Annotated in this window: 47 protein-coding genes and 7 tRNA genes (1 of these 54 running past the window's edge); 34 read left to right on the top strand and 20 right to left on the bottom strand. The window is 42.4% G+C overall.

Features of this window, described 5'->3' with window-relative positions:
• Together uvrB and N477_RS01590 are read left to right on the top strand one after the other, a co-directional pair.
• Window positions 1-479: the end of an excinuclease ABC subunit UvrB gene (gene uvrB / locus N477_RS01595; RefSeq protein WP_063362254.1), read on the top strand. 1,537 nt of this gene lie to the left of the window's left edge; the window shows 479 of its 2,016 coding nt (coding positions 1,538-2,016); its start codon lies off the left edge, out of view; the stop codon is at window positions 477-479.
• A 282-nt stretch (window positions 480-761) separates the two neighbouring features.
• Window positions 762-2,873, top strand: a complete 2,112-nt coding sequence (locus tag N477_RS01590) for a tetratricopeptide repeat protein (protein WP_155731764.1) — start codon at window positions 762-764, stop codon at window positions 2,871-2,873.
• Here the strand turns inward: N477_RS01590 and N477_RS01585 are convergent.
• Both N477_RS01585 and N477_RS01580 read right to left on the bottom strand, forming a co-directional pair.
• Complete coding sequence (locus N477_RS01585; protein ID WP_063362256.1) at window positions 2,870-3,466, bottom strand: porin family protein; 597 nt, start codon at window positions 3,464-3,466, stop codon at window positions 2,870-2,872. The two genes, N477_RS01590 and N477_RS01585, sit on opposite strands and share 4 nt — an antisense overlap.
• Before the next feature lie 115 nt (window positions 3,467-3,581).
• Complete coding sequence (locus tag N477_RS01580; RefSeq protein ID WP_063362257.1) at window positions 3,582-4,430, bottom strand: LysR family transcriptional regulator; 849 nt, start codon at window positions 4,428-4,430, stop codon at window positions 3,582-3,584.
• Between the two features lie 108 nt (window positions 4,431-4,538).
• Here N477_RS01580 and N477_RS01575 point away from each other — a divergent pair, with 108 nt between their 5' ends.
• Entirely contained in the window at window positions 4,539-5,192 is a 654-nt protein-coding gene (locus N477_RS01575) for a glutathione S-transferase family protein (RefSeq protein WP_063362258.1), read from the top strand.
• A gap of 75 nt (window positions 5,193-5,267) precedes the next feature.
• Window positions 5,268-5,732: a GNAT family N-acetyltransferase gene (locus tag N477_RS01570; RefSeq protein ID WP_063362259.1), complete on the top strand. Its 465-nt coding sequence runs from the start codon at window positions 5,268-5,270 to the stop codon at window positions 5,730-5,732.
• 70 nt (window positions 5,733-5,802) lie between these two features.
• On the opposite strand, the gene N477_RS01565 is transcribed toward N477_RS01570, so the two are convergent.
• The 4 genes from N477_RS01565 to N477_RS01550 all read right to left on the bottom strand — a co-directional run bounded on the left by N477_RS01565 (window position 5,803) and on the right by N477_RS01550 (window position 11,054).
• Window positions 5,803-6,171, bottom strand: coding sequence for a hypothetical protein (locus tag N477_RS01565; RefSeq protein WP_063362260.1), 369 nt, complete (start codon window positions 6,169-6,171; stop codon window positions 5,803-5,805).
• A gap of 161 nt (window positions 6,172-6,332) precedes the next feature.
• A complete protein-coding gene (locus N477_RS01560) occupies window positions 6,333-7,097 on the bottom strand; it encodes a YdcF family protein (protein WP_063362261.1) in 765 nt (254 codons plus the stop codon).
• Between the two features lie 48 nt (window positions 7,098-7,145).
• Window positions 7,146-8,033 (bottom strand): LysR substrate-binding domain-containing protein, encoded by an 888-nt coding sequence (locus N477_RS01555; protein ID WP_063362276.1) that lies wholly within the window; start codon window positions 8,031-8,033, stop codon window positions 7,146-7,148.
• Window positions 8,034-8,693: 660 nt separating this feature from the next.
• The gene (locus N477_RS01550) at window positions 8,694-11,054 is read right to left on the bottom strand and encodes an EAL domain-containing protein (RefSeq protein ID WP_063362262.1); all 2,361 of its coding nucleotides are present in this window, start codon (window positions 11,052-11,054) and stop codon (window positions 8,694-8,696) included.
• A gap of 303 nt (window positions 11,055-11,357) precedes the next feature.
• On the opposite strand from N477_RS01550, the gene pyrC reads away from it, so the two are divergent.
• The 3 genes from pyrC (at window position 11,358) to N477_RS01535 (ending at window position 15,484) form a co-directional block, all read left to right on the top strand.
• Window positions 11,358-12,398: a dihydroorotase gene (pyrC, locus tag N477_RS01545; protein WP_063362277.1), complete on the top strand. Its 1,041-nt coding sequence runs from the start codon at window positions 11,358-11,360 to the stop codon at window positions 12,396-12,398.
• Window positions 12,399-13,085: 687 nt separating this feature from the next.
• Window positions 13,086-13,391 carry an H-NS histone family protein gene (locus N477_RS01540; protein ID WP_063362263.1) on the top strand — a complete coding sequence of 102 codons (306 nt, stop codon included), beginning with the start codon at window positions 13,086-13,088 and terminating at the stop codon, window positions 13,389-13,391.
• A 353-nt stretch (window positions 13,392-13,744) separates the two neighbouring features.
• Complete coding sequence (locus N477_RS01535) at window positions 13,745-15,484, top strand: DEAD/DEAH box helicase (protein WP_063362264.1); 1,740 nt, start codon at window positions 13,745-13,747, stop codon at window positions 15,482-15,484.
• A 50-nt stretch (window positions 15,485-15,534) separates the two neighbouring features.
• Here the strand turns inward: N477_RS01535 and N477_RS01530 are convergent, their stop codons facing one another.
• The gene (locus N477_RS01530; RefSeq protein ID WP_063362265.1) at window positions 15,535-15,867 is read right to left on the bottom strand and encodes a ribonuclease E inhibitor RraB; all 333 of its coding nucleotides are present in this window, start codon (window positions 15,865-15,867) and stop codon (window positions 15,535-15,537) included.
• Window positions 15,868-16,037: 170 nt separating this feature from the next.
• On the opposite strand from N477_RS01530, the gene N477_RS01525 reads away from it, so the two are divergent.
• Genes N477_RS01525 through N477_RS01510 form a run of 4 tightly spaced genes read left to right on the top strand, consistent with a single transcriptional unit; the run spans window position 16,038 to window position 23,182 of the window.
• Window positions 16,038-17,759, top strand: a complete 1,722-nt coding sequence (locus N477_RS01525) for an autotransporter assembly complex protein TamA (protein ID WP_063362266.1) — start codon at window positions 16,038-16,040, stop codon at window positions 17,757-17,759.
• Window positions 17,759-21,484, top strand: coding sequence for a translocation/assembly module TamB domain-containing protein (locus N477_RS01520; protein WP_063362267.1), 3,726 nt, complete (start codon window positions 17,759-17,761; stop codon window positions 21,482-21,484). Before N477_RS01525 ends, N477_RS01520 begins: the two co-directional genes overlap by 1 nt.
• Window positions 21,484-22,302, top strand: a complete 819-nt coding sequence (locus tag N477_RS01515) for a transporter substrate-binding domain-containing protein (RefSeq protein WP_063362268.1) — start codon at window positions 21,484-21,486, stop codon at window positions 22,300-22,302. Before N477_RS01520 ends, N477_RS01515 begins: the two co-directional genes overlap by 1 nt.
• A gap of 4 nt (window positions 22,303-22,306) precedes the next feature.
• A complete protein-coding gene (locus tag N477_RS01510; protein ID WP_419555225.1) occupies window positions 22,307-23,182 on the top strand; it encodes a peptidylprolyl isomerase in 876 nt (291 codons plus the stop codon).
• A 33-nt stretch (window positions 23,183-23,215) separates the two neighbouring features.
• On the opposite strand, the gene queF is transcribed toward N477_RS01510, so the two are convergent.
• Complete coding sequence (queF, locus tag N477_RS01505) at window positions 23,216-24,061, bottom strand: NADPH-dependent 7-cyano-7-deazaguanine reductase QueF (protein WP_063362270.1); 846 nt, start codon at window positions 24,059-24,061, stop codon at window positions 23,216-23,218.
• Between the two features lie 60 nt (window positions 24,062-24,121).
• On the opposite strand from queF, the gene syd reads away from it, so the two are divergent.
• Window positions 24,122-24,670 (top strand): SecY-interacting protein, encoded by a 549-nt coding sequence (syd, locus tag N477_RS01500; protein WP_063362271.1) that lies wholly within the window; start codon window positions 24,122-24,124, stop codon window positions 24,668-24,670.
• Here syd and N477_RS01495 read toward each other — a convergent pair.
• From N477_RS01495 to N477_RS01485, 3 genes are all read right to left on the bottom strand, one after another.
• Window positions 24,664-25,437, bottom strand: coding sequence for a Zn-ribbon-containing protein (locus N477_RS01495; RefSeq protein WP_063362272.1), 774 nt, complete (start codon window positions 25,435-25,437; stop codon window positions 24,664-24,666). The two genes, syd and N477_RS01495, sit on opposite strands and share 7 nt — an antisense overlap.
• Window position 25,438: 1 nt before the next feature.
• A complete protein-coding gene (locus tag N477_RS01490; RefSeq protein ID WP_063362273.1) occupies window positions 25,439-25,702 on the bottom strand; it encodes a hypothetical protein in 264 nt (87 codons plus the stop codon).
• A 66-nt stretch (window positions 25,703-25,768) separates the two neighbouring features.
• Complete coding sequence (locus tag N477_RS01485) at window positions 25,769-25,996, bottom strand: DUF2789 domain-containing protein (protein ID WP_063362274.1); 228 nt, start codon at window positions 25,994-25,996, stop codon at window positions 25,769-25,771.
• Window positions 25,997-26,128: 132 nt separating this feature from the next.
• On the opposite strand from N477_RS01485, the gene N477_RS01480 reads away from it, so the two are divergent.
• Window positions 26,129-26,794, top strand: coding sequence for a GNAT family N-acetyltransferase (locus N477_RS01480; RefSeq protein WP_063362275.1), 666 nt, complete (start codon window positions 26,129-26,131; stop codon window positions 26,792-26,794).
• A 1,150-nt stretch (window positions 26,795-27,944) separates the two neighbouring features.
• Here the strand turns inward: N477_RS01480 and N477_RS01475 are convergent.
• Together N477_RS01475 and N477_RS01470 are read right to left on the bottom strand one after the other, a co-directional pair.
• Window positions 27,945-28,253, bottom strand: a complete 309-nt coding sequence (locus N477_RS01475; RefSeq protein WP_063363535.1) for a DUF3301 domain-containing protein — start codon at window positions 28,251-28,253, stop codon at window positions 27,945-27,947.
• Entirely contained in the window at window positions 28,254-29,279 is a 1,026-nt protein-coding gene (locus tag N477_RS01470; protein ID WP_063363555.1) for a DUF3549 family protein, read from the bottom strand. It abuts the gene before it with no gap.
• A 160-nt stretch (window positions 29,280-29,439) separates the two neighbouring features.
• Between N477_RS01470 and N477_RS01465 the strand changes: the two genes are divergently transcribed.
• From N477_RS01465 to N477_RS01455, 3 genes are read left to right on the top strand one after another with little or no spacing between them, the layout of a single operon-like run.
• Window positions 29,440-29,760 carry a YqcC family protein gene (locus N477_RS01465; protein ID WP_063363536.1) on the top strand — a complete coding sequence of 107 codons (321 nt, stop codon included), beginning with the start codon at window positions 29,440-29,442 and terminating at the stop codon, window positions 29,758-29,760.
• Between the two features lie 3 nt (window positions 29,761-29,763).
• On the top strand, window positions 29,764-30,498 hold the full coding sequence (truC, locus tag N477_RS01460) for a tRNA pseudouridine(65) synthase TruC (RefSeq protein WP_063363537.1): 735 nt from the start codon (window positions 29,764-29,766) through the stop codon (window positions 30,496-30,498).
• Window positions 30,498-30,941: a flavodoxin gene (locus N477_RS01455; protein WP_063363538.1), complete on the top strand. Its 444-nt coding sequence runs from the start codon at window positions 30,498-30,500 to the stop codon at window positions 30,939-30,941. The genes truC and N477_RS01455 overlap by 1 nt, the downstream gene beginning before the upstream one ends.
• A gap of 36 nt (window positions 30,942-30,977) precedes the next feature.
• Here N477_RS01455 and N477_RS01450 read toward each other — a convergent pair whose 3' ends face one another.
• Together N477_RS01450 and gloB are read right to left on the bottom strand one after the other, a co-directional pair.
• Entirely contained in the window at window positions 30,978-32,546 is a 1,569-nt protein-coding gene (locus N477_RS01450; RefSeq protein WP_063363539.1) for a lytic transglycosylase, read from the bottom strand.
• A gap of 195 nt (window positions 32,547-32,741) precedes the next feature.
• Entirely contained in the window at window positions 32,742-33,509 is a 768-nt protein-coding gene (gene gloB, locus N477_RS01445) for a hydroxyacylglutathione hydrolase (RefSeq protein ID WP_063363540.1), read from the bottom strand.
• 52 nt (window positions 33,510-33,561) lie between these two features.
• Here gloB and N477_RS01440 point away from each other — a divergent pair, with 52 nt between their 5' ends.
• On the top strand, window positions 33,562-34,326 hold the full coding sequence (locus N477_RS01440; protein WP_063363541.1) for a class I SAM-dependent methyltransferase: 765 nt from the start codon (window positions 33,562-33,564) through the stop codon (window positions 34,324-34,326).
• Here N477_RS01440 and rnhA read toward each other — a convergent pair.
• Complete coding sequence (rnhA, locus tag N477_RS01435) at window positions 34,323-34,787, bottom strand: ribonuclease HI (RefSeq protein WP_063363542.1); 465 nt, start codon at window positions 34,785-34,787, stop codon at window positions 34,323-34,325. The genes N477_RS01440 and rnhA overlap by 4 nt on opposite strands.
• Window positions 34,788-34,855: 68 nt before the next feature.
• Between rnhA and dnaQ the strand changes: the two genes are divergently transcribed.
• From dnaQ to N477_RS01390, 9 genes are all read left to right on the top strand, one after another.
• Entirely contained in the window at window positions 34,856-35,566 is a 711-nt protein-coding gene (dnaQ, locus tag N477_RS01430) for a DNA polymerase III subunit epsilon (RefSeq protein WP_063363543.1), read from the top strand.
• Between the two features lie 14 nt (window positions 35,567-35,580).
• A complete protein-coding gene (locus N477_RS01425; RefSeq protein ID WP_063363544.1) occupies window positions 35,581-36,951 on the top strand; it encodes a TIGR03503 family protein in 1,371 nt (456 codons plus the stop codon).
• 224 nt (window positions 36,952-37,175) lie between these two features.
• Window positions 37,176-37,252, top strand: a tRNA-Asp gene (locus tag N477_RS01420).
• Window positions 37,253-37,278: 26 nt separating this feature from the next.
• Window positions 37,279-37,355, top strand: a tRNA-Asp gene (locus N477_RS01415).
• A gap of 28 nt (window positions 37,356-37,383) precedes the next feature.
• Window positions 37,384-37,460, top strand: a tRNA-Asp gene (locus N477_RS01410).
• Between the two features lie 29 nt (window positions 37,461-37,489).
• A tRNA-Asp gene (locus N477_RS01405) sits at window positions 37,490-37,566 on the top strand.
• 49 nt (window positions 37,567-37,615) lie between these two features.
• Window positions 37,616-37,692, top strand: a tRNA-Asp gene (locus N477_RS01400).
• Between the two features lie 24 nt (window positions 37,693-37,716).
• Window positions 37,717-37,793: transfer RNA gene (locus tag N477_RS01395), tRNA-Asp, on the top strand.
• A 34-nt stretch (window positions 37,794-37,827) separates the two neighbouring features.
• Window positions 37,828-37,904: transfer RNA gene (locus N477_RS01390), tRNA-Asp, on the top strand.
• Window positions 37,905-38,118: 214 nt separating this feature from the next.
• On the opposite strand, the gene N477_RS01385 is transcribed toward N477_RS01390, so the two are convergent.
• The 3 genes from N477_RS01385 to N477_RS01375 all read right to left on the bottom strand — a co-directional run bounded on the left by N477_RS01385 (window position 38,119) and on the right by N477_RS01375 (window position 44,036).
• Window positions 38,119-39,849 (bottom strand): HEAT repeat domain-containing protein, encoded by a 1,731-nt coding sequence (locus N477_RS01385; protein WP_063363545.1) that lies wholly within the window; start codon window positions 39,847-39,849, stop codon window positions 38,119-38,121.
• Window positions 39,850-39,860: 11 nt separating this feature from the next.
• Window positions 39,861-41,786 (bottom strand): hypothetical protein, encoded by a 1,926-nt coding sequence (locus N477_RS01380; protein ID WP_063363546.1) that lies wholly within the window; start codon window positions 41,784-41,786, stop codon window positions 39,861-39,863.
• Window positions 41,787-41,942: 156 nt separating this feature from the next.
• Window positions 41,943-44,036 (bottom strand): winged helix-turn-helix domain-containing protein, encoded by a 2,094-nt coding sequence (locus N477_RS01375; protein ID WP_081216581.1) that lies wholly within the window; start codon window positions 44,034-44,036, stop codon window positions 41,943-41,945.
• 163 nt (window positions 44,037-44,199) lie between these two features.
• Between N477_RS01375 and N477_RS01370 the strand changes: the two genes are divergently transcribed.
• The 4 genes from N477_RS01370 (at window position 44,200) to N477_RS01355 (ending at window position 49,185) form a co-directional block, all read left to right on the top strand.
• Window positions 44,200-46,449 carry a DUF5916 domain-containing protein gene (locus N477_RS01370; RefSeq protein WP_063363547.1) on the top strand — a complete coding sequence of 750 codons (2,250 nt, stop codon included), beginning with the start codon at window positions 44,200-44,202 and terminating at the stop codon, window positions 46,447-46,449.
• A 77-nt stretch (window positions 46,450-46,526) separates the two neighbouring features.
• The gene (locus tag N477_RS01365; protein WP_063363548.1) at window positions 46,527-47,423 is read left to right on the top strand and encodes an SMP-30/gluconolactonase/LRE family protein; all 897 of its coding nucleotides are present in this window, start codon (window positions 46,527-46,529) and stop codon (window positions 47,421-47,423) included.
• A gap of 92 nt (window positions 47,424-47,515) precedes the next feature.
• Window positions 47,516-48,100, top strand: a complete 585-nt coding sequence (locus N477_RS01360) for an ATP-binding cassette domain-containing protein (RefSeq protein WP_063363549.1) — start codon at window positions 47,516-47,518, stop codon at window positions 48,098-48,100.
• A gap of 8 nt (window positions 48,101-48,108) precedes the next feature.
• A complete protein-coding gene (locus tag N477_RS01355) occupies window positions 48,109-49,185 on the top strand; it encodes a DUF6136 family protein (RefSeq protein WP_155731763.1) in 1,077 nt (358 codons plus the stop codon).
• Between the two features lie 50 nt (window positions 49,186-49,235).
• On the opposite strand, the gene fadE is transcribed toward N477_RS01355, so the two are convergent.
• A complete protein-coding gene (fadE, locus tag N477_RS01350) occupies window positions 49,236-51,686 on the bottom strand; it encodes an acyl-CoA dehydrogenase FadE (RefSeq protein ID WP_063363551.1) in 2,451 nt (816 codons plus the stop codon).
• A 202-nt stretch (window positions 51,687-51,888) separates the two neighbouring features.
• On the opposite strand from fadE, the gene N477_RS01345 reads away from it, so the two are divergent.
• From N477_RS01345 to N477_RS01330, 4 genes are all read left to right on the top strand, one after another.
• Window positions 51,889-52,179, top strand: coding sequence for a DUF6419 family natural product biosynthesis protein (locus N477_RS01345; protein ID WP_063363552.1), 291 nt, complete (start codon window positions 51,889-51,891; stop codon window positions 52,177-52,179).
• Window positions 52,180-52,238: 59 nt separating this feature from the next.
• Complete coding sequence (locus tag N477_RS01340; RefSeq protein WP_063363553.1) at window positions 52,239-53,369, top strand: 4-phosphoerythronate dehydrogenase; 1,131 nt, start codon at window positions 52,239-52,241, stop codon at window positions 53,367-53,369.
• Window positions 53,370-53,371: 2 nt separating this feature from the next.
• Window positions 53,372-54,388 (top strand): aspartate-semialdehyde dehydrogenase, encoded by a 1,017-nt coding sequence (locus N477_RS01335; RefSeq protein ID WP_063363554.1) that lies wholly within the window; start codon window positions 53,372-53,374, stop codon window positions 54,386-54,388.
• Window positions 54,389-54,656: 268 nt separating this feature from the next.
• Window positions 54,657-57,671, top strand: a 3,015-nt coding sequence (locus tag N477_RS01330) for a FimV/HubP family polar landmark protein (RefSeq protein WP_331245831.1), incomplete at its 3' end; no start/stop codon positions are given.

Raw genomic sequence — 57,671 nt, 5'->3', positions numbered from 1 at the left:
CGGAGGTTTCACTGGTAGCGATATTAGATGCGGATAAAGAAGGCTTTCTGCGTTCGACGCGTTCATTGATCCAGACTATTGGCCGTGCGGCACGTCACTTAAATGGTAAAGCCATATTGTATGGGGATAAAGTGACGCGTTCGATGCGCGCTGCCATTGATGAAACAGAGCGCCGACGTGAAAAGCAGCAAGCTTATAATGAGAAGCATGGTATTACCCCGCAAGCGCTAAACAAAAAAATCACCGATGTCATGGATTTAGGTGAAGAAGTTGCAGGCTCAGATGCTACAACGGATACAAGCCAAGCTAGCAAAGTTGCAACTGTCTCTGTTGCTGGCAAGTCAACGGCGCAATTGACTGAGCAAATTTCCCAGCTTGAGAATCAGATGATGACACATGCTCGTGAACTAGAGTTTGAGAAGGCGGCAAAGGTGCGAGATCAAATTCAATTGTTACAGCAGCAATTATTAAATACTTAGCCGCTTTAGGGCAGTTTATAAAGCAGCGTGAGGTTATCTTGTTGCTTTTTCCCCTTTTACTAATAAACATTAGATGCTAAGTTGGCGAAAAACAGTTAAATTATCTAGTGTAAAAGATGAGCTAAGCACAGTATCAATCATGTATCGATGAGTGTTTAGCGATTTTATTCTTTGAAATGTCATTTGAGAGAGTCGCTCTGTACCGTGTTGTTTGCTCGCAAAGTTAATTTACTGCTGATTATTTTATTGTGGATACCGCTTTGTCATGCGAATGAAAAGCTGGTGCAAACATCCTTATCACAACTTTCTTTATCTCTAGGACAAAACCCAAAGCAGACCTTAGTAAAAGTTGAAGAGCTAAATCAGTTATTTTTGCACCCACAGCCCAGCTCTCGATTTTGGTTTGAACTTAAGGTGATAGAGGCAAAAGCGAAAACAAGACTCGGTCAGTTTGATCAAGCCAAGCAGCATTTATATCAATTAGAGTCGTATTTGCCTGTAATGGGGGTATTTCAGGATGCACCAGCGCAAATAAAGTTATTACAAGCGCAGTTAGCTTTAAAGCAAAATGACATTGGTGTGGGTTTACTGCTATTGGAGCAAGCTCGTGATCTGGTGCCAAAAGAGCATGTAGCACTGCGCAGTGATATTTTACATTCCTTAGCTTGGGCCTTGCGTTATCAAGCTAAATACAGTGAAGCTGAGCAAGTGATTAAAGATGCCATTTCTTTAGTCGCGCCAATAGAAGATAAAGCGCGTTTAGCAACATATTATAACCAGCTCGGTGTGATTTATGATTATATGGGAAGCTTACAGTTGGCGCTGCGCTTTCATGAAAGATCTCTCAATATTCAAAGGCAGTTACAAAATCAACAAGGGATTTCTAATTCGCTTTATAACATAGGTGAAATCTATCGAGATTTAGAAAAGTACCCGCAGGCTTTACAGCACTTCAAGCAAGCGTTAGAAGTCGATAAGGCGCTCGGTGATCCAATCCATATTGCCAATAGCCATGGAAAAATGAGTCAAGTACATTTGCAGTTAGGAGAAATCCCAGAAGCATTGTCACATAGCCAAGAAGGCATTGAGCTTGCGCGCGCAAGCTGGGCGAACAGTGATCTGGCATGGCAGTTGAGTATATTGGCTAATATTTATGTTGCTCAAGAGGCATTAACGCAAGCTTTGGTCACAGCCAAAGAAGCATTAACCTTGGCGATAGAAGCAAAGGCAAAGCGCACAGAGCATACTGTTAGAATCGTGATGATTGAGATTTGGTTGGCACAATCTCAATATGAATCGGCTTTGTCAGAGATTGAGTGGGTACTAGACTTACCTGATATTGGAACATCTTATCGCGCAACTTTATATCGCTATCAGGCGCAAGCTTTACAAGCTTTGGGTCAGTATAAATATGCGGTGCAAAGCCTTGAATCTTTTATTGAATCTCGAACCCAGTTGTATCATGACTTGGATAAACAACAGGCATTAACCATGCAGCAAAATGTGGAGTTTATTCGTCAAGAGCAAGCGCTTAAACTTATTCAGAATGAGCAAGCACTTGCACAAGCTACGCTGGAGAATTTAAAACTGCAACGTGGGATGGGGGCTTCTTTATTATTGTGTTTTATGGCGATAGGCATTTATATCTACAAGCGACAAAAGCAGAAGCAGCAGTTTGTTGAACTAGAAGCAGATATGATGGCGCAATCTTTGACCCAGAAGAATCGCTTATTAGCAGATGTATCTCATGAATTGCGTACGCCTTTAGCGGCACTTAAGCTGACAGTAGAGGCGATGCAGCATAATATTGAGCCAGATCCGGTCAAAGGTTTTGTCAAAATACAGAAGAAGATTAGTCACTTAGATAATTTAATAAAAGATATTTATCAATCTGCGCAATTTGACAATGATGCCATGGTGTTAGATAAGCAGCCTGTTGATGTCAGTGTTTTATTACAAGAAATCGTCGAAGAATTTCAGCCCATGTATGCCACTAAGCAACAATCGTTAGCTTTTTCAGAAGACGTGGACAGCACGCTTTTTGAACTGGATGCTGCTCGAATTCGGCAAGTGATATTTAACTTACTGCGAAATAGTCACTTTTATACCAGTGCAGATGGTCAAACTCGTGTGATGTTAACAATGAATAAAAAAGGGCTCACCATTTCTACTGAGGATTCATTTCCAGGTGTTGCTAGTGAAGATTTAGAAAAAATCTTTGAACGTTTATATCGCTGCGAGGGGTCTCGCAGCCGAGATCATGGTGGGTCTGGTTTGGGCTTGGCGATCTGTCAGCAGATCGTCCAAGCACATGGCGGTTCAATTAGTGCTGCGCATAGTGCTTTAGGCGGCGTCGCAATCACACTTCATATACCTCACCAGCCTCAAGCTTAAAAGCGGTAGCTGATACCTAAACCTAAACTTGAGACATCGAGGTCTCCCATATCGAGGTATTGATAGCTCACATTCATTGCCATGCCATTTTGCCAATCATATTGCCAGCCTAGCTCAGCAACAAAGCCAACACCATCTTCTTCTACCAGTGTTGCTTTGCCACGATTTATTTCATAATCGTAGAAATTCGCACCTAATTTACCATATAAAGAGTTTTGCTCTGTCAGCTGGTATTGGCCTTTTGCGGCAACAATAAGGTTGCCATAATCAATGTCATTGGCACCGAGTCCAAATAAAGTTTTATTCAGTTGGGTACAGGTGAACTTTCTATTTTGAGTATCGGTACACTCCCAATCATCGGAGTCACTGCCGCCATTTAGACCGACTTCTAATGCCCATGTTGGATCAAATTGATAGTTGTAGTAAACATATAGCTGACCGACGCCGTCACCGTCTTGGCTTGAGCTTTTATAAGATGCTGAACCACCTGAGAGCTGTGCACCAATTCTGTGTTGTTCATCAGTGATGTTTGCCATTGACGAAAATGACGCGGTGACAGCAAGGACTAGTGAGAGTAGAGATAAAGTTTTCATTACGCATATTCCATTTGGTTAACTTGTGACTCAGTTTAGAGGCAAGCCTTGTGAGAGTCTGTGCCGCCGTTGTCAAAAAGTGTAAGGCTTGGTGAGAATGTGCGTGAGATAACATTTAGCACTCAAATTGGTGCTGAAATTGTTGGCATACTTGTTTAAGTTGAACCTCAGAGATCACGGCATTCGTGCCAGTATGTTTGACTAATGCAATCTCTATATTTGGCAATAAAGGGAGTCTTGGATCATTTAACACTGGTAGATCGTTACGGCTCAGGTTTGCCATAGCACTGATTGCGAGGTCGTGTTTGACTAACCCACGCAATGTGCTGGCACTGCCCGAGCATGCGATGATATGAAAATCCCTATTTTGTTTCATTAAGCCCTCTGTGGCAGCTTGATGAAATCGGCATTCTTTTTGGAATACAGCAAGGGGCAAGCTGGACTGTTCTAATAATTGAGTGTGCTCTGCACCGATCCAAACCCCTTTGTCCTGACAAAGCAAAAAACCTTGTTCAGAATCCGCACTACGAGTAATGATGGCAATATCGATAAGCCCCTTATCTAATTGTGATTGCAGATTTGGGCTTGATGCACAGGTTACGTGTAATTCTAAATGCTCGATATGCTGATGTAACAATTGAACCAAAACAGGCAAGACTGATTCAGCATAATCATCAGGACAACCTAGGTGCAGTAGTTTATTTGGTGTCGCGGAACGCAAATTAGTCAGGGCACTTTGCTGTAACTGGATTATTTTTTTTGCGTATCCAGCGAGCGCGACGCCTTCAGCTGTTAAATGTAAATTACGTCCTTCTTTGATAAATAACGTTTGCCCTACATCTTTCTGGAGCCTTTTCATTTGCATGCTGATTGCCGATTGGGTTTTATGCATTTGTATGGCTGTTCTGCTAAAACTACCTGTTTCTACAAAGGCGAGAAAACTTTTTAATGCGTCTATATCCATCTATCAATTATTTTGATGTGTTGTATTTAAATTATCCGTTAGTTTTAGTGTGAATTACAACTTAGGATGAATGTAATTGCACACATAAATTGAGATTAGGGAGGTATGATGCAGTTATATATTGGCAATAAAAACTATTCTACATGGTCGTTGAGAGCTTGGTTATTACTGGAAAAGTTTGGCTTAGATTATGAAGAAATAAGACTGAACTTAGCCACTGAGTCATTTTATCAGGTGTTAGAAGGCGTGAGCCCTACACAAAAAGTCCCTGTGTTAGTTGATGGCGATGTGACTGTCTGGGAGTCTCTTGCTATTTTAGAATATATCAATGAATCTTATCTATTTGGCAGAGCGCTACCAAAAAGTACGTCTGAGAGAGCGCGGGCACGTGCTTTATGTGCTGAGATGCACAGCAGCTTTGGGGCATTGAAAAATGCCATGCCGATGAATATTAGAGCCAAGCGTCATGTTGAAGTTAACTCGCAAGTACTTAAAGACATTCAGCGAGTAGAGATAATTTTTACCGAGCAAATGCAACGTTATCGACAAAAGGGTGACTGGCTCTTTGGTAATTGGTCGATGGTGGATGCGATGTTTGCGCCTGTATGTTTGCGATTCGACACTTATGGCGTTGAATTAGGCACTTGTGCACAAAATTATGTGGAACAGGTACTTACTTGCCCTGTACTCTCACGCTGGCGAGACCAAGCGCTGTTAGAGAAAGATGTTGTTCGATGTAATGAAACTGGAGTGGATAGGTAGCCGATTCTAAGACTCCATAATCTTAACCTAATTTGACGTTAGACTAAGGCAAATTTAAGCGATGGGGAGTGAGAAGTGGAAATTGTTGCCATTGAAGAATGTAATCGAGCAATTTATTTAAATTTAGCACAGGCTTATGAGGCCGAGTTCTCTAAACTCACAGAGAAAAAGCCCTTAGCTGACGGGATGTTTGAATTAGATACTGATATAGCAGATAGTAATGTATCTGCTTTTATATGCTATGAGTCAGGTATCCCTGCGGGGTTTGCTGCAATTTATAGTGAGTTTGCTGAATGTTATGAAGTTGCTGAGTTTTACATTGTGCCTGTATTTAGAAAAGCGAAGTTAGGCACTCAGTTTGCTCATACATTGTGGCAGCGTTTACCGGGTAATTGGACAATTAAACAAATTACAGGAGCGGACTATGCCACCGAGTTCTGGCGTAGTGCAATCACCATGTTACCGGGTTTGGATTTAATTGAAGACAAGTATGAAGATGAATACTGGGGAGAGGTTACCAGACAGCGCTTTAAATGCTAGCTAGTGTAAGTTGTCGGGGTGTTAAAATACGGTGCCAGCATAATCATGTGGCACCATAGTTTTTCAGTGTTTAAACAACACCGCGAGGAAGACGACAATCGTGGTCTTTCTCAGCAAGCTCTACAATCCAAGCTTCTTCTGCTTTGTAGCCTTCTTCATTTGCAGTAACAACTGTAAAGGCCGCAGCTTTTGTCTTTGCAGCTGGCGCAGGGGCAGCTTTTTTCGCAGCAGGTTTTTTAACTGGCTTTTCTTCACTTGCACCAGCTGTGCCTGAAGTTAGCTCTTCGGTTAGTGCAGCGACATCAGCTAGGCGCATATTTTTGCCACCATCAATGCTGTACCAGCCTGGTTTGATCGTGATTTCTGGCTTTTTGCCATTCACAGCTTCATAAGCAGCTTCAAACGCGCTTAGAACTTCAGTCTTATCAAGTTTACTCATCGTAGATTCCAGTCGTGTTGTACGTGGATACGCAGGTTAAGAATAAACGCCATTTATACCTATTTTTGAGCAATTTTTCAATTTTTTGCGTTTTTAAGCGCTGATTCAAGTTTCATTAGGTCTAACTTTATGCAATTTTTGCTTTTTTATTACATATTAAGCTACAGCGCTTCACTGTCTAGCATACGCCTTAAAGTGATCCACTGTTGTCCTATCCATTCATGAGTATAGGTTGTTATTGCCTGTAATACATAACTTGATGCAATAAACTGACGATAAAAAGGTGTTGTTCCGAACCCATATATTTCGACCGGTGAGGAATGTGTATCTATACCTTGTGCTGAGAATAGATCTTGTGCTCTTGGCATGTGGCTGGCTGAAGTGACTAGGACAACAGTACTGTCAACAAGCATTGGTGCCAATAGTTTTGCTTCATCAGCCGTATCATAGGCATTGGGATTTTGGCGAATACGATGCAAACTGATACCTAATGCTTGCGCTGTTTGTGTCATTAATTCACTGCTGGTGGTATTGTTAAACCCGGCACCTGAAACAACCAATTTTGCCTGCGGGTATTGATGTGCAAGCCTCACGCCTTCGACTAATCGCGCTAATGCGGTACTAGAGAGCTGTTGATTTGCAGCGAGCTTAGAATTTGGGTTAAGCCCGCTACCCAGTACAACAATGGCATCCACGTTTTTATGTTGTTGTGGAGAAAATAAAGAGATTGACTGTTCTTTTGGCGTTATTATGAAATCAGCAACATAGGGTGTACTTATCAACCACAATGTGACGACCGAGCTTAAACACAGTACAAAGCTCTTTTTATTCGTTTTAGATATGATTAACAGTAAGAAGAAGATAAATATCAGTGAGGCAGGTAGCGGCATGAGCAGGCTACCGATGATTTTTTTTAGTTCAAACATAATTAGCTCTAACTATCCCAGTTAGAGCTAGTTTAACCTGTCTACCAGTTATCGGCTAATAGATTGCTTGCACGTATTTAAAAAGTGTCGATAAACAGGGTTATCTTTCATACTCTTTTTCATTGCAAGATACATAGGACGACTTAAACCTAGCGCACCTAATGGGATTGATTTAATTAGTCCCTGACTTTCATAAGGGGTTACGAGCCAATCAGGTAGCGCTGCCACACCCATACCAGCACTAACGAGTTGAAAAATTAATAAGCCTTGATCGACTGATTTAAGCGTGCCATCAAAACGTGCATTTTGAATGAAGTGCTTGAAGATATCCTGACGTTCCTTAGGGATCGGATAAGAAATTATTGTTTCATCTTTAAGATCTAGTGCGGTGACATACGCTTTCTTTGCTAGTTCATGATCCGGTGCCACAATGAGTTTGAGTTTAAAATCAAAAACATGAGCATATTCAAGTTGATCAGGTTCTCTAATATCTGACGTTAGGACAATATCTAACTCGTCACTGAGTAGTTCGGGTATCGCGTCATAGCTAAACCCTTGCTCGTAATCGACGCGAATGTCTGGCCAAAAGTTATTAAACTCTTTAATTGTTGGTAATAACCAGTGAAAGCAAGCGTGGCATTCAACACTGAGCTTTAATTGAGAGATAGGTTGATTCAAACTCTCTTTCAATCTGCATTTTGTCGCTTCTACTTTGGGTAACACTTCACTGGCAAGTTCAAGTAACAGCATGCCTTGTGGTGTAAACCTGACTGGTTGGGTTTTTCTTTCAAATAACTGGCAATCTAACTTATTTTCTAGGTCTTTAATTTGATGAGACAAAGCAGACTGAGTTAAAAATAACTCACGTGCAGTGTTCACCAGTGATCCAGTATCTTTCAGGGTAGCAATGGTTTTTAAGTGCTTAATGTCTATCATCATTAATAAATCTCATTCTAAACGTGAGTAAAACTCAGATTACATCCATATTACGCTGTACTATCCGGGTATTCAACGTCTAGACGTCTACAATTCCATCAGCGATTGTTCAAAATTTCACTAAATCACTATAACACTATTTTTGACAGCGTTGTCATTATTTATTTAACTTTTTTTAAAAAAAATACAAATTAATTTTGCTCATGTTGCATTTGAGAATCTATCAGTTGAGAAAATTCGACTTTAGTCCTGCACTTTTAGATGTCTAGATATCCTTTTGGGATGATTTTTTATGGTGACTATTCATAATTTAGGTATTTTTTACATGGGTAAGAAATCGGAGTTGAATTTTGCTCGCGAAAGCGACTGGACTGGCGAGATATCTCTGTAGGCTTTATTGGCGCAAGAATGCAAAATGCGACGACGAAACTGGGCCTTGCAATCTAAGCAATGCGTTGAGGTTTTGTCTGTCGAGCGATTTTTGGTTAACTCAGATAGTGGAGTAAAGATGCGCTTTTGGCTGAAAACACGTGTTGCGCTTCAAAATACAGTTTAAGCGAAAAAAGAAATAAGATCAGAGTTGAAATAATTATGGCCTATGAGAACAAGCTGCTAAAGCTGCTTGTTCTGTCTTTTTTCTTATCTATATTAATCAATAGACTAGGCTTGTTGAGCTTGCAGAAAAGCCATTGCTTTATAACCCGGCATGGGTTTTGATACTAAATAACCTTGCCCTAACTGACAGCCTTTTCGCTTTAGTCTTGCCCATTGCTTTGGTGTTTCGATACCCTCAGCAACGACTTGCAATTGCAGTGACTTAGCCAGTGATAAAATAGCATCAATAAGCGGGCTATCTTTTGTACAAAGCTGCTCCACGAAGCTTTTATCTATTTTAAGTACATGGATCGGTAACTGGTGCAGATAACCCAATGCAGAATATCCAGTGCCAAAGTCATCTAAATAAAGCTGGACTCCCAATGGAGTGATCCCATTAATTATTTTTGTCGCCAGACTAAGGTTTTCAATTAATCCGGATTCAGTGATCTCTAAACACAGGCTGCCTTTTTTTAAATCAAACTGAGCATACAACTGTTCGATCAGCGTAATAAATTCTAAGCTAGCAAAATGTCGAGAGGAGACATTGACGGTAACTTTTACCTCCGGCATGCCTTGTTCTCTCCATGATGCTAGCTGCTTCGCTGCAAGGGTCAAAATATGTCGATCTAGCTCTATAATTTGGCCTGTACTTTCAGCGATCGGGATAAATTTATCCGGTGCCACTAATCCATTTTTTGGGTGGTGCCATCGTACAAGAGATTCAAAGCTTACGACACGAGGTTGATTAAGTGTAAAAATAGGCTGGAAAAAAAGCTCAAATTCATTGTTGGAGATCCCGTGCTGTAAATCATTTTCTATATCAGCTTGATGTTTTAATTTACTGCGCATGGCATTGTTAAAGTAGCGGATCTGGCTGCGACCGGCAGATTTTGCTTCATACATGGCTGCATCAGCTTGCTGTAGCAATGTAATGGCATTGTCTGAGTCATGTTCGGTAAACGCGACGCCTATACTGCTAGATGCCTGCAAAACATGAGTATCTATGACAAATGGGTTGGCTATCGCTTGTGTCAGACGCCGTAAAGCTTTAGTTACCTGATCTTCATCCTGGATATTTTCCATGAAGATGGCAAATTCATCTCCTCCTAATCTCGCAAAGGTATCTGTCTTACGAATGCATGTTTGCAAAGCGTTAACAATGGCAATCAAAAAGCGGTCGCCAACATCATGACCTAGTGAGTCATTGATACTTTTAAATCTATCTAAGTCTAGATATATAAGGCAGTGAATATTGGATTGAGATTGTCGTCCAAGTGACAAGATGGCATGTTTCATCCTCTCTATTAACAGGTAACGGTTGGCAAGCCCTGTTAGTTCATCATGTAATGCTCTGTGCTCCAGGGCTTGTTTCGCTAGGCGGCGATCAATCGCCATGCTGATCTGCCGACTTATATAAGTCAAAATAGTGTAATGGTGGCGGTTAAAAGTCTCTTGCTGTTTATAGCTTTGCAAAACGATCACACCTTGATATTGATCGTTAACCACAAAGGGCACCCCAAGCCAAGCCTCAGGGGAGCGGCCTATCATTTCAAAATGGCCCTGTTGAATGTGATCTTGAAACTGTTGGTGGTCGCAAAGCAATGCTGATTGTGTTCTTATCACGTAATAAGAAGCCGTGTGTTTAAGCTGAGATTTTGACACTTTTTGTTGGGCTAGGCATTTATTACCATCTTCAATTAAGTATTCAATCTCAAGCATATCTTGTTTTGTATCATAAATTCCTATAAAACAATTGCTTGCAGGAAGAACTGTGTTTATGATTTTGTATAACTCATCATAAAATGTATCTAGCTCTTGAGAGTGGTAAGTAATATTGGCAATTTTTAAAATACATTTTTCAATGAGCTGTGCTTCATTAAGTTGAGACACAGTTGCAGTTAAATGATCAACAGTTCGCACTTGATGTATTTTGGCGCTTAATAAATGGGCTACGGTAGATAAAATTTGTAAATGGCTGGAAGTAAAATAGTCTTGCTCAGGATGTTCACAGTCTATTACACCTATTAAGTGCTCTTTGTAAACTAAAGGGACACATAACTCAGATAAAGCTGGGCGTGAGTCCGCAATATACAAGGGCTCAATAGAGAGATCACCAGATATGAAAGGCTTTTTAGTTCGGGCGACGTGTCCCGTAATGCCAGCTTCAATAGGCATGGTCTTTTGTGCCACTTCATAGCGTTCACTGTGCTGGGCAATACCCATACTGGCTACGGCCTCTAAGTAGGTATTGTCTGTATCTGCGAGATAAATCACACAGTCGACAAAGCCTAGGCGTTTAACTACCTGTGACGTGACATATTCAAAGAGTTCTTCTAAATGCGTAATTTGTAATAAAGAGGATGAAAACTGATTGATAATGCTCAACTGTTCTGTTTTTGATTCTAGTTTTTTTTCTGACAGCATAGGCAATACTCGTTTGGACATAAGTCGTAAGTTATCTACATAACAATGTAATCTCAAATTATGTTGTAAAAAAGTAGATGTGGCACTGTAAAAAAAAAAGCACAATTTGTCTATTATTTGGGGACTTTTACGTTTGCATTAAAAATACATACATCTAAATGGTGTGTTGCTATTCAGGCGGTTGTTGCTGGTAAGTGTTAATAGAGAACGAGGTTTATTTCTGCACGAACAAAATGCGTGAATTGCTTTACTAAAGGCATGACAGCGCCTATGATCGGGCAAATTCAGCAGTGGAAATTAGCAATGACAAGTAATCAGACCCTTACCATTACTCGCCCAGACGATTGGCACGTACATTTAAGAGACGGTGAAGTACTTAAAGATACCGTTCGCGATATCAGCCGATATATGAGGCGTGCGATTATCATGCCTAATCTTGTACCTCCTGCGACTTGTACAGACGCTGCGCTCGCATACAGAGATCGTATTATGGCTGCAGGTCCTAAAGCAGGTTTTGAGCCTTTAATGGTTTTGTATTTGACTGACAAAACAACGCCTGATGAGATTCGAAAAGCAAAGGCAAGCGGCCACATTTTTGCTGCAAAACTTTACCCTGCGGGCGCAACAACTAACTCTGATTCAGGTGTAACGGATATTGAAAATGTTTTTCCTGCACTTGAAGCAATGCAAGAAGTGGGCATGTTGCTTTTGATCCATGGGGAAGTTACAGACTCAGCCATTGATATTTTTGATAGGGAAAAAGTATTTATTGAAACCAAATTGGCAAAAATTGTTGATGCGTTTCCGAGTTTAAAAATTGTACTTGAACATATTACGACTAAAGATGCTGTTGAGTTTGTGCAATCTGCACCAGACAATGTAGCGGCGACGATTACTGCACATCACCTTTTATATAATCGTAATCACATGCTTGCTGGTGGAATAAGACCACATTATTACTGTCTACCAATTTTGAAGAGAAATATTCATCAGCAGGCATTAATTGATGCTGCAACAAGTGGTAGCAAAAAGTTTTTCTTAGGCACAGATTCTGCACCTCATGCTAAAGATAAAAAAGAAGCTGCGTGTGGGTGTGCTGGTGCATATACTGCGCATGCTGCGATTGAATTATATGCTGAAGCATTTGAAGAAGCAGGTGCTTTGGATAAGTTAGAAGGTTTTGCCAGTTTATTTGGGCCTGACTTTTATGGGTTAGAACGCAACCAAGATACCATTACTTTGGAGAAAAGCCCTTGGCAGGTGCCAGAGTCATATCCTCTGGGTGATACTAATGTTGTGCCAATTAAAGCCGGTGGAACGATAGATTGGCAAGTCGTAGAATAACGAATAGTTAATCACTTAATAGACTTTTAGAGGCTGCAATTGCAGCCTTTTTTATTGTGAATGTTAAGTCGCTCTTCATATTAGAGTTCGAAAGCGCAGAGTGAAGTGATTTAAGTGTGTAAATAAAATACATGGGTGGATTTATTGCTTTCGAATACTTCTCAACGTGGTATTCATTTCGGTCGATAAAAGGCGGATATAAGGTTGCGATCTGTTACTCGTATTTGAACATTTGGTGCTGTGTTTATAAGTCGGTTGCTTAGGGAGAGATAGCACCTAAAATGAGACTATGTCCAATCACATCAGTTCATTTTTTATATCAAATGACTGCGTATTTGATATTTTTGACTTGAAAAAGTATTAAAAAGTGGTCTGATAACTTACGAAGCTTAAGACTTACCTGGTTAAGAGAGTTGAAATTTTTATTAGGGAAACATCTGTTTTTACCTTGGTTGGTTTAAATTAATTCTTTTTAAACATGTACTTATTTCTTGTCGGTGTTCATCTAAATGAAAAAAATTAATGCTGATATTGCATGAAGTTAAAATGTACCTTTTTTTAATAAAACATAATCTTATTAAATAACTGCTATTAATTTGAAATTATATAAATATAATATACTCTCAGTATTAGAGCTTTTTAATACTTCAATGAAAATTGTAATCAACACTTTATGAGAGAAATCTAATGCGTGAAATAAAATCTTTTATTAAAAATGCTAGCTTCAGTGATCTGACTAAAGCATATGAACTTCTTCAAGAAGCAATTGCTCAACAACAAGAGCAAGCGCAAGCGAAAGAGGAAGTACTAGCTTTACTAAAAGAAAAGGGATTAACGCTAGATGACTTAGTTGGTTCTGGTGCTATGGACAAGCGCAGCAAAGTCAGTCCGAAATATCGAATCGAAATCGATGGTAAAGTACATGAGTGGACCGGACGCGGTAAAACACCTAAAGCGTTCGCAAACGTAAATTTAGATGATTATAAGATATAATTATAAAATATTTTCAATCAATTTCTAAATTGAAAAGGACTATTCCTTTAAGTCGGTGAGGTAGTAAATAAGCCTCACCTGCTTTCAATCTCAAAACGCTACATTTGTTATCAATCTCGTCTTTTCTTTACTCGGTTAAAGCTTTTTTTATCTTTATTTTAATTTTTTATTTTAATTTTTTACTTATAAGTAATTACCTATAATAATTACAAATATATTTTATGTACCCATTATGGGTTAATATAAAGCTAAACTTTTAGTGAGTATATATCATTGTTTTGTTATGTAATGGCTGCCTTAATGTAATTGGTGATATACTTTTAGCTATGATGACAGGTGACTAGAGGTGCGTTATTTACACGCTTAGGCCCTACCAAAAAGAAGCAGTAGAAAATACCATTATTCACTTTAGGAAAAGCAGCAAACCTGCTGTGATTGTGTTGCCTACGGGAGCTGGTAAAAGTCTTGTTATTGCAGAGCTTGCCAGAGTTGCAAAACGCAAGATTTTAGTGCTAACCCATGTTAAAGAGCTAGTTGAGCAAAATGCGCAAAAATATGAGAGTTATGGTTTAAAGGCGAGCATATTTTCTGCAGGTCTTAATAAAAAAGAACTTGAACAGCAGGTCACTTTTGCATCAGTCCAGTCTTTAGCTCGAAACTTAGAGCAACTAAATACATTTTATTCATTGGTAATCATTGATGAATGTCATCGTGTGAGTGGCCAAGAAGATAGCCAATACATGCAAGTAATTAAACGTTTAAAAGCGTTTAATGAAAACCTTAAATTATTAGGCTTAACAGCGACCCCTTATCGACTTGGTTTAGGTTGGATCTACCACGAACACTATCATGGCTTTGTTCGTGGAAATAAAGAGAGTCCGTTTGATAAGTGTATATATGAATTACCATTGCGTTATATGATCAGCAATGAGTATCTGACCCCACCTAAAAAAGTTGACCCAGCCGTAGAAAACTATGATTTCTCAGCTCTGAAACCTGATAGTTTTGGGCGTTTTAGTGAGAGCGATATGAATAGTTTACTGAGCTCTCATACTCGCGCGACAAAAAGTATTATTGACCATGTAATAAGTGAATCCCATTCCCGTAAAGGCGTGATGATATTTGCCGCAACGGTATTACATGCAAAGGAAATTGTCCGTTACTTACCCAGTAAAGAAACTGAGCTTGTTATAGGTGATACTGATAATAAACAACGTGATGACATCATTACTAAATTTAAAAATAAAGAAATTAAGTTTTTGGTTAATGTGTCAGTACTGACAACTGGATTTGATGCGCCTCATGTCGATTTTATTGCCATATTGAGGCCTACAGAGTCAGTGAGTTTGTATCAGCAAATTGTTGGCAGAGGCTTGCGTTTGGACACGGGGAAAAAAGACTGCTTAGTGATCGATTATGCGGGCAATGATTTTGACCTCTTTCATCCAGAAGTTGGCACGGTGAAACCTAACTCTGATAGTGAGCCAGTTCAAGTGTTGTGTCCTGGTTGCGGCTTTGCCAATACGTTTTGGGGTAAACTAGATGAGCAAGGCAAAGTGGTCGAACACTTCGGTAGAAGATGCCAAGGGATCTTAGAAAATGAAGCCGAAGGTGAGTCACTGCAGTGCGACTATCGATTCAGATTCAAAGAATGTGATCACTGTGGTGCTGAGAATGATATTGCAGCTAGGCAGTGCAATAGCTGTGGTGAAGTCATGGCTGATCCGGATGATAAATTACGTGATGCATTGAATCTAAAGAATGCCTTAGTATTGCGTTGCAGTGGTATGACAGCTGAAGTCATTAAATCGACTGTGCTAAAAGTATCCTACTTTGATGAGGATGGTGCTGAGGCAAGCGAAGTTTATGATTTTTCGAACAAAGGCAGTAAATTTTATTTCCACAAAAACTTTGCAAAGCGGCTTAAATCTGGTGAGCAAGTTAATAACTGGAAAAGTGCACATGACGTGGATATTACTTTACTGACTGCACCTGATTTTGTAATTGCCAAACAGCATAAGAAATACGGCTGGCAAATAGTTGAAAAAATCTTTGATTACAAAGGTGGGTTCAGGGTTGCAGATAAAAGTTAAAAGGGCATAGATAAGTCGCAGTATAGTGTTACTGCGACTTATTGTAGCGTTTATTCTTCGCCGGCCATTAAGCCCCAACCATCGCCATATCCTTCGTGACTGTTTGCAATAGACTCTAGATACTGTTCCGTTTGGCTTAATAACTCGTGTGCTGGCACCATAGTGACTGTGGTTAATACTTCCCAAACACCAGTGTCAGGACATTTCCCCAATTGTGTTTTTGGTGCGAGCTCATCTTTGCCAATCGTCTCAATAAAGCGTTCCGCATTCTGCTTTTGCTCAAATAAGATGTAAAAATCAATATTTTGCATTTGCGACAGATCCACGCCTGCTGCGGCTATTTCAGATAACAGCTCACCATTGTCATCGTTAGGAAATTGCATATCATCACTCAATTAGTAAAATTATGTGTATTGTCCGTTATCCTAGGTGAAATAAAAAGCGTCAATGGCAAATTTTTGTCGAGAATCTAGGGTGGCTTGTGGTAGTTTTAATCAACATGTGGTGTCGAGTGTGACCACAAAATATTGATTGATGAGTTAAAAGGGTTTGTGTGCCACGTCTTATTGTTTTTTTAATCGCTTTATTTGTCTATATCCTACCACCTGTTGCGGCTGCAAAAATGCTTATCAAGACCATTGAGGTGCATTCTGAGCGTGATTTAGCAGATGAGAATGTTGCACTTTATTTAGATAAATATCACGATACCGAGTTTTCACACCGACAAGAAAAGGCCATTCGAGCAGATATCCAATTGGCACTTCAAGCGGTCGGGTATTATGAATTTAACAGTGATATTTCTTTTTCTGATCAAGCCCAAACGTTAAGCGTTGATATTGTGCTCTCTGCAGCGTTTCACTGGCAAGATATAAATGTTCAGATACTCGGTGCAGGCAGTCAAGATCTGGTCTTGTCAAAGTTACTAAACGCCTTGCCTATTAAACGGGGTGAAGATATTCGTCATGACGCTTACAGTGCGACAAAAAGTAAAATTGAGAGCGCCTTATTGGAGCGGGGGTACTTTGATTTCACATGGCAACAGAGTGCCTTGGAGATCAATCGCGCACAAAAACATGGGGCGGTAAAGTTAATCATTGATTCAGGCCCGAGATACCAATTTGGTGAATTACAGCTCCCAGGGTTTTCAAAGGCGGCGTATTTTATTTCTGAACTGGCACCGTTTGAGCAAGGTGATCACTATGATGCAAAACAATTGAGTGAGTTGAGTATTTCGTTAAATGAGACCCCTTACTTTGCAAATGTGACTGTTTACCCTTTATTAAAAGAACGTAACGCAGGGCAAGTTCCAATTAGAGTCGATGTGACAGACAAGCCAGCGAATAGTTTTGAAGTAGGCGGTGGGTATAGTACGGAGCTTGGGGCGAAGTTTCGCTTTAAGTGGAAAAGGCCTTGGGTTAATCAAATGGGCCATTCGTTTGAAACGGATCTGAATGTATCAGAGCGAAAGCAAGATGTGACCAGCGCTTATACAATCCCTGCAGGGGACCCAAATGATGATTTGTGGCGCGTGCTCGGTGGCTATCAATTACAAGATGACTTAACAGAAGGCGTAAAGGTGACTGCGTGGAATGTGCAGCTCCAACGTCAATGGGTGTTAGATAGCGGCTGGGTGAGAACTGCATTTTTGAAACGAGAGCATGAGAAAAGTGAGCAAACAGGCCTTATCTTGGATACTGAAATGCTCCTTCCTGGGGTGAGTTATGCGAGAAAAATGAGTAAGGGCGGCATGACACCTTACTGGGGCAATGAGCAGTTAATCACCATTGAGGCTGCGCATGAAGATGTGATCTCATCTACGTCATTGACTAAAATCCATTGGAAACAGGCTTGGCTGAGAACATACAAAGCGCGTCACTTGTTGCTTCTTAGAGCCGAATTAGGTGCTGTGGTTGCAAAAGATTTTGATAAAACACCACTGAATCTGCGCTTTTTCGCGGGGGGCGATCAGAGTATACGTGGCTTTGCGTTTCAATCTATCTCGCCCAAGGGGGAGCAAGGTGAGCTTTTGGGAGCCAAGTATCTAGTGACTGCAAGCACAGAATATAATTATGAATTTTTGCCAAATTGGCGAGCTGCCATTTTTATTGATGGCGGAAAGGCAACCAATGATTTTGAGGAGAAATGGTCTGTGGGAGCTGGGTTTGGTTTTCGTTATATCACACCATTTGGTCCGATCCGTGTTGACCATGCATGGGGACTGAGCAAGCCAAGTCGTAGCACTCGACTCAGTGTTGTTATAGGGCCAGAAATATAATGCCGTACGCTAAAATCTTTGTTCTGTTGAAACGTCGATGGGTCGTCGTTTTACTCAGTTTGTTTGTCATGATTCTTTTGTTAGTAAAAACCCATGTCGGTAACCGAGTCATGGTGTCATTTGCAAGCAGTTGGGTGTCTGAATTAAATGTATCGCTCAAATCAGGCCGCTTACTCTCTGGTGGTATTGTTGATTTCACATATAAAACCTCAGATGTCTCAGTGTCAGCAAGAGATTTTCGTTTATCGCTTGATTGGTTTGATTGTGCCACCTTGTGTCTCAAAATAGCCGGTTCTGATATTAAGGTGATAGCGGCTGATTCAACCTCTACAAGTAAAGTGCAAAACTCAAAAGACCCAATATCCGAGCCCAAAGCCATTAAAGAGTACATCGCCTTACCCGTCTCAATCGGTATACAGTCGTTTAATTTGGAGCGTGTCGAGCTAAAGCTTGCGGGTATGTCTATGAGGGTGAACGGCCTTGAATTAGAGGCGTATGCTCAGGGCGAGCGGTTAAACGTCTCTTATTTGACGGTCGAACAAGTTAGCATAATCAATACAGAGGCGGCGAAAGCTGAACCGTTTAGCGTACCTGCACACATAGCGCCGATCGCCATACCCTCGATATTTGTGCCATTGCACATCGAGGTTGATAAGGCTCAGCTGTCAAGGCTTACCATCCAATCACCGGAACAAGTACCTGTTGAAGTACAGGATATCAACCTCACATTGACACTTTCCCATCAGCAGGCTCGCATTGAACAATTTCGCTTTACGCATAAGCAAATGTTTTCCTATGCGGATTTAAGCTTTGATTTAATATCGCACGTTATCGATGGTGCTATAGGGGTCAGTACTAAAGAGGGCGCCGCAGTTGTTGCACTCAAAGGCAGCGCGAATGATTTGGTGCTACATGGCGAAGTGTCTGGGTTGTTCAATGCTGAATTAAATATACAGGCGTCCCCGACAACAACGAATTGGCCTTTTCAATTAAATGCAGAGGTATCAGATGTAGCGCTGCCAGAAATTGGTGAGCTCTCCGAGCTAAAAGTACTCAGTCGTGGAGACTTGAATAATTACCGTGCTGAAATAGCAGGTTCGCTTAATGGACATAGATTAGCGCAATTATCTGATGATGTGCGGTTTGATATAGCAATCTTAGGTAGTTTGTCACAGCTAACAATCGATAAAAGTCGTATCTCTGTTGCAGATGCGTTCTCTGAATTATCAAGTCAAATATCGTGGCAAAACGGTATAGTGGCCAGTGCACAAGGTAGGTTATTTGAGCTGCCTCTGCCTGGGCTCGGTATTGAGGAAGCTGCCAAGTTAAGTGGTCATTACGAGTTGCAATTCACGTCTGTTGAAGATAGCTGGCAAATTCATGTGGGCTCACTTGATTTACAGGGAATAGTCGCTGATATGCCGCTAGCTTTCACTTTTAGTGGACAGCTTAATGAGCAATACTCAGGGCAATTAGAAAGGGCTAAAGTGCAATATGGGGAAAGTATACTCAAAGCTTCAGGGAGCATAGGGGAGCAATTAGATTTAGCGATTCTCGCAGATATCAATCACAGTGCAAACCGATTATTACCACTCGATGCCGTTTTGAACAGTGAGATTGCAATAACTGGGAAGCTTAAGGCGCCGGTGGTGGCGGTCAATACAGCAATCACAGAAGTTGTTTCTGACGAATTCTCGTTACAAAAAGGCACAGTCAAGGTGCAGCTAGATGCAACAAACAATTATCAGGGCAGAGCTGAGTTAGATGTTGCTGATTTTAGTTTCTCTCAGTTCAAGCATGCACAAGTGCAGTTTTTAGCTGCCGGAAATCGCGCAGCGCATGGAGGGGCCATTACCGTTAATAGCCCACAACTTTCTCTGTCGGCCAATCTATCCGGGGGAGTTGATGAACAGACTTGGCGAGGAACAATTGACCAGAGTACATTTGAGGTGGATAACTTGTATGGCAAGTTATCCGCGCCCATTATTTTGGCTGCGAGTCCGTCACAGATTAATGTTGCACATCATTGCTGGCAGTTAAACGAAGGAAAAGCATGTGCTAAAGCGGATGTATCACAAACGCAGAGTGTTGCTAATTTTGAGCTTGAGAATATCCCGCTAGCCACATTGGGGCCAAAGGTGAGTGACCAGATAGCGCTTGGAGGGGAGCTCAATGGCTATGGTAAAGTTGCAGTGCGACAAGGTGTGGTTGATAAAGTTGATAGCAAACTATGGATAAACGAAGGGCAAGTGACGTTAAATCCTGAAGGCCAATCAACTCAAGATGAGCCTCTACATAGTCACACCCTAGCAATTGAGGAATTAGAGGTTGTCGTACAAGGAAGCAAGCAAGCGCTAGAAGCACAGTGGCATATTGCATTTAATAAGCTTGGGCTATTTAAAGGTGTGCTGTCTTTTGCGGACATATATAACAGCAAACAGGTCTCTGGGCAGGTTCAAATTGATGGTATACAGCTTGATGAGTTAACGGCGTATGCTCGCGCTTATACATGGCCAGATATGACGTTAAATGGAGATGTTAATGGCACGGTAAACTTTTCTGGTGACTTAAAACAGCCCAACTTATTAGGGAAAATACAGGCCCAGCACGTGCGCATTGAGTCTAGCTATTTACCGATACAATTGACCAATTTAGATCTTGTTGCCGATTTTGATGAGCATCAAGTGAACTTAGCAGGTAAAGTGCAAACACCACAATCAGGTAATGCGCATTTGAATGGGCTGATAGATTGGCAGAGTGATGTGCTGATTGAGGGGAGAATAAAAGGCGAGCAGTTATTTTTACGTCCTATGTCGGGCGTACAGCTTGCGGTTTCTCCAGATTTGACAATGAGATACGATGAAAAGTTGCTAGACTTACAAGGTGTGGTAGAGGTTCCATTTGCCCGAGTACAGCTGGACACATTACCTGAGGACGCAATTTTAGTGACTGATGATCAAGTATTTCTTGATGACATTGCAGTGCAAGATCAAACGCCATATTTAGACTATCAAGCAGATATAGATATAAAGCTACTTGATGATGTGCGAGTTATTGCGCTTGGTTTAGATGCCTACCTGACTGGTGTTTTAGATATTGAGCGTCAGGTAGGGAATGCGCTCTTGATGGGCGGAGAAGTATCTTTGTTAGAGGGCAAATACACTGCATTTGGACAAGACCTAGTGATTGAAACTGGCCAGCTTGGTTTTAATGGTCCACCTGACATGCCATATTTAAATATCCGTGCCATTCGCAACCCTGACACAACCGCTGATAATGTCATTGCAGGTGTTTCTGCGACAGGAAGCATAGCATCTCCTCAGTTAACTATTTTTGCAGAACCTGCAATGGATCAGGCCAGAGCACTAGAGTACTTGTTAAATGGCGCGCCATTTAGTGAGGGAGATAGCGGTAACAATACGCTTTTAGCGCAGCTGTTACTTGCAAAAGGGATTGATAAAAGTAAAGGGCTGTTTACAAAAGCTGGAAAAAAGTTAGGATTAAGAGATATAAATTTAGCTGCAAAAGGAAGTGGTGACGATACACAGGTGGAGCTTTCGGGTTACATTACACCGAGTGTGCAAGTCAGTTATCGAGTAGGCGTTTTTGCCTCTTTAAGTGAAATTGCAGTACGTTATCGAGTATTTTCAAAGCTTTACCTAGAGGCGACGAGTGGCCTTTACGATAGCATTGACCTGTTGTACAAGTTTAATTGGGGTGATTAATGCGCTATTTGAGCTATTTGCTCGTTGCATTGTTTTGTTGCGCAACTTATGCAACAGACACGAAGTATGTAAGGGTTACAGCAGGTGCGCACCCTTACGTTTTAGAATTAATTGAACTTGCTTTATCTTATCAAAAAGAGCCTTACAAACTTGAATATGTGAAAAACATTCCGACTCAAAGCCGAGCCATTAGGCTATTGGGGAAGGAAAATGGCATTGATATTTTCTGGTCTGTAACCAGTTTCGAGCGAGAAAATATGGCTCGTGCAATTCGCTTCCCAATTGTGAGGGGGCTACTTGGCTATCGTATTTTACTTATCAATGAGCCGCATCAAGCACGCTTTTCAAAATTGAATCACATTTCTCAATTACAGTCATTTCATTATGGACTGAGGCATGATTGGCCAGATCATGATATTTTTGTTGATAACAAGCTGTCAGTAAATGCGTTTCATACCTTTTCAGCTGCACTTAACATGCTGAGATCAAATCGTTTTGATGCTATTCCCATCAGTGTTTTGGAATTACCAGAGGTTTTAAAGAGCTATAAAACTTATGCTGAAAAAGAGCTGTTATTTTACTATCCGTCAGCAGTATATTTGTTTGTGGATAAAGAAAACAGTCAGCTTCACAGCATACTGCAAAGTGGTTTGAATCAGGCTTTGTTGGATGGCAATTTTGAAAAATTGTTTAGTCATCACTTTGCGCAGTTGATCACGGATCTTTCTCTTGAAAAACGCACGATCATTGAATTGAAAAATCGTCGTTTACCGCCCAGTGCGCCCCTTGATAATTCTCAGTTATGGTATAAAAAATAAAATGATAAAAGCGACTTCTCTCCTTTTTATTTCTGTGGGTATGCTCTCAGGATGTATGCAGCAGGCGGATGAGCCGACTACTGTGGTCCGTGCGCCGTCCGAAATTATTAATACAGCGCCAAGTACTGCATGGCAAACGGTTAACAATGACAATGTGATCCGTATCGAACTTGAAACCGGTTATGTATACGTGGAGCTCAATACGCAGTTAGCACCGAGTCATTCAAAAAATATCAAAGCGCTAGCACGAGAAGGGTTTTATGATGGTCTCAGTGTATATCGCTTTGTTGAGGGGTTTGTTGCACAGGGAGGAGACTCTACTGATAGCAAAATACCGACTAATGGTCAGAAGCGCTTAAACGCTGAGTTGTCGCATAAAACAGATCGTAAGTTGGGAATTATGGCGTTGGATGGCTCTGACGGATATGCGATCCGCACCGGCTTTTTGAACGGCTTTGCTGTAGGTCAAAATCACGGTGGCACAAAAACATGGATGACACACTGTACGGGCACATTTGCCATGGCAAGAGGAAATGACATTAATAGCGGTGGCACCGAGTTTTATATTACGCTTTCACCACAGCGTTATCTAGATAGAAATATTACCGTGTTTGGTCGTGTTTTAGAGGGAATGGAGCATGTGCAGCAGCTTCAGCGTACACCTGAAGAAGGCAAGCCTTATAATCCAATTATCGGAGTTCATGTCCTCAGTGATATTGCACAGCAAGACTCCAGCCTTTTTGAATATTTGAATACCGATTCTTCGTCTTTTGAGGAGCTGGTGGCGGCGAGAACGAACAGACCTGAACCGTGGTTTAAGTTTACGCCAAATTACGTTGATGTGTGTGCGATTTCGGTGCCAACGAGAAGAAAAAGTTAACGATGTACAAAGTGCCGCAAAGCGGCACTTCTATTATTGTCTATTGACGCGTACGTTAAATCCAGTGGTATTTTGCTCACTGGAGCGGTACGGGTTAATATCCAAGCCACCGCGGCGCGTGTAACGTGCATATACTTCTAGTTTGCTCGGTTTTAATGCGCGCTGTATATCGCAGTAGATACGTTCAACGCATTGCTCATGAAATTCATTGTGATCGCGGAAAGAGATAAGGTATTTAAGCAAAGATTTTCTGCAGATCTGCTGACCTTCGTAGCGGATCACAATACTTGCCCAATCTGGTTGAGAAGTGATTAAGCAATTTGACTTAAGCAAGTGACTATAGAGTGTTTCAGATACCTGAGCATTGTCAGTGTGCGTTAATATGCCTTCTTCAGGACTGTATGTATCAATGTCCACATCTAACTCATCAATGCATTCGCCTGGCAGTGGAGTAAAAGGGATACAGTTGTACTCATCTGGGCCAAATAGGGTTACTGTGACATCGCAACTTGCTGCATGAGACAGGTCATCTGTTAGATGTTTGTGCACGTCATCAATGGACTCGAATCGCGTTTGATTAAAGCTATTTAAATACAGTTTAAAAGACTTAGATTCGATGATATGCGAGCTTTGACATGGAAAAACAAAAGTTGCTACTGCAACTTGTGGTTTACCTTTATTGTTGAGCCAAGAAAGCTCGTACCCAGTCCAAGTATCCTCGCCTTTAAATGGCAATGCTTGCTCATCGACCGCAATTTGGTCACGGTTAAGTTTGCGTGCAATCGGGTGCAATAATGATGCATCGTATGCAGATGCATACTCTGTGGTTTTACCAAGCACTGAGGCTTTCAGTTCAGGTGCGTTGTTGTAATCTGTCATGTTTCACCAATAGTGGTTACAATGGCCGGAATTATAGCGAATTAAAACGAGAATGGCAGTATGGCTTCATTGACAACTTTGATGGAAACACTACATCAGCGATATGCAGCGGCAATAGAGCAGCGACATGGACATTTACCCAAGATCCCCCATGACCCAGATTACCCAAGTAAATGCGAGGTAGGTGGGGCCGATGATGCAGGCAACATTCAGTGGCAAGCGGTGACAAGGGAGCCGAGGCAGGGGCTTGAAGATCTTGCAAAGGCGCTTGAAGTGACCTTTCCACCAGCATTACATGCCTTTTATGGTGCGGTTTTTGCGGGCAATATTCAGGCACAATTTGATGGTAACGATATTGAGTTGCTTCAGGTTTGGAATGAAGATGATTTTGTGAATTTACAACAGAACATCACCGGTCATGTATTGATGAAGCGACGCTTAAAGCAAGATGACACTGTCTTTATCGGTTTGACAGACAGGGATGACCTGCTGATCTCGGTGAAGCTGAATAGCGGTGAGGTGTGTTTAGAGTATGTAGGTAAGCCAACACATCATGTATTGGCTAAAGATATTGAGTCGTTTTTAGCTAATTTGAGCTTTGATCACTGAAAATCCCAAGATATATTTGAGACCAATTGACAGTTGTCACATTTAAAATCAAATAACCCAAACCAAGGTTCATCCAATGCCCAATCGCCATCACACTTTGGGCATTTTCTTTGTTTTTCTGCTGCAAGACTCTCCCCGCCGACACGATATAGGTAGTAGTAGACAGGTTTTTGCGTAAGGTAACGAATACGCTTTGATAAGTCGAGCCCTCTGCGGGATAAATCGCTAGATAAGCTGGTAATTTCCTCTAATGCTGCAAACTCGCAGCGGGTTGCACCATTGATCTGGATTTGATCGCAAGCCTGCCAATCTTCTTGCCATTTTATGAGCGCTTTGTAATCGCCATTGGCGATGGCCGGAATGTTGTATAGGGGCACTGGCTGAAAATCATCACCACAATAAAGCGGGCTGCATGTATGTACATAGGTTGTATAAAGGATATAGCAAGAAGGTGCTTGGCATTGATCTGCACCATTAGCATGAATATCCTGTCCAATCACTTTCACTTTTGGTGCCAATAAACCCGCTTGTTGTAGTTGTTCAACAGCGTGTTTTACAAAAGGACTGTGATGAAGTGGGTGAAGCGAGTCTTCAAGTGGACACATAACACGTGTGATAAAAAAACCGTCTTTGAGTACTGTCGGGAATTCATCTCCAATGATTTGGCCATTGAAGCGCAGCGCATTGACGAGGCGATTGATAGCTTGCTCTGCTTTTTCTAGCGTGGTGTCTTGATAGCAATCAAAAGTTAAATCGACAACGAACATGTTATTGCTTCTCTTCTAACAGTGCTAAAAGCTTATCTAACTTAGCTTCAATTCTGTCTAATTGACTTTGTGGTTCAGCAGGAGTTGGTTGGCTTTGTTGTGCAACAGGTGTAATTGCTTCGGGGTTATTTTTGTAAGTGGCCAACGCGGCGATAATAACAGGCATAGGGAGTGGCTCAGTCAGTTTAGCCTTAACTGTTGCCACGCTTGGAGTTTTACCTTCAGCAAGCAATGTGCTGATGGCTTGTTGAGCTGCTGGGTGCATATTAAACGACCGAAAAATAAAGTCTAGTTTATCACTTTTATACAATGAGCCCAACGACCTGTAAATTTAACGCAGCAGGGCATCGAGTGTATCTATCACTTCACTCCAGTCTGCATCAGCGTTTAACGATTCTTCGATGAAATGTTTTTGCCCTTGATTCCAAAATGGCGCATCAACAATTAAGACATTACTTGGTAGCTTATTATTATCTATAAACTGTGAAATATGCTCGTCACTATTATCCAGACCAAGCTGCGCGAATAATGCATTTAACGAATGATAGCTATTATCCATGTAACCCCCATTGAACAAGAAAATCTCTACAACTATAGTAAAGATGCCGATGTTTTTTTCAGCAAATAAAAACAATACCCAGACGAATTCTGTTTTTACTTAACAGCATGTGTGAATAAACAAGGGAAGATTATGTCTAATACAGAAGAGCAAACACAGACCACTCCAATTGCAGTCAAATTTATTGAACCTGAAGATATCCATGTCGCTGCAAGTTTATTATTTCAAGCTTATCGAGATGATCCATTACTTGTACACATTCTTAATGAACCAAACCAAAGTAAATACGATGCAAAATTGAGGGCATTGGTTAGGCAGGAGCTGACACGCTTTGGAAAATCAGGACAGCCTATTCTGGGGATATATATTGATGAAAACTTGGTTGCAGTGGCATGTGCTTTTGCTTCTCACTGTGAAATTGATAAAAGCTTTGGTTGGCACTGGCGGTTTACGTTAATGATGGGGGCAGGTGTATTACAGACTCAGCAAATCATAGAAAAGGAGCGTGCCATCAAAGCCCAATTGCGAGATTTAGGGGAGTACTACTTTTTGTCTTTTATCGCAGTGGATCCACATTATCAGGGATTGGGATATGGACACTATTTATTAAGTGCGCTGGACTCATTAGTCAGTGAAAATGACTTTATGTCAGGGATGGCGGTATTTGTCACACAAGGGAATCAAGTCAACTTTTTTGAAGCGCATGGCTATCAATTGGTCAAAGAAATTACGTTTAAATCAGTGTCCGGTGATTTGCTCTTTAAACCACGAACTGACGATTTGGAAAAAGCACTGTGAGACTTTTCCTACATGGTTGTGCGCATTCATAGTTACTATCACTGGTTTATAGCTCTGAAATTAATTTAAGTATTTGTTTTAATTGTGTTTTTATATTTATTGCAAAGATTTTTAAGATATTTAATTGAGAATATCTCCTATTTATTGGCGCTGATTCGCTTAAACTTATTCGTGTTGAAGGATAAAAGGATACGGCAGCAAACATTGCTACTAGGAAGGTATCGGATTTTTACACGGGAAGTTCGGAGCGCTTAAGGAACTAAGTGAAGAGGAGCCAAGAGGCTAGGACGTAGCACAGGAAGTGCAGACATAGGATATGTCATAAAGGATAGGAGCGCCGAGGATTAGGCGAAGAGGAGCCAAGGTGGCATAGGATAGCGCACAGGAAGTGCAGACATAGGATATGTCATAAAGGATAGGAGCGCCGAGGATTAGGCGAAGAGGAGCCAAGGTGGCATAGGATAACGCACAGGACGTGCAGACATAGGATATGTCATAAAGGATAGGAGCGCCGAGGATTAGGCGAAGAGGAGCCAAGGTGGCATAGGATAGCGCACAGGATGTGCAGACATAGGATATGTCATAAAGGATAGGAGCGCCGAGGATTAGGCGAAGAGGAGCCAAGGTGGCATAGGATAGCGCACAGGATGTGCAGACATAGGATATGTCATAAAGGATAGGAGCGCCGAGGATTAGGCGAAGAGGAGCCAAGGTGGCATAGGATAGCGCATAGGACGTGCAGACATAGGGTATGTCAAAAACGGATAGGACAGCCTAAGGAAAAGGTATTTGAGGACATTTCAGTACTAATACATAGGATGTACGGGCATAGGAAGTGCCAAGGGACTAGGTTGGAGCGCACAAGGATAATGCGTAAGTGGAACGAGTGTAGGATACACGTTGGATGAAGGCATGGATGAGGATCGGGTGTGATTGGATGTATACCCGTTCAGGGGATGATGAAAGTTGGCGGCTTGCTTGTATGTTGTAGGCAGAGGTAGCGGATACCTCAAAGGGATATCGTCGGATTGGGGCGTGACAAACAGGGTTGCGCCTTAGTTTCTTTTCTGTTTTCTATTCTTAATTAAATCACTTTCTTAAGTTATTCTTTCTTTAATCACTTAATCACTTAATCACTTAATCACTTAATCTATGATTCTATGATTCTATGTGGTGGTACATCAACTTTGACTAATGTTTGATTTTCTAAATAAAGTGTCGCTTTGTATGCGTTATCCCTGTCTGAGCTAAACTCAAACAGGAATTCACTTTTGATACCTAACTGGCCATTTTTCAACACACCTAAGCGGCGTTTTTGACAGGCAACACTGAGCAGTTGCACATTGAGCTTTTCACTCTGCTGCGTTGCGTGCTCACGTGCTGCTTCAGCGATTTTCCTGCTGAACCAAAAAAAGCTACATGATGAAAAAATCAGTATAAATATCCAAAGTGTGATCATTTATGAAAAAAGCCTTCCAATTGCCCGTGATAGGGTTTCGCTGCGATTTTGCGCTCTCAGTAAACCTAATACATGAGGACGAAGCATTGGAATTGCAACCAAGTCAGCAAAAATACTTTCAAATAGCCCCTCTATTTGACTATTTTGAGCTGCTTTATCCATAAATGTGTAAAGCCTATCTGGATCGGTCAAGGTTTCCCAGCCTCGCCCGGCAATGGTCAATAAAATATCAGCTTCTAGATTTTGCTCTGATGCCAATAGCTGATCAACAGATTGTGCGATCAGTCCTAATCCGTGACTGCCAGACATGGCTCTAAAGCTATTAATTGCGCCAGCTAAGTTATCCGTTGTTAGCTGTGTGTTTAATTGCGTTTGTAAAAACTCAGTAAGTTCTGTTGAGATACTGACATGCTCAAGCATGGCAGCAAGCGGGCTTTGTACTTGCGCTGGTAAAGTAGACCACAATGCCATCAGGTTCGCTTGGTTTTGACCATGCGCTAAACGCAAGGCGTAATCAGCGAGGCCTTGCAGCGCGAGGCTTTGCCAATCAGTTTGTCCATGGGAAGTAAAATATTGCTCTACTGTTTCATAGTACTTTGATGCTGGGCGTTTTAGTTCGCATTTCATCAACGCGTTGAATGCGGCTAACTTGTTGGCGTTAGGCGTATATACATAAGGGTTATTGTCTAGCTTCCCTTGTGCGGCTTCGCCAGTCAGCTGTGTGCCCAGCGCTTCAATGACCATGGATGCAAAATGATCTCTGCTGGCAATGTTTAACTTACTTTGCTCATCAAGCGGAAATTTTAAGAACCAGACATAAGGATCTAATGTCGCTTGATTATCCCAAAACTGAATCGCCATCAGTGCATGCCCGCCTAAAGGGTATGGATAAGGCACTTGCGTGTTTTCGATTTGATCAAATTGTTTTTTGTCTATTTTCGTGATGCGACGACCAATGTCATACACGCGCCACTGCGTGCCAGCTGATGTTAAAAGTTCACCTAAAGTAGAAATATGTGTCGTCATTGTTTGCTCACGAAAAATTACAGTGGGTGCAAGTATAACGGTATTTGCAGTGGGGGTTAAGAGTCGCAAGCTACATTGGTTTCTAATACCTATTTTGAAAATGTGCTTAATTGACACAAGTGGTATACTGCCACTTTGATAATAAATTAGAGGCGTGACAGTGAGCCAAGTGGTTTTACAGCATCTTGCTGTATTAGAAGTACAATTAAAACAATCTCAACTTTGGCAAGCTGAGCCAGTTGACGAGCAAGCTTTGGCTTCTGTGCAGCCATTTTGCTGTGATACGTTACGATTTGAGCAATGGCTGCAATTTGTATTTATTCCTAAAATAACGGTGATGATTGAAAGCGGTGTGCCATTACCGACCAACATTGCTATTGCCCCTATGTGTGATATGGCTTTTGCCCAACATCCCGATCATGCGCTTTTATCTAAATGCTTGAGCGAAATTGATGCGCTTATTTCAAATGGGGCACAATAATTTATGCTAGAAATAATTTATCAAGATGAACACTATGTGGCCATTAACAAACCATCTGGGTTGTTAGTTCATCGCTCCTTTTTAGACAAGCGAGAAACGCAATTTGCGATGCAAATGCTTAGAGATCAATTGGGCCAACATGTATTCCCTGTGCATCGCCTAGACAGGCCAACCAGTGGGGTCTTATTGTTTGCTTTGAGCTCAGAAGCGGCCAGAGATATGAACCAGGTGTTCATTGAAGGAGACATTCAAAAGCGCTACCTTGCCTTGGTTCGTGGCCACAGCAAAGATGAAATTTTTGTAGATAAGCCGCTTAAAGAGCAATTGGATAAAATAGCAGATAAGTTCGCTGATCAAGACAAAGCACCTCAGGAGGCGCAGACGTTGGTGAGATGTCTGCATAAAGCAAGTCTCGATATTCCGTTTGGTAAATACCCAAGCATTCGTTACTCCTTGGTTGAGTGCTTTCCAAAAACAGGCAGAAAACATCAGATCCGTAGGCATTTAAATCACTTATCAACTCCAATAATAGGTGATGTAAATCATGGAGATAATAAACATAATCATTTTTTCCGTGATCATTTTGGCCTGCAAAGGCTGATGTTATTTGCAACTGAGCTAAAGTTTCTCCATCCTTATACTAAACAACCCATATTAATTCGCGCTAAGTTAGGTGAGGAAACGTTGGATATTTTTCGTCAGCTAGGTTGGCCGTCGACTCAGAAGGACTATCAGTAATGGCATCAATCACCTTGTTTGTAGGTAGTGTTTACGGTAATGCAGAGAATTTGGCTGAGCAGATACAGACTCATTTGAATGAACAAGGGCATGAAGCACACATTGCCGCACCTGCAACCTTAGAGCATGTTAAATCGGCAGAGCACGCGCTATTTGTTTCATCGACAACAGGACAAGGTGATATTCCAGATAATTTATACCCATTGTTTATTCAAATGCAGGCGCAAATGCCTATGCTGACCGACAAAAGTGTAGGCGTTGTCGCGCTGGGTGATAGTAGTTATGGTGATACGTATTGTGGTGCTGGACGTCAAATTGATGCGCTGATTCAACAATTGAATGCCAACATTATCCAGCCGCGATTAGATGTGGATGCAGGGGAGTACTTCGAGCCTTGGGAAGCGGTAGAGCCCTGGTTAGTAAAGTGGGTAGCTGCGTTATAAATATCAATAAAAAGGCCTCAATTGAGGCCTTTTTAGTTAGGTGCGTTTAACATCGACTTTAAGCTTTAGTTTTTGTCCTGGCTGTAAGTACTTTTGCCCCGCGATGTTATTCCATTTTATGATGTCTTTGATGGTGACATTAAATTTGGATGCGATCCGTGCCAAGGAATCTCCTTTACGTACTTTGTATGTGATGGAGCGCTCGGTTGTTTTAAGTCCCGCGGTTGTTGTCTTTGGCTGCGACTTATAAATAGTCAGTTTTTGACCAAGCTTCAGCACGGCACTGGTCTTGAGTTTATTCCAAGCCGCCAATTGTTTAATGGTGACATCGTGCTCTCGGCTAATATCCCATAATGTATCACCACTTTTCACCGTATGTGTGTGTTTACTTTGTTGGGTTTTATTCGCAACTTTTCTTACTGATGCAGGTAGATGCTCGCTTTTAAGCTCGCCTTCACTCAGAGGAACCAGTAGCTTTTGGCCTACACGAATAATGTGGCTATCCAGCTTATTGAGCGTTTGAATTGCCGATGGACTGGTATCAAACTTACTCGCGATCACCGACAGACTGTCTCCTCGGTTAACCGTGTAGTATTGCCAACGCAGTCGCTCTTGCATCGGAGTGCTGGCCAACTTAGTCTTAAACTGCTCAATTTTATCAGTGGGTAATAATAGACTGTGCGGACCTTTGGGATCGGTTGCCCAGCGATTGAAGCCTGGGTTTAATCGATATAACTCGGTTAATGAGATCCCCGCCATATCCGCAGCCAATGCTAAGTCTATTTGCGTCCCGACTTCGACGGTGTCAACAACTTGTGCATTGATAATCTTGTTCCATGTTACCTTAAACTCATCTTGGCGCATGAGCAGATCAGATAAAGCCAATAGCTTAGGTACATAGGCAGTGGTTTCTCTGGGTAAATCCAAAGACCAAAAATCCGTTGGAAGGTGCTTTTTGCGATTTTTTCTGATCGCACGCATGACTCGGCCTTCACCTGAGTTATATGCCGCAATGGCATTTAACCAGTCTCCGTCGAGTGTTTTGTGTAAATAGGTTAAATAATCTAGTGCTGCGCGAGTTGATTGCACAATGTCACGTCTGCCGTCATACCACCAGTTTTGTTTGAGATCGAAGCGCTCACCCGTTTGCGGCATAAATTGCCAAATGCCTGATGCACTGCGATGAGAGTAGCCAAATGGGTCAAATGCGCTTTCAACGATCGGCAGTAGAGCGATTTCAATAGGCATCTGGCGTTTTTCTACTTCTTCAACAATAAAGTACAAATACGGTTCTGCGCGTTTAGAAATTCGATCTAAGTAAGATTGATGACGTTGATAATAGTTTCTTTCTGCGACGACAGGGCGATTTTGCGGCACTGGAATTGATAGTTGATAACGGATCCTTTCCCATACATCATCAAATACAGGGGGCGGCTCGTCAGCTTCAATGGGCTCTTGGATCGCGTGAGAAAGCACATCATTTATTTGTGCTGGACTGGCATGGTCACGCGTTTCGATTTGTTCGGATTGCGTTGTTTGAGTTGGTGTTAATTCACAGCCTGTGATTAAACTTAACATCGCAATTATCAGCAGTGGCTTTTTCATAGATCTCTTTTTGTCGGGCAAAAACCCGACGATTCTACCCTTATCTCGACGAATTGGAAAGGTACGGCTGTACAGTACTGTACAGCGTTTAGAATTTATCAATGGTATTGACTCAACAGGTGCCGGAACGTGAATTTTTTTTAAGGCCAACACCTAAATGTAATCTCGTTGTCTGTCTACTAGGGAGTGATGGTACTAAAAGTTATCTTTCCATTGCCTTAACAGGGCAAACTTTTGCCAAAGGCTATTAGGTGTACTTTGTAAAGAAGCTGGCAGATGTGCCAATATATCTGCTTGATCTGAGCGTAAAAAGGGATTAACGGCCCGCTCATTGCCCATATTTGTCGGTAATGTGGGTAAGTCTTGTGCTCGTTGTAGCTGGCACCATTTGATGTAGTCAGACAGCTTTTTATTCATAGGCTCTACGGCGTGCGCAAATGCGAGGTTTGCTAGTGTGTATTCATGTGTACAGTATATTTGGCAAGTATCTGGCAACTGTTTGAGAGACTCTAACGAGTGCCACATTTGTTCAGCTGTTCCTTCAAAAAGGCGACCGCAACCACCACTGAATAAGGTATCCCCGGTTAATGCCAAGTCATCGTTGATATAACAGATGTGATCCAAGGTGTGTCCTGGTGTTTGCACAACTTTAAATGGCATGCCTGCTATAGTTACTGTGTCATCTTGCGTTAGAGGGTGTGTTATGCCTTCATATTTTGAATCTTTTGGGCCATAGACAGGTATATTAGGGAACTGTAATAGTAACTCAGCGACGCCGTCAGTATGGTCCCAATGGTGATGAGTAATCAGGATCCCTGATAACGCACGATTGCTTTTGTTTAAAAAAGTTAATACAGGCTGACTTTGACCGGGGTCGACAACCCAAGTTGCATTGTCATGTTCATTGCATATTGCCCAGATATAGTTGTCGGTAAATGCCTTTATCGGTTCAACTTGCGCCATAACTCTTTGCTCTATAAAGTGAAGGTGTCAACAAGTATAACGAGCGAGCGGGATGAAACCAGCATTAAGTTTTCAGCAAGGGCCTAAACCACAGTCTTGGCAAGACTTTCCTCATGGGGAATACCTCAAAGCAGGGATTGAGCGGCGCATGGCGCGCTGGCTGCCACGCATGTTTGGTTATCATATGCTAAAGCTAGGCTGTTTAAGCGGTCAGCTGGACACGTCTGAAAGCCCAATTGACCATCAAGTCTGTATTTCTTCTGGTGGGCCTCATGCTGGGGTAATAGCTGAAATAGATGAACTGCCTTTTTACGAGCACAGTGTTGATGCGTGCATTTTATCGCAATGTCTGGAGTACCACTCAGATCCCCACCATATTTTGCGTGAAGCACACCGTACCTTAATTCCCGGTGGCTATATTGTCATCACAGGATTTAATCCATTTAGTTTGTGTGGACTTGCACATATGTTACCGTTCAGCGGTGAAAAACTGCCTTGGTCTGGGCGTTTCTTTACGCCTTCTAGGGTGAAAGATTGGCTAAACTTGCTTGGGTTCGAGATCATTGCCGATGAACGTTTTATTCATGCCTCACTTGCCAGAGGCTCTCGGTTATCTCGATTCGCCCCATGGCGTCGCTTTTGTCGACATTATTTAAAACCGATGGGCAGTGTATACATGTTGGTAGCGCGTAAACGGGTTGCGCCTTTGACGCCGATTAAGCCAAAGTGGCATGCTCGCCCGAAATGGACACCAGCTGTCAAAGGGGCGAGGTTAAAGCACAGTCGCAGCCGGCATGAAGTGAGTGGAAACGATTAAGGGTTATACCCCGTGTCGTCGAGTAAATCATCTTGCGAAGCTGCATCTCTTGCTAGGTCATCAACAAGCTCATTGTACTTATTGCCTGCGTGACCTTTAACCCAGCGCCACTGGATATCATGGCGTTGACATGCTTCATCTAGTCGTTGCCACAAATCAACATTTTTCACAGGTTGTTTAGCTGCCGTCTGCCAGTTACGCTTTTTCCAGTTGGCCAGCCAAGATTCAATGCCTTGTTTAACATATTGGCTATCTGTATAGAGCACAACTTGGCAAGGACGCTTTAGCGTCTCAAGTGCGACAATGGCTGCCAACATTTCCATTCGGTTATTAGTGGTCAGTTGATAGCCTTGGCTCAGTTGCTTCTCATGGCCTTGATAGCTTAAATAAACGCCATAACCACCAGGACCTGGATTGCCAAGACATGAACCATCGGTATAAATTTCTACTGTTTTTTGCACGAATTCGCCTGTTTTATGTAGAATGGGCAGATAGACGCTAACCATAGCAAAGTTAGGCAGCCAACGGTATGCATAAAAGACAAGTAGTACTCGATACAGAAACCACCGGCATAGATCCAAAAGCCGGTCATAGGATCATTGAAATAGGGTGTGTGGAGCTCGTTAATAGACGCCTCACAGGAAACAATTTTCATGTGTATATAAATCCACAGCGGGATATTGAAGAAGAAGCCATTGATGTACACGGTATTACCAATGAGTTCTTGCGTGGTAAACCGTATTTTCATCAAGTCGCTCAAGAGTTTTTAGACTATATTGAAGGAGCCGAGCTGGTTATTCACAACGCGCCGTTCGATGTCGGCTTCATGGACCACGAATTCGCCATGCTTAATCAGGGGTTTCCTACTACCAATGATGTTTGTGAAGTACTGGATACATTAGTCATGGCCCGTGACTTGCATCCAGGACAGAAGAACAGTCTTGATGCTTTGTGTCGACGTTATGACATAGACAATTCTAAACGTACGCTGCACGGCGCACTACTGGATTCTGAGATCTTATCTGACGTTTACTTGGCCATGACCGGCGGTCAAAAAAAGCTGAATCTAGCTCAGCAATTAGAAGGTCAGCAACAAGGCGACTCAGGAGGCATAAGGCGTTTAGCCGCAGATAGGCCAAAGCTGCGAGTGATCCATGCCAGTGAAGATGAAGAAATAGCACATAATGAAAGAATGGAACTAGTCAACAAGGCATGTGGCCAAAGCCTATGGCAACAATAACGAGGTAAAAATCAATGCGCATCTGCTTAGCTGTGTTGTTTATGTTTGCAAGCTTGTTGGCTTATGGTGAAACGCCAGACATCACAATGTTAGAACGTGATGGGGTTTCTAATGAAATTCCGCTGCTAGACAATCGATTCCGCATTGATCACAACGTTGATAAAATCACTTTACTTTTTTTCCGAGCCCCCGGTGCACCCGCTGTGGTGCTCGTCAGGCCCGATGGCAGTAAGATTTACTCTATTCATTCAGTGAAAGATGAAAGCTTAGAATGGTTTGATGAAATCAGTTACGACCTCATTATTATCGATAAACCCATGCCGGGCCCTTGGCAAGTTTTGGGACAGATCTTAAGAGATAGCCGGATCATGGTGCTGGGTGAAATTGAACTCGCCGTGGACCCATTACCGCCTTTATTGTTTCGCGGTGAAATGCTCAAGGTAAATGGTCGAGTAACCAATGATGGCAAGCCTATTGATGTGGGCTATTTCAGAGATGTGGTTACTTTGTATGTGGAGTTTGTCAGTACCAATAATGAGCAATATGCGAATTTTGGTGCGGGCACTCAAAGCGTGACCGAATTTAAAGACGATGGTCGAGATTTTGACGAACGGCCACTAGATGGGATCTTTACCGGAGAATTTAAGCTTGTTTTTCCGGCTGGTGAGTGGCAGCCCGAGTTTTATATTGAAACACCGATTTTAAAACGGCGAGTTGTCAAAGATCCGATAGTAATAGCTGAGCCGCCATTTAGCTTTGAGTTGCAATTGGCAGACGATGAAGAATTTGAACATGAGTTAGTCATTAAGCTTAATCGTGAAATCGTCAAACCAGAAACCGTGATTTTACAAGGCAAGATTTTATACCCTAATGGCGAAGAGCAGCTATTTACACTCAATGAAGCGGAGCGCTTTTATCGCCAATTGCAAATTAAGAATTATGACTGGGGACGCTACAGTGTTCAGTTATCCGCATTTGGTGAAAACATTAATGGTCGTGAGTTTATGGCCACGATTCCTGATTATAACTTTGAAATAGAGCGCCCTATAGAAAAAGTCCCTGAACTGGTCAAGCCAATCTCACCTGAAGAGCTATTACAGGAATCTGAGCCTGTTGAACCAGAAACAAGCCCTGTTTTATTAATTTCCATCGTTGTTGTGGGTAATCTGGTGATTTTATTATTAGGTTGGTTGGTCTATCGGGTATTTGTCCAAAACAAGCCGATTAAGTTCTCCATTCCTCTGCCTACCTCATTGCCATTTTTGAAGAAAAAGCCGCAAACAGATGATGACGAGCTGGTGGTAGGCGATGAAAATGTAACTGATGAAAGCGATACTGATGCAGGGGATGTATTAAATTTATCCATGTCGGATGATAAGCGGTAAACTTTTAAATCGATTATAGCCTTGTCGAAGTCGGGCCTTTTAGTCAAACGTCTGTTTTTTTGATTGAGTTCTATACAAGCTGCTGTAAATTTCATCGTGTAACTGCATTAATCGCTAAAAATGCAGTTTTTTTCAAAAAAATAGTTGACTCTGAAAGGGGTCATTCGTATTATTCACGCCGCTGTCAGGGAGCACACCTTGTCAGTGAGATACAAAGTTATCGCGGAGTGGTAGTTCAGTTGGTTAGAATACCGGCCTGTCACGCCGGGGGTCGCGGGTTCGAGTCCCGTCCACTCCGCCACTTAATTTTGTATCGCGATGTAAGCTGGAGTGGTAGTTCAGTTGGTTAGAATACCGGCCTGTCACGCCGGGGGTCGCGGGTTCGAGTCCCGTCCACTCCGCCAACCGCTTACATATGTGCATTGCTTCTTTGGAGTGGTAGTTCAGTTGGTTAGAATACCGGCCTGTCACGCCGGGGGTCGCGGGTTCGAGTCCCGTCCACTCCGCCATTTAAATAAAGAAGCAAGCTAAATCACTTGGAGTGGTAGTTCAGTTGGTTAGAATACCGGCCTGTCACGCCGGGGGTCGCGGGTTCGAGTCCCGTCCACTCCGCCATTTGGCTTTTTAGTGTTTTAGCAAAAAAATATGACAATACGCTTACTGCGGAGTGGTAGTTCAGTTGGTTAGAATACCGGCCTGTCACGCCGGGGGTCGCGGGTTCGAGTCCCGTCCACTCCGCCATTTAGCGTAAAAAGATATCTCTGCGGAGTGGTAGTTCAGTTGGTTAGAATACCGGCCTGTCACGCCGGGGGTCGCGGGTTCGAGTCCCGTCCACTCCGCCATTTGATATCTTAAAGAACATATACATGCCACTGCGGAGTGGTAGTTCAGTTGGTTAGAATACCGGCCTGTCACGCCGGGGGTCGCGGGTTCGAGTCCCGTCCACTCCGCCATTCATGTTTATCCTGCATGAATTATCTCCTCTATTATTTTAGTCTCGTTTTAATCTATTTTCCTTTATCTTTTCAATTTACAAGTTTTCCTATTCAAGCACTTATTAAAACTAAAAACTAATGTCTGATTTTCATATCCTGTTGGTGTTGTATACAGGGCGCCTATGAGCTTCTAATGGGTGGTGGCTGAAAAGGGCATCCTTGCCTCTACTGATTAGTTATTTCCGTGGATAGCGTTCATCAGGGCTCTGAGCACTTGCTGATCGCGTTCTTGCTTGAGTAACGGCTTAAGCTTGTCTTTTATCTCTTGATTATGGGTCATTTGCTTTGCGGCTGCATTGATGGCGGCAACTCGCACTGCATTACTTTGCTGCTTTTGCGCAAAACCAATAACATTGTCTATTTGACGTTCAGAGAGTTGATTATTCCCCATGGCTGATAGCAATGCTTGCTGTGTGTCAGTATTCGATTCACTTTTGAGCGACTTTTCTAGGTAGCCTAAACTTATCTCATTTGGCATGTTCCCCAAAGCCTGTGCGGCCTTTGCACGAAGCTTCGCATCATCATTTTGTAAGAACTTAGAAATACTCTCTTGGTGTGTCTCATCAGCACTGTTACCTAATGCTGTCAGTAAAGTTGCCTGTTTTTTTGCATCGAGTGTGGTTACCAGTCTATCTGCCAGTGATTCCGTCAATGATTGAGCAAACTCACTACCTGCTTGATTACTTGCTATGACACCCAATACCATAAGCGCTGTACGTGCTAGTTTTTCATCGCTTGAGGTTAACTCTTCACTGTCTATATGGCTGTAGATAGAGTCAATGAGCTCTGGAGATAAAGGGTGCTCGCTGTATTTTAATGCCATTAAACTGCGAAAGCGTTGATTGGCATCGAGCTCTGTATCTAAGTAGAGGTCAGTTAATAATTGATGGGCATAGGTAAAATCACTTTTACCAATCATAAGGAGTAAACGACTGAGCTGTTTATCTTCGAAGGAGCCCTGCTTGATCAAGCTGTGCAATGCATTTAGATGTATTTGGTTGTCATAAAGAAGTTGTAGCAGTGCCTCTGTTGATAGAGCGCGTAAATCTTTGCTTAGCAGTAAGTCAGTAAAGCTTTTTGCACTGGCAAGCGGCACAGGCTTAGGCTTTGGGTATACGCTATTTAAGGGCAATTGTGGCCACTTTAATGGCGAGATCGGCAATGACATTAACGCAATATTCGTTGCAATCGGTTGCTGTTTTTGAGTATATCGAATAGTTTGAGAGACATTGATATTGATATCGCCTTTGGCGCTTTCAACCAGGGTATTGTTGTAACCCTGTAATTCACTTATCCAGCAATCCGTTAGGTTGAAAGTGAATAAATCTTGCTTTATGTGTGGTTTCTTAAAGGAAAATAGCTGAGTCCCTTGTGTCGTCAACGTGTAGTCTAACTTCTGCTTTTGAATTGATTGATCTGCTCGTGCCTGATACTGAATTCGATAGCGACCAAGATTGTCATTTTCTTCCAAAATGACCGGTGCACTTAAATCGAGCTGTTTTACATGCTCGATATGAAACTGCTGATAAATGGCCATTAATTTTTGTTCATCTTCAGGCTTAAGCTTGGCTGCAAAGTGATAGTCTAAAATATCACCCGATGATGCGATTTTTACTGCAAATGGCACACTGTAATACAAGGCTTGAATTGGCGTATTGTCGAGTTGTAATTCAGCAGATGATAGCTGCAAACCTAGCCAGTAATGCGTGTCTGTTTTTAGTAAAGGTCGATAAACCAAGTCGCCAGAGACGGTGAGTTTATTTTGACTTGGGGTGTTGAGCGTGGTCATTTTTGTACTTGCATGCGTTGTAAATTCGCCCCAGCGCGCACACTCTTGGCTGGCATTAACACTGCCAAAAGGCAGTGTTAATGTGCAAAGTAATAATGGGGTAACCCGTTTCATACTTTACTCGTTTAGAACTTAAAGCTATCGCTGTAATCCAGCATTTGCCATGTTTTATTATACAAAGCGCCTGTGTCATACAAGGTTTTTGTTGCTGTCTTAGTTGGGAATGAACAACAGAACTCATAACCTGGGTACTTCACCCAAAGGTATAGCTCGCCTTCAATGGCCTTCATATGATTGCTCACATCGATACCATAGGTGATTTCAGAGTCGCTTATTGCTTTACTAATATCAGTATACGCCGTGGCTGATAAGGTTTCAGAAATGATCAAAAAGTCGATGCCGATACCGCCACTGGCAATCAATAAATCAATGCCTGCTGTTGCATATGCATCAAGGCTTGCTGTTAAGATGTCACCACCGATGCTAAAGCGTTGATCTTCATATTTTAATTCTGCGCCTACGCCAACTTCACCTTTAATGCCCGCAGATACACTTACTGGCACAATGGCAATCGTGAAAGTCGTAGAGAATAACTTCTGCTCTTCACTCCAATCATGCGTGTAGCTTTCATCTAGTGCCGTGACAGAGTCTGATTCAGAAATCAGTGATTTACCTAGCAGGGATACGCCCATAGAGTAACTTACAGTACCATTCGCACCATCGGCAACACCACTGGCGCCTGCGGAGAATAAGTCGACGCTGTCATCAAACATATATAGATCAAAGCCGCCGCCACTTGATGCCCATGCATATCCGCCTTCTGTCGCTTTTAAAATGATCAGAGATAGGAAGCTTGGTACAACCGCGACTTTTGACTTATCACCATAGGTATTACTAAATAAGTCGAGTAAAATAAATTGCTCTGATGTTTGCTGACTAAGCGTAAAAGCCAAGTCATCGTTTGGCAAACTGCGCGCTGAACGGTTTGCTGAGTCAGTATGGGTCGGCAAATTATGCTTTGCCAATACGTCATCGTTTGGGGTGGTATCTTGATACAAGCTGTAAGGCACGTTTAAAGTGAAACTGTTATTGCTGGTATCTGCTTCGTCAAATTCTGACGTGTCATGTAAGGTGAAGCGAATATCAAAAGCGTTCTCGCTTGAGTTGACATCATAGGCTTGTCTAATTTTATGTAGCAGCGCGCCATTGACGGCAATGTCATATGGGAAATAGTGGCTTTGCTCAAACTGTGCAAAGGTGATGCGCATTTTCTCTGCATAGTGATCTTGGCCTTCTTGCCAGAAATGAGCCGTATACGCCTGATCTTCAATAATGATTTCTGCCGTGACATCCGCAGAGTTGACTGTGTTACCAAACTTACTTGCATCAATGTGACCAATGATATCCGAGCGCATTTGAGTAGGGTTACCTTCTGACTCCGCATCGCGAGTGCCAAACTCAGGGAACATGGCAAAGCCATCCCCGACGGTTGCTCTATCAAGCACAAAATCATGGTAATGGGATGAATCTATGGTGATTTGCGCATAGGTCACAAAATCATTGCTGTCATGTCCTCGCGAACGGTTGTCATCTAAGTTTGCCTCATCGGTAATGAGCTTGGCGCTGTCAACATAGGCAGCAATGACGTATTCACCACTGGGTATTTGCTCATTTGGAAACATCAGTGTTGCGGTGAAGCTTTGTGAGCCCGACTCTAGCTGTGTAATGTGGTGAACACCTAAGTTAAAGCCTTCTGGCTTGTCTTCGGTTTCAAGCTGCGCGACTTTATCTCTGGCAATTGCCATGAAAGTGACCCCAATGTTTTGGGTATCTAGCAATTCAGAGCTAATTGAATAATCGAGTGTAATTGGTTGGCCTGGTTGATAAATTGTTTGCTGCGGAGTTTTAATTTCAGTTAAAGCAACATTTGGTACTGGATCGGTTTGCGTGCTTATTTCAGGCGTGATGAGATTAGGTTTATTATCACTTTCACTGAAGCATGCAGTGAGCAAAAAAGGCATAGCTAATGCCAAATACTTAGAGCGCATCATGTTTATTTCACTATTTTTAATTACATCATGATGTTTTTATCATGAAAAAGTGGAATGATTGTGGAGAGGTATCGGGGAAATATGTCAATTATTGAAAATATATTAGTACATCTTTGAAAGCCAGTTTTTAATCTACTGGCTTTCGTTTTTGAACAGTTAACTGTCTTTAGGTTGTGGCGCGATACGTCTTATATCAGCTTCAACAGATTCCATTTTCGCCACCCTAAGCGCACCATCTGGCGTAATATCATAGTGCCAAATGAGCGGTTCTTGCCGTATTTTTGTCACCATGTGAGGAGATGAAAGAGGCATTTTCCAAATAATGTCTGTTTTTGACCAAGTGGACTGCCAGTAAAGTTCGCCATTGACGAGGCGTGGATTTTTAATCATGTGAATCGCGTTTTTGGGAAGCGTGGTTAATGACTGTTTTTGCGCGTCAAAATTTGCCAAAGATGAGGTTAAATATAGAGTATCGTCTTGTAGCACAATCCAGCTTTGTTGCTCGGTATCAAAAATTAAAAATTCTGATGCAAACTTGGTTTTAGTGAGCAAGCTGCCATCTAAATTAAAGGTATGAACAAATTGCGTATCACTGGACCAAATACTTTGCTGATCAAGCCAGCCAAATTGCCTTGGCATACTGCTGTGCTGACTATCAAAACTGATAATGACATCTTCTCTATCATACAGCACGAGCTCTTTATCTCGATTTGAGAGAATTTTACTGAGCTGTGGATCCCAGGCTAAAAAGCTAACCAGTTCATGGCCTTTATTAAACGACAACTGCTTTAACTGGTTATTAGAGTGCAGGTAGATCTCACATTGCCCAGTTCTGCGCGACATAAAGACGGTTTCCCCTAAGTCATTGGTGACTGGCAGGAAGTCATTACTTGAGCTCGAAAATATCGGTAGGTCATCTTGGTCTCGAATGTTCACCTGCCAGGTTTCTGCTGCTGTATAAATATCGCCATTTTGGTCAATAGAGAGGTTACTAAACATCCCTTGAGAGGTTGCAAATACAGGGTAAGTTTGACCACTTCTATGTTTGCCGATTAAGTTGTAGTGGGCGCTATCATCATTACTCACTATCGTTTTTTTTTCTGGATCAAAATTAAAAAGCCAAATAGGGAAGCTCCAAGTCAAATGGATCTTGCCGTCTAAACTGACTAAACGCGAGTTGTGTTCGGCATCGACAATGAGGTAATAAATTTGCTCTCCCCAAGCTCGAATCGCACCAACATACTTCTCATTCGCCTTTTTTGGTAATGGAATTTTAACTAATTGCTCTTGTTCCACTCGATATAAGTAAGCGCTATGTTCTGATTTTTCAATGATGGTCAACACCAACTCATTGTCAGATTGCCAAACTGGCGGACGTATTACGTGGCACGGCATAGGCTCACTGCTGTGAATCATGTCACCATGCTCATCACTGATGTGCAGTATGCATTTGTCACCTTGATACTGCCAATAGGCAAGCTGCTTTTTCTCAGGATGCCAAGTAGGATGTGCAATGCGTGTGTCAAATGTCCGTGTTTGTTGGTACTGCCCCTTTTTATCTGTGATTTTTAGGGTATTGAATTGTTCAATGTAGGCTAATAAGTCATATTGAACGTGCGCTGCAACATTAAACTCGACACCGAGTGCATAGGTAATGTCTTCACGTTCATATACTGGTGTTACAAGCTCATCTGGTGTTGATGAAAAAAATGCGATGGCACTAAAGCAAGCACCAGCAGAGAGAGTGAGTGCCCAGCAGCGCTTTTTAGTCAGTAGTGATTGAATTTGACCAGACAAGGATGACTTTGTATTAGCGAGTTGGTTTTGGGTCGTTATGTTGCCATCGCGTTTCACAGGCTCACTTTCTGACAGGCTGATGACAGACACTTCAGGTAAAAATAAATATCCTTTTTTGGGCACAGTTTTAATGTATAGCGGATTTTTAGCGCTATCTTGAAGCTCTTTACGCAGCTTAGTAAGTAGCTGATAGAGACTGTTTGCCTCAACAATGGTATTTGGCCAAAGTTGCTTATTGAGCATTTCTTTGGTGAGGACTTGGCCTTGTTGTATGATCAGTAAAGTGAGTAATCGAGCAACTTGTGGTTCCAGTTTACTCACAGTGTGAGTTTGTGTATTCCACAATTCATCCTTGTCATTAAAGAATTGCCAATGAGCAAATTGATAGCGTTTGTTTTCTTCATTGCCGACTTTTTTGGGGCTGTGTTCAACAGCTGTATTTTCACGATCCATCTTCCAACCTTGTTGTCATATTAGGCTCAATTCAAAGGTAACCTTGTTCAGGTTAAAGTCAATCTTGTTCAGCCATTTAAATCTATTCTTCAGAAAACCATAAGCTTTTAAACGCTAAATATTTGCTTATATAACAGACCTCTAGATAAAAGGGGGAAATTGAATGAGGGCATGTAAGTGCAGTGTTTTAGCAATGGTCATTGGCTCAATCATACCAGTAAGTTATGCTAACTCACTCATTATTGATGGGAAACTTGATGATCAAGCTTGGCAGTCAGCACAAAAAATAGAAACGTTTTTTCAGGTTGTGCCAGCCACACATAAAGTATTTAACGATAAGCTCAATGCACAAGTATTTTCGGATCAATCGGGCATTTATATTGGCATCACTAACTTTCAGCCTGTGCATAGTCGTAAAAAGCAGTTTAATCTGCAAGATGGCTTTATGCAGGCTGATTTTAACCGCGTGTATATAGATTTTTCAGGTGATGGCAGCAGTGCTTACTTATTTGCAATCACACTCGGTGGTGGTACTCAAGATGCGGTGGTGACTTCACAGCGAACCACAGATCATGATTGGGATGGTGACTGGCAAAGCGCTTATCATGAGTATGGGACGCATTGGAGCAGTGAGATATTTATTCCTTGGCACAGTGTGTCATTCTCTCCAAAGCTCAACGAGCAGGGGTTAGCGACTATCGGGCTTGGGGTCCAGCTGTATGAGCTAGAGTCTAATCATATTTTTGCTAATCAGCAGCAAACATTATCTAACAGTGACTTCTTTTTAAATATGCCAAAGCTTGAAGTCAAAGTGCCTGTGCAATCTCAATTGAGCTTTGTTCCCTACATGACACACCAGCATCATTTTACTGAGCGTCAGGGGAAAAATAGAGAATCAGATGTGGGCTTTGATTTACTTTACAAACCAGCTCACAACCAAACTTTGTCTGTGGCAATGAACCCTGACTTTGCCCAAGTTGATAGTGACGACGTCGATGTAAATTACTCAGCGGTAGAGACTTTAAGGACTGATAAACGGCCCTTTTTTACTCAAGATATTAGTGTGTTTAATGTCGATGCGCTACAAGACACTAAGTTGATCCATACCCGCCGAATAGGGGCGAGCAGTGATGATGGTAGCGAGATGATCACGCCTATTGATGGAGCTGTACGTTTTGTTCATCAAGGCACACATAATCAGTGGGGTGGATTTGCGGTACGCGAAAATAGCCTAGATAACGCAGTGGGTAAACATTTCTATGCGGGCCGATATAGCTACCGAACGGCAAATTGGCGGACGGGGGTTTTAGCGACACATGTAGAGCGGCCTTGGCTTAACCGTCAAGCTCACAGTGCCGCTTGGGACAGCCAATATCAAAGTGAAACATGGTCAGTGCAAAGCGCTTTTTTACTGAGTCAAATTGATGGTGAAGAGAAAAATACGGGTAATGGCGCGTCGCTCGATATTGGTTATCAGTTCTCTCCAAATACCAGCGCGTCGGGCAAGTACTTGCGGCTCAATCGACACTTTAATAACCGAGATATGGGTTACATGAAGCGCAACGATTGGCAGTATATGAATTTAAACTTTAGTCATGCAGTGAACATTAACAATAATTGGCTGACGCGGGTCAAGCATGTATATGATGTCTCTTATGAAACGAATACAGATGGTTTAAAGCTACCATCAAAGCAGGGGTATCGAGCGGAGCTCATGATGAGTAATGGTGCACAGTGGACGATGCAATTGGATCATACCGGTAAGGGCTGGCAAGATAATATCGGTGCTGACAGTATTGCGTTTGAACTCCCTGAAGCTTTTGAGACGAGAGTATTATATGTCAGCCCTTATATAGGAAGCTTTAGCTGGGCGGCGAGTATAGAGCTTGATGAAGAAGGTTTATCTGGGCATGCTCAGCAATATGCGCTAGATATGACATGGATGCCGCATGAAAACTGGAATATTAAGTTTAATAATTTCTATCGTAATGGCGATGGCTGGCTGGTCGCCAATAAGCGCAACCAAATTACAGAATATGATAGACGTTACTTTGTAAACACAATAGAAGTCTCTTCGCTGCTAGCTGATAACCTGGAGCTCTCAGCGAATGTGCAATGGTCTGTATTGGAGGCGGCAAGTAAAGAGATCTTTCAAGTAACAGAGCAAGGCTTGGTGCAGCGAAATGATCTTGATACCAGCTTTGTTGATAAAGGCCTCATGTCTCAATTCAAATTACGATATCGTCTAGGGGCATACTCTGACATTTATTTGGTGTATCGCCGTGGCGGCCGAGATATTGTCGCTTTGCAGAGGGACAACGTAGGAGAACAGGGATGGCTTGATGGCGTGGAGCAAAACTGGACTAGACCCGACGAGGATAGTGCGATTTTTAAGATGCGTTATCTATTCTAACTATGCAGAGTGAATAAATCTCAATTCACAACCTACGGCCCAGATTGCATACTAAATTTTTTTCCACGGAGCGAACTATGAAAGCAATTCTGGGCACTACTTTGTTAATAATTGGGTTGGGTGGTTGTCAAAGTCTGAACACGCCTAATGAACCTTTATATCAAACTCAGGATTGGGTCGCTGATGGGGAGTTTACAACCGGAGTAGAGGGACCCGCTGTCGATGCACGTGGTGTGTTATATGCGGTGAATTATAAAGAGCAGGGAACGATTGGCCAGATCACAGCGCAAAATAAGGCTTCTTTATACGTTAAGCTTCCTAAAGGCAGCATAGGTAACGGGATCCGTTTTGATAAAAAAGGCAATATGTATATCGCAGATTATACACAGCACAATATATTGCAAATTACCCCGCAAAAGCAGATCCGTGTTTTTGCCCATGAGCCTACTATGAATCAACCTAACGATATTGCCATCGCAGACGATGGCACTTTGTATGCGAGCGATCCTAACTGGCAAGGTGGGAATGGTCAGGTATGGCGTATTAGCACAACAGGGCAAGTTGAGCGCTTAAAAAAAGACATGGGCACCACCAATGGCATTGAGATAAGCCCAGATAATACTGTGCTGTATGTAAATGAGAGTGTTCAGCAAAGGATCTGGGCGTTTGATATAAACAAAAATGGACAGTTGGGTGAAGCAAGATTGTTTTACCAATTTGATGACCATGGTCTGGACGGGATGCGTACTGACGAACGTGGTAATTTGTATGTTGCTCGTTACGGCGCCGGTGAAGTTGCCATATTATCACCGAAAGGCGAGTTACTGAGAACGGTTAAATTGAAAGGTAAATATCCCACAAATGTGGCATTTGGCGGTAAGTCAGGCCGACAAGTCTTTGTGACTATGCAAAAGCGCGGTGCCATTGAAAGCTTTTATAGCGAATATGCGGGCAGAGCTATGACATCGCTTTGATGACTTGTTTAGATAAATTTTGCAACACTTTAACGATTCAAAAGTAAACGGGCTACTTGTTATTATGCACTAAAATAATAAGTAGGCTGTTTATGATCAAAGTTGAAAATTTAACAAAAGTGTTTGTCCATAAACCCATTTTTGAAAAATATCATATCGAATTTAATGCGCCTAAAGTGTGCTTAGAAGCCCCGAATGGATTGGGTAAAAGTACCTTATTTTCTATTATTTCGGGCATTGATCGCGCCTATAACGGCGCCATCTATTATGAGGGTGAGCAACTTAAAACACCGCAAGAAAAAGTCGCGTTGGCATCAGACAATATTGCGTTTCCCGTCTTTTTGACCGCGAAGCAACTGCTGAGCATGACTCAGCAAAGCTGGCATTGTCCTTTTCCTGACCAGTTGATTGAATTACTTGGCTTTTCTTCTTTTTTAAATACCACATTTAGCGCGCTGTCATCTGGTAACCAAAAGAAGTTGCAGCTGATCAATGCTTTGATGCGCCAAACACCTTATGTCATTTTAGATGAGCCCAGTGCGGCATTAGATCACCAAAGTACTCAACACCTTATTGATTATATACATGACTACCAAGGACAGATCCTGATCAGCTGCCATGAGCCTGCACCTTTTTTTGAGGTGGGCTTTGTGCCTCAACCGCTATTTGCAAGCTAGGAGGGCGCTTGGTTCATTATTATCGATATAGATTGAGTGCGTTTAAGGTAGAGCTGAAAGAGCTACGTCGTCAGTTGGCTGAGTTTTCTTTGCTTTTAGCGACGCTATTTTTTGTTTATTTACCAGGTTTGGCTTTAGGGATCTTTTTTGCGCTTGGCAAAATTGTGCAATATGAGTCAGAGTCTCAAGTGATCTACATGACATTTGGCTTTTTGCTTTTGCAAAGCCTGTTACTACACACCTTAAAAAGTGCGGTGTTAGATACAGCGCATCGCAGTTATCACGGGACCTTATTAAAATCTAGAGTGCATCAATGGCTCGCGGATCAAGGTTTACTGCTGCTTTGCCATGTGCTGTTTTTATCGGCTTTATTGCTAGCGGTATCAATGGGGTGGGAGAATTTGCGCCAAGCGCCACAGTTGATCATGTTTATGTTGAGTCAGCTTATGCTCGCAGCCATCTTACTTTATCGGCCAATCTCTGTTTTGGTGGTATTGGTAGCGGCATGCTTACTGACTTTTATATGCCATCACTTTATGACTTATTATGCGGCTTTGATGGTCTTGTTAGGTGTATCGTTGTGGCTGCCACGTGATTACAAAGTGATAAAGCTGAGTAAAGTCACAGCGCATCGTTTTTGGGTGCAATGGACTCTTGAACAGCCATGGGTTGTGATCTGGCGTCTTGGAATGACGATTTTAACCTATTGGTGCATCTGGATAATTGTTACAGAGCGTCCAGATCTAAAAAGTTACTACGTGGTAATGGCGCAATTGTTTGTAGTGCTTTGGTGGAGCAGTTTATTAATTGATACTAACAAGCAGGTTATTAAGCATCGCAGTTTTTGGTATTCGTTATCTCAGTTCAAGCAGATCCAACGCAGCCAATGTGTATTTGTATTTAGCTTAACGACTTTGATGTGGCTTGGCGGCATTACTTTGTTGGGAAGTGGCACTTTTGAACTTGTAACCTTGTTTGCGACACCCTTGATGATGTGGGTTATTTTACACTCGGTGCGGTTTATGGCACTTACTTGGGCTATTGTCGTAGTGGCGATTATGCTGGCCAAGGTTTTGGTAGAATAACCAATGAAAAAGGCCGGATAATCCGGCCTTTTTATGATTAGCTTTGTGGCTTAAGCAGCATCTACATTACTGTCTACCACTCGAGCTTTACCTGCCAGTAAATCGGCAGGGTCAAAATCATCAACATTTATCACTGCCAGTCTCTTGGCCTCAACAGCAGCAAGACTATCTGCTTCTTGCTGAGTCAAAATGCCACTTTCAAGGCCCATACTGGCGACTTTGTCTAGTTGCATAAATGGCAGCTTTTGACCTTTAGCGCGGCACACCTTGTCAAAGATTGGCTCAATAGCCAAGATGTCTTTGAGTGTTTGCTCTTGCTTACCGATCAAGTTACGCGGCTCGTCAGTGGTGTAGATGTAGTTTGCCAGACGGTCACGTGTTTCATTAGGCGTTTGTAGCAACTTAGCAATATCGTGTTCCATTTGGTCTGTTGGCTTGCGCACAGGACGGCCAAATGGGAACAATATCAACTTTAATGCTCCGCGAAGTGCCATTGATGGCATATTATTTATCAAGTCCGCTAGTGCACGTTGACACAAGTATAAGTGCTCCTGACACGCCCATTTTACTAAAGGAAGATCTTCTTTTCTGCGGCCTTCATCGTTGTATCGCTTCAGCGTAGCTGACACCAAATACAAATAACTTAACAGATCACCTAATCGTGCTGAGATACGCTCTTTGCGTTTCAAGGAGCCACCAAATACTGCCATGCAAATGTCAGACATCAGCGCCAATGAAGCGCTGTAACGTGCAGCATTGCGGTAGTAGTCTGCTGTTTCATCATTAAATGGCACTTTAGTAAAACGACCGCCGGTAATGGCTAGCCACTTAGTACGTACTAGATTAGAAATAGTAAAGCCAATATGGCCCATTAATGCCGAATCAAAGCTATCAAGCGCTTCTTGCTTGTCTTTGATATTGCATGCGTTTAATTCAGCCAAAACAAATGGGTGACAGCGAATAGCCCCTTGCCCGTAAATAATCATGTTACGGGTTAAGATGTTTGCACCTTCAACAGTAATGGCAATCGGCGCGCCTTGGTAGCCACGTCCCAAATAATTGTTTGGACCTAAGCAAATACCTTTACCACCGTGAATATCCATAGCATGAATGGTCGCATCGCGCATTTGTTCAGTTAAGTGATATTTCAGGATGGCTGAGATCACAGATGGCTTTTCACCTGAGTCGACAGCCCCTGTAGACATGCTTAATGCAGCGTCGCTACTATATGCATAGCCGCCGAGTTTTGACAGCGCTTCTTCAATGCCTTCCATTTTGCCAATGGGTAGTTTGAACTGACGGCGAATACGGCTATACGCACCACTTGCCAGTGCTAACGTTTTTATGCCACCTGTTGAGTTCGAAGGCAGAGTAATTACACGGCCAACTGATAGGCATTCAACCAGCATACGCCAGCCTTGCCCAGCCATTTTAGGGCCACCAATGATGAAATCTAATGGTACAAAAACGTCCTTACCGCGTGTTGGGCCATTTTGAAATGGTACATTTAATGGGAAGTGACGACGACCAATTTCAACACCCGGCATGGAGGTTGGGATAAGCGCACACGTGATACCAATATCTTCTTTATCACCTAGCAAGCCATCAGGATCTTGCATTTTAAATGCTAAGCCTAGCACGGTTGAAACAGGTGCGAGCGTGATATAGCGTTTATTCCAAGTTAAACGGATCCCAAGCGTTTCTTTTCCTTCCCATTCGCCTTTACATACGACACCAAAATCTGGGATAGAGGAAGCATCTGAGCCCGCTTCAGGTGAAGTCAGTGCAAAACATGGGATTTCATCACCTACTGCGAGGCGAGGTAAATAATGGTCTTTTTGCTCTTGCGTACCATAATGCTGAAGTAATTCACCTGGGCCTAATGAGTTTGGCACCCCGACTATTGACGATAATAGTGTTGATTTACTCGTTAATTTTTGTAGCACACACGATTGTGCATACGCTGAAAATTCTAGACCACCGTATTGTTTTTTGATGATCATAGCAAAAAACTTTTTGTCTTTAAGGTATTGCCACACTTCTTGCGGTAAATCGGTTAACTCATGGGTCGCTTCCCAGTCGTCCAGCATGGCACAAACTTCTTCAACTGGGCCGTTTAAAAAAGCCTGCTCTTCTGCTGTTAATCTCGGTTTTGCAAACTGATGTAGTTTGTTCCAGTTTGGGTTACCGCAGAATAAATCAGCTTCCCACCAAGTCGTCCCTGCGTCGATCGCGGACTTTTCAGTTTCAGACATGGTAGGGGTGACTTTTTTAAATGCTTTGAAAAGAGGAGCAACAATATATTGTTGGCGGATATTAGTGACAGAAAATGGGATTGCAACGGCTAAAAAAATTAACCAAGACAATGCACCAAAGGCGTCGGCAAAGGTACCGACAACCAAAGTTGCGGCTGCAACACCCAAACAGGTATTCCAGCTGGCGCGATGATAGCAGGCTGCACTGACCAGTGCTATCAAAGCGATAGTAAATAAAAGTGTCATGTTGTTCTTCCTTATTAGAGGTCTGACCACATGATTAAGGCTAGCTTGTCTGACCAGTTATTTCAAGCAAAAAAGCCTCCCAACTATCATTTTAGAAGCCAATTTTTGACCATACCAGTGTATTGCCACACTTAAAAATTGTTCAATTGCCAATTTTGTAAACTTATCTATATTACAAAAAAGACCTAAGGAGGGGTTATTTATGCAATTGGGGAATATAAGTATCATTGTGATGACATTCACTGCCATGCTGCTCAGTGTTGAAGCATTTGAGTATGCGATTCTTATCAACTTTATCAGTAGCATAGTGTGCGCATGTTATGCATACAGAGGTATGCACACGACTGCCTTATTGCTAGCTTGGTGCAATGTACACGCTTTTGTATTTAGTCCATTGGTCAACGTGACTGAACAGCCAAGCGTTAAGCTCTTAGTGCTATTTTTATTGAGCCTTATGTTTGGTGCATTTGGTATTGGTGCAAGGCGGAGCTAGGGTCTGTGCAATAGCTGAGTTACAATAGAGTTCCGTGCGACGTTTAGGAATAAAATTACATGAAGATCTTGGCTGATCAGAACATGCCTTTGGTGGAAGAGTTTTTCTCAAGTTTTGGAGAGGTAACCCGTTTTGACGGGCGTGCAGTGAGTGCTGAGCAAGTGCAAGATGCAGATGTGTTATTAACGCGCTCGATAACGCAAGTTAACCAAGCACTGCTAGACAATGCTGACAACCTTAAGTTTGTTGGTACGGCCACAATTGGTGTGGATCATATTGATCAAACGTATTTAGCAACGCGTGATATTGCTTTTTCTAGTGCGCCTGGGTGCAATGCGGTTGCTGTGGCTGAATACGTGATCAGTGCTTTGTATGCGTACAGTCAGGATCGTGATGTTGAGCTGCGCGGTAAAAAATTAGCCATTGTCGGTGTGGGCAACATTGGTGCGTGCTTAAAACAAAAGCTAGCGCACAGTGGTATAGAACTTATTTTGTGTGATCCAGTGCTGGCTGAGCAAGGCAAACTAGATGAGCATGTAGATATTGATACCGCGTTGGCGCAAGCTGACTTTGTCACCTTTCATGTGCCTCTCGTGAAAAGTGGCGCTCATCAAACCAAGCACTTATTAAACAAAGAAAGGATTAAGCAGTTAAAACCTAACATGTTAGTTATCAATGCCAGTCGCGGTGATGTGATTGATAATCAAGGGCTCTTAGCGGCTAAGCAAGCTGGGCAGAAGTTAGAATTGATTTTAGATGTTTGGGAAAATGAGCCAAATATTTTGACTGAGTTGATGGCGCATTGCCTGTACACATCAGTGCACATCGCTGGTCACACTTTGGAAGGCAAAGCGCGGGGAACGCAAATGCTTTATCAGGCTCTGTGTAAAACGCTTGACGTTGAGCCAACGAAGCGCTTAGAAACTTTTTTACCCACACCTGCAATAAGTCAATGTCAGCTCAATAATACATTCACTGAAAGAGATTATGGCCGTATTGTGCATATGATCTATGATATTCGCCGTGATAATGGTTTAATGCGAGCCAATTTAGAAAGTCAGGGTTTTGATGTATTACGTAAGCAATACCCGCCGAGAAGAGAGTTTTCAACGTTGAGCATCGTGTCGCAGCCAAGCCACACGCAAAAGTTACAACAACTTGGCTTTCAAGTAGAAATGAATGAGGAATAAACATGTCGCAGAAATTTAACGTGGCGGTACTGGGTGCAACAGGCCTAGTCGGTAAGCAAATCATTGAAACATTAGCCGAAAGAAAATTTCCAGTTGATAAACTGTACCCGCTGGCGAGCAGCCGCAGTGCAGGTGAAGAAATTGATTTCATGGGTGAAAAAGTCACCGTGCTTGATGTTGAAGAGTTTGACTTTGCAGATGCGCATATAGGCTTATTTTCTGCAGGCGGCAGTGTATCGGAAAAATATGCACCGATTGCGGCAGAAGCGGGTTGTATCGTGATAGATAACACATCACACTTTAGATATGATTATGATGTGCCTTTAGTTGTTCCAGAAGTAAACGCGAGCAGCTTAGCTGATTTTAGAAATCGCAATATTATTGCTAACCCGAATTGTTCGACGATTCAAATGCTGGTGGCGCTGAAGCCAATTTATGATGCCTATGGTATTGATCGCATCAATGTATCCACTTATCAAGCGGTATCAGGCGCGGGTAAAGAAGCAGTTGATGAGCTAGCTAAGCAAACGGCTAATTTAATGAATGCAAGACCAATGGAAAATGACGTATTTCCAAAGCAAATTGCATTTAATGTAATACCGCAAATAGATACTTTCCAAGAAAACGGCTACACCAAAGAAGAGATGAAAATGGTGTGGGAAACGCAAAAGATTCTTGGAGATAGCAGCGTAATGGTGAACCCAACAGCTGTGCGTGTCCCAGTGTTTTTTGGCCACGCCGAAGCGATTCATTTAGAAACACGCATGCCTTTTGATTTAGAGCATGTAAAACAGTTACTTGCTGATGCGCCTGGTGTGGAACTCATTGAAAATGAAGAAGATTACCCAACTCCAGTTAGTGATGCCAGTGGCAATGATACTGTGTATGTAGGCCGACTTAGAGCTGATATTTCACACCCAATGGGACTAAACTTATGGGTTGTGTCTGATAATACGCGCAAAGGTGCCGCGACAAATAGTGTGCAAATTGCTGAAGAGTTAGTCGCAAATTACCTTTAATTTTACTGTGGGGCAAAATGCAATGGCAGCATTTTGCCCCATAGATTGCACAAATCCTTCTTTTTACCACCTCCCTGATTTATAAAACATTTTCATTCTAATTATAAAGTGCTAGATCAGTGTTAATATTCACTACGCTGACAATGGATATTCCCTAATAACTGGTTTATAGTTTGCAATTGGAACAGAGCTTGCAAAAAGCAAAGATGAGCAAATTTTTTATTCACTTACTGGTTGGGTAAGTGGTCACCTTAAACAAAGGAACAGCATGCGCGGTTTAGCCTTATTTTGTATCCTAGCATTGGCTTTCATAACATCCCCGGCACATACTCAAGTTGGTACCGTGTTGAAGGGCCCTAAAGGCGTTGATTACGGCCTTGAAGGGCGTTCAGTTGGCCCTATTCGCTCCTCAGACACGTTGTGGCGGATAGCACAAAAAATAAGACCTGATGATTCAGTCACCATTTATCAGGTTATGAAAGCTCTGTATGACAAAAACCCCGGCGCATTTTTAGATCAAAACCTTAATCACATGCGTGATGGCGCGTATCTACGTATCCCAACATTGGCAGAAATCAGACGAGTCAATCCAGGCATCGCAAAACAAAAATCAGATCAAGACGATGTGCTGTGGGAGCGTAAGAAAAATGGCACTTTAAATCAATCTGATATAGATGATGCCAAAAAACGCGTTACACAGGCGCGTAAAGTTGACGTTGAGCAGGCGCAAAAAGCCTTGACTAATCAGCTTAGAAATTTACGCATGGAACAAGACTCTAAGCTGCTTGATTTGCAAAACCAGTTCAAGTCTTCAGTGCAAAATGTGGAAGATATTTTAGAAGAGAATAACCAGCTCAGAAAGCAGTTGAGTAGCATTTCTGATGAGTTACAAAATGTTCGTGAGCAGCTTGGCAAAGACAGTGAGATCCAACAGCAATTAAAAGTTGTGATTGATATGCAGAGCGAGATGATTGCGCAGCAAGAAGCTGATAAAAAAGCGGCTGAAGAATCAGGTTTGAGCAAAACGCTGGCTAACCCAATTGTGATTGCCCTACTGGCGACGATACCTGCGCTGCTTATCATAGGTCTTGTGCTCTTTATGCGTAAACGCAAGCAAGCAGCTGAAAGTAGTGCAGAAGATGATGAGTTCTTACCTCAAGCGCCAGTAGCCGCCGCGGCTGCAGCAACAGCAGGCGCTGCAACTGCGGCAGCCGCAGCAGATCCGCTTGATCTTGATATGCCAGTAACAGATGACATCTCTCCATTGGATGAGAGTGTCCAGCTTGATGACGACATTCTGCCTGAAGATGATGACATTGTGTTTGACGCTTTGGACGATGAAGATGATGGCTTTGAGACAGGCAGTAGTACACTTGATCAAGATGAGCTAGATAGTCTACTCAACGACGATATTGTTTTTGATGATGAATCGCCATCGGAGGATGCGTCGGACGATATCGACGATTTCCTACAGCAAAGCTTTGATTCGACCGATGATGCTTTAGGTGATGAAGTAACGTTAGATGTTGAAGAAAACACCTCTGGTGGGGATGATATTTTAAGTGCTGACGACATTGATGATTTATTCAACGAGGTTGGTGATGAGCAAGATGACACACTAGATGTAAGCGATGACGCATTGGCAGCTCTAAGCGAAGAACTGGCTGAAGAGCCTGATGCTGCTGGCGATGATACGTTAGACTTGGATGATATTGATAGTTTAATCGACGAGGCGGCAGCAGAACCCCCAAAGCCTGATGAGGCTGAAGGAGTAGCTGATACTGATAGCATCTTAAGTGCAGATGATATTGACGATTTGCTTGATGGTGCATTAGACGAAGATGACCTTGTTAACGAAGAGGATGGCTTAGAACTTGACGATGTTGATAGCTTAATCGATGACGCTCAACAAGCCTCTGAAGAGCAGCAAGATATAGACGATTTGCTTTCTCAAGCGGAGCAAGAAAGTGATTTGGCAGGTGAAGATGACATTGACGCCTTGCTAGCGCAGGCGAATCCAGAGCCTGAAGCGACACAGGAAATGGGCGAAGAGAGCCTAGATGATGTTGATGATATATTAGCAAGCGTAGCTGAAGAAGCGACCCCTGAGCTTGATCTTGAGGAAACAGACCTTGCTGTTGAAGATGATTTAGGCGATATCGATGATTTACTTGCTGATATTGGTGATGAAGGCATCGAGGCTGAGCTTGAAGCAGGCATTGATGAGCTTGTTGCTGAAGAAGAGGTCACGCCTGAACTAGACGCTGAAGAAACAGAGCTCGATGTTGAAGATGATTTAGGCGATATCGATGATTTACTTGCTGATGTTGGTGATGAAGGCACTGAGACTGAGCTTGAAGTAGGTATTGATGAGACTGAGCTTGAAGTAGGTATTGATGAGCTTGTTGCTGAAGAAGAGGTAGCGCCTGAGCAAGACGCTGAAGAAACAGAGCTCGATGTTGAAGATGACTTAGGCGATATTGATGATTTACTTGCCGATGTCGGTGATGAAGGCATTGAGACTGAGCTTGAAGCAGGCATTGATGACCTTGTTGCTGAAGAAGAGGTTGCGCCTGAGCTAGACGCTCATGAAACAGAGCTCGATGTTGAAGATGATTTAGGTGATATCGAGGATTTACTTGTCGATGTTGGTGATGAAGGCATTGAGACTGAGTTTGAAGCAGGCATTGATGACCTTGTTGCTGAAGAAAAGGTCACGCCTGAACTAGACGCTCATGAAACAGAGCTCGATGTTGAAGATGACTTAGGCGATATTGATGATTTACTTGCCGATGTTGGCGATGAAGGCATTGAGACTGAGCTTGAAGCAGGCATTGATGAGCTTGTTGCTGAAGAAGAGGTTGCGCCTGAGCTAGACGCTCATGAAACAGAGCTCGATGTTGAAGATGATTTAGGCGATATCGATGATTTACTTGCTGATGTTGGCGATGAAGGCATCGAGGACCTTGTTTCTGAAGGTGCAGATAATGCGCATGAGCAGTCAATTTCACCATTAGGTACTTCAAATGTAGAAGCTGGTCATTTGGATGGAATGATTGATGAAGACGTTGAGCTGTCTGAAATATCACAACAGCATACTGCGCTAGAAGTAGAGCCTGAGTTAGAAGCCGAACCTGAACTAGAAACAGAGCCTGAGGTAGAAGCGGAGCCTGAATTAGAAGCAGAGCCTGAATTAGAAGCAGAGCCTGAATTAGAAGCAGAGCCTGAATTAGAAGCTGAGCCCGAGTTAGAAGCTGAACTGGGCCTAGAAGACGAGCTTGGT

It is taken from the genome of Pseudoalteromonas luteoviolacea H33-S (assembly GCF_001625695.1).
Lineage (GTDB): Bacteria > Pseudomonadota > Gammaproteobacteria > Enterobacterales > Alteromonadaceae > Pseudoalteromonas > Pseudoalteromonas luteoviolacea_B.
Note: the sequence above shows the minus strand (reverse complement) of the source record. Positions and strands in the feature narration are given on the sequence as shown.

Bases quoted from the DNA above. Each gene is read 5' to 3' on its own strand.
- N477_RS01585 (WP_063362256.1), bottom strand. From the start codon at position 3,466: ATGAAAACTTTATCTCTACTCTCACTAGTCCTTGCTGTCACCGCGTCA.
- N477_RS01580 (WP_063362257.1), bottom strand. From the start codon at position 4,430: ATGGATATAGACGCATTAAAAAGTTTTCTCGCCTTTGTAGAAACAGGT.
- N477_RS01575 (WP_063362258.1), top strand. From the start codon at position 4,539: ATGCAGTTATATATTGGCAATAAAAACTATTCTACATGGTCGTTGAGA.
- N477_RS01565 (WP_063362260.1), bottom strand. From the start codon at position 6,171: ATGAGTAAACTTGATAAGACTGAAGTTCTAAGCGCGTTTGAAGCTGCT.
- N477_RS01560 (WP_063362261.1), bottom strand. From the start codon at position 7,097: ATGTTTGAACTAAAAAAAATCATCGGTAGCCTGCTCATGCCGCTACCT.
- N477_RS01555 (WP_063362276.1), bottom strand. From the start codon at position 8,033: ATGATAGACATTAAGCACTTAAAAACCATTGCTACCCTGAAAGATACT.
- N477_RS01550 (WP_063362262.1), bottom strand. From the start codon at position 11,054: ATGCTGTCAGAAAAAAAACTAGAATCAAAAACAGAACAGTTGAGCATT.
- pyrC (WP_063362277.1), top strand. From the start codon at position 11,358: ATGACAAGTAATCAGACCCTTACCATTACTCGCCCAGACGATTGGCAC.
- N477_RS01540 (WP_063362263.1), top strand. From the start codon at position 13,086: ATGCGTGAAATAAAATCTTTTATTAAAAATGCTAGCTTCAGTGATCTG.
- N477_RS01530 (WP_063362265.1), bottom strand. From the start codon at position 15,867: ATGCAATTTCCTAACGATGACAATGGTGAGCTGTTATCTGAAATAGCC.
- N477_RS01520 (WP_063362267.1), top strand. From the start codon at position 17,759: ATGCCGTACGCTAAAATCTTTGTTCTGTTGAAACGTCGATGGGTCGTC.
- N477_RS01515 (WP_063362268.1), top strand. From the start codon at position 21,484: ATGCGCTATTTGAGCTATTTGCTCGTTGCATTGTTTTGTTGCGCAACT.
- queF (WP_063362270.1), bottom strand. From the start codon at position 24,061: ATGACAGATTACAACAACGCACCTGAACTGAAAGCCTCAGTGCTTGGT.
- syd (WP_063362271.1), top strand. From the start codon at position 24,122: ATGGCTTCATTGACAACTTTGATGGAAACACTACATCAGCGATATGCA.
- N477_RS01495 (WP_063362272.1), bottom strand. From the start codon at position 25,437: ATGTTCGTTGTCGATTTAACTTTTGATTGCTATCAAGACACCACGCTA.
- N477_RS01490 (WP_063362273.1), bottom strand. From the start codon at position 25,702: ATGCACCCAGCAGCTCAACAAGCCATCAGCACATTGCTTGCTGAAGGT.
- N477_RS01485 (WP_063362274.1), bottom strand. From the start codon at position 25,996: ATGGATAATAGCTATCATTCGTTAAATGCATTATTCGCGCAGCTTGGT.
- N477_RS01480 (WP_063362275.1), top strand. From the start codon at position 26,129: ATGTCTAATACAGAAGAGCAAACACAGACCACTCCAATTGCAGTCAAA.
- N477_RS01475 (WP_063363535.1), bottom strand. From the start codon at position 28,253: ATGATCACACTTTGGATATTTATACTGATTTTTTCATCATGTAGCTTT.
- N477_RS01470 (WP_063363555.1), bottom strand. From the start codon at position 29,279: ATGACGACACATATTTCTACTTTAGGTGAACTTTTAACATCAGCTGGC.
- truC (WP_063363537.1), top strand. From the start codon at position 29,764: ATGCTAGAAATAATTTATCAAGATGAACACTATGTGGCCATTAACAAA.
- N477_RS01455 (WP_063363538.1), top strand. From the start codon at position 30,498: ATGGCATCAATCACCTTGTTTGTAGGTAGTGTTTACGGTAATGCAGAG.
- N477_RS01450 (WP_063363539.1), bottom strand. From the start codon at position 32,546: ATGAAAAAGCCACTGCTGATAATTGCGATGTTAAGTTTAATCACAGGC.
- gloB (WP_063363540.1), bottom strand. From the start codon at position 33,509: ATGGCGCAAGTTGAACCGATAAAGGCATTTACCGACAACTATATCTGG.
- N477_RS01440 (WP_063363541.1), top strand. From the start codon at position 33,562: ATGAAACCAGCATTAAGTTTTCAGCAAGGGCCTAAACCACAGTCTTGG.
- dnaQ (WP_063363543.1), top strand. From the start codon at position 34,856: ATGCATAAAAGACAAGTAGTACTCGATACAGAAACCACCGGCATAGAT.
- N477_RS01425 (WP_063363544.1), top strand. From the start codon at position 35,581: ATGCGCATCTGCTTAGCTGTGTTGTTTATGTTTGCAAGCTTGTTGGCT.
- N477_RS01385 (WP_063363545.1), bottom strand. From the start codon at position 39,849: ATGAAACGGGTTACCCCATTATTACTTTGCACATTAACACTGCCTTTT.
- N477_RS01380 (WP_063363546.1), bottom strand. From the start codon at position 41,786: ATGATGCGCTCTAAGTATTTGGCATTAGCTATGCCTTTTTTGCTCACT.
- N477_RS01375 (WP_081216581.1), bottom strand. From the start codon at position 44,036: ATGGATCGTGAAAATACAGCTGTTGAACACAGCCCCAAAAAAGTCGGC.
- N477_RS01370 (WP_063363547.1), top strand. From the start codon at position 44,200: ATGAGGGCATGTAAGTGCAGTGTTTTAGCAATGGTCATTGGCTCAATC.
- N477_RS01365 (WP_063363548.1), top strand. From the start codon at position 46,527: ATGAAAGCAATTCTGGGCACTACTTTGTTAATAATTGGGTTGGGTGGT.
- N477_RS01360 (WP_063363549.1), top strand. From the start codon at position 47,516: ATGATCAAAGTTGAAAATTTAACAAAAGTGTTTGTCCATAAACCCATT.
- fadE (WP_063363551.1), bottom strand. From the start codon at position 51,686: ATGACACTTTTATTTACTATCGCTTTGATAGCACTGGTCAGTGCAGCC.
- N477_RS01345 (WP_063363552.1), top strand. From the start codon at position 51,889: ATGCAATTGGGGAATATAAGTATCATTGTGATGACATTCACTGCCATG.
- N477_RS01340 (WP_063363553.1), top strand. From the start codon at position 52,239: ATGAAGATCTTGGCTGATCAGAACATGCCTTTGGTGGAAGAGTTTTTC.
- N477_RS01335 (WP_063363554.1), top strand. From the start codon at position 53,372: ATGTCGCAGAAATTTAACGTGGCGGTACTGGGTGCAACAGGCCTAGTC.